Here is a 57,671-nt window from a genome sequence, read left to right on the forward strand (position 1 = left end):
GCGAACAAATTCCACACTTGCAGACCGAGAAGTGTTTTTTGCGACGTACACGCCGCCGCAAAAAACGGATTGCACTTGATTTGCCGCCTGCGGGCGGCAAACTCTGCGAGGCTTTTTCGACAAGCTGAGCCCCCGGCTTTCGCCGGGGGCTGTTCTGCTTGCCGAAAGGGCGGTTGATGCTTTTCCCTCTCAGCCGGCTGCGCCGACAGCTCTCCCAGAGGGAGAGCCAGGACTGACGAAGAATGCAGAAATCCCCCGCTCCGGCCCGCTGAGGGCAGCGGGCCCTACGAAATGTCTGCCGATGATGGCAACACCGTCGTGCCTGTTCGGCTGGCGGCTTTTCTGAAAAGCAAAAAAACTCCCCTCCGGTGTGAGCCGGAGGGGAGTTTTTTGCTTACAGATGGTTGACGAAGCTGCTGTTGACGCTGACGGTGCGGCCAATCTCGGAGGACTTGATGCTGCCGAAGATGGCCCGCATGGTGGACAGGGCCTCCTTGCCGGAGACCTCCGGCTCCCGGTCATGCTCCAGGGCGTCCACAAACTCGTCGATGACGCCGGAATTGGTCTCCGGCGGGATGTTGTAGGTGGTACTGGTGCCGTCCAGGTTCCGGACCTCGATGGGGGCGGCGGGATTGTTGTTGTTATAGATCAGCATGATGCCCTTGGTGCCGTACAGGCAGGTGGACTGGCACTCGTGGCCGTACACCGTCCAGCTGGCGGCCAGGGTGCCCACTGCGCCGCCGCTCATGCGCAGGATACACAGGGCATTGTCGTCCACGGTGATGGGCGCGCCGGTGGCGGTGTGCTTGTTCAGGGTCATGACCTTGGCGGTGGTCTCGATGACCTTCTGACCGGTAAGGTATTGCAGCAGGTCCACCTTGTGGATGCCCAGGTCCGACAGAGCGCCCATGGCGGCCTTCTTCTTGTCGAAGAACCAGGTGCTCCCGGCCTCCATGGACCAGTTCTCCGGGCCGGCGTTGCCCATGGTAGCCCGGAAGGTGATGATGTCGCCGATGATGCCCGCGTCCAGCAGCTCCTTGGCCTTCCGGTGGACGGGGTCGAAGCGCATGTTGTGGCCGATCATCAGGTGCTTGCCGTTGCGCTCGGCGGCGGCCACCATGGACTCGCACTCCGCCAGGGTCACGGCCATGGGCTTTTCGCACAGGACGTGCTTCCCGGCGTACAGGGCGTAGGTGGTGATCTCCGCATGGCTGCGGTTCTCCACGCAGATGGACACGGCGTCGATGCTGGGGTCGTTGAGCAGGTCAAAATAGGAATCGTAGACCTTGCCGCCGTATTGGGCGGCCATCTCCTGGGCCCGCTGGGTGTTCAAATCGTAGTAGCCCGCCAGCTCCACATGGGGGTTGGCGGCATATTCCGGCAGATGGCGCACCTGCGCGATCTTGCCGCAGCCGATGATACCGATTCTGATCATAATGATTCCTCCTATCCGTAATAAGCCGGCTTTCCCTCACCGGCGGGCGTTCAAGGATATTATAGCAAATTTTTTCACAATATGGAACACTTTTTTTATCCCGCTGCCGGGATTTTTTCCGAAATTCCCGGGCGGCGGCGGCAAACGGGTTGCAATCGGCGGCAAAAGGCGGTAAACTGTTAGGTGCTCCGAAAGAAAGGAGGAGACAGATATGGTATCTATTGTTGAGGTGACCACCAAGGCGCAGCTGCGCCGGTTTGTGGAATATCCTATGGAATTATACAAGGACGTGCCCCAGTATATCCCGGGCACCTATGACGACGACCTGGAGGACTGGGACAGGAAAAAGAATCCCGCCTTCGAATATTGCCAGGCCCGGTGCTGGCTGGCCATGCGGGACGGAGAGATCGTGGGCCGCATCGGCGCCATCCTCAGCCGCAAGGCCAACGAGAAGTGGCACACCAACCGCCTGCGCTTTACCCAGGTGGACTTCATCGACGACTACCAGGTGTCCCGGGCGCTGTTTGCCACGGTGGAGGACTGGGCCCGGCAGCTGGGCTGCACCCAGATCCACGGCCCCCTGGGCTTCACGGACCTGGACCGGGAGGGCCTGCTGGTGGAGGGCTTCGACCGCCGCAGCTGTTTCTTTACTTACTATAACCACCCCTATTACAAGGATCATCTGGAGGCCCTGGGCTATGCCAAGGACGTGGACTGGATCGAGGAGCTCATCACTGCGCCCACCGACGAGAAGGTCATCCAGCGCTGGGAAAAGCTCAGCGACTATGTGCTCAAGCGGCAGAAGCTCCATGTGAAGAAGGCCCGGACCCGGCTGGACTATCCCGGCCTGGTGCGGCAGGTGTTCCAGCTGGTGAACACGGCCTATTCCCCGCTGTATGGCACGGTGGAGCTGTCCGAGGCGCAGATCAAGCGCTATGCCGGGAAGTTCGCCCCGCTGATCAACCCACAGCTCACCTGCTTCGTTATGAACGAGGAAAACGAGATGGTGGCCTTCGGCGTGGCGGCTCCCAGCATCGCCGAGGCCCTGCGCAAGCACAAGGGCAGGCTCTTCCCCACCGGATGGGTGGATCTGCTGAAGGCCTTCCGGAAGAACGACACCGTGGATCTGCTGCTGATCGCCGTGCGGCCGGACCTGCAGAGCAAGGGCGTTAACGCCGTGGTCATCAGCCAGGTGATGCGGGGTGCCTTTGACATGGGCATCCGCTGGGCCGAGACCGGCCCCATGCTGGAGATGAACCAGAAGGTCCAGACCCAGTGGCAGGGCTTCCCCCTGGAGCAGCACAAGCGCCGCCGGTGCTTCATCAAGGACCTGGTCCCGGCGGCCCAGCAGGCCGCCCCCAAGGAAATGGCCGGGGTATAACACATCACCTGGGATGGGAGGAACATCATATGATTCGCATTGGAATTGATCTGGGCGGCACCAACATCGCCGTGGGCGCGGTGGACGACGGCCACGCCATCGTCTCCCGGGTCAGCGTGCCCACCCTGGCCCGCCGTCCGGCGGCGGAGGTGGTGGGGGATATGGGCGACGCCGTGGAGGCGGCCCTGGCCAAGGCCGGGCTGTCCATCGGCGACTGCCGCAGCATCGGCATCGGCTCGCCGGGTACCTGCAACTCCGCCGCGGGCGTGGTGGAGCGGGCCTATAACCTGGGCTGGGATCACGTTCCCGTGTGCCGGATGCTGGAGGAGCGGTTCCATGTGCCCTGCCGCCTCAGCAACGACGCCAACTGCGCGGCTCTTGCCGAGCAGGTGGCCGGGGCGGCGGTGGGCCACGACAACGTGGTGCTCATCACCCTGGGCACCGGCGTAGGCGGCGGCATCATCATCGGCGGGAAAATTTATGACGGTATGCGGGGGGCCGGGGCCGAGCTGGGCCACACCCTGCTGGTGCTGGACGGCGAGCCCTGCACCTGCGGCCGCCGGGGCTGCTGGGAGGCGTATTCCTCCGCCACGGCCCTGATCCGTCAGGCCCGGCAGGCGGCGGCGGAGCATCCGGAGTCCCTGCTGGCGGGGGCGGAGGAGATCACCGGAAAGACCGTGTTTGACGCGGCGGACCGGGGAGACGAGACCGCTAACGCCGTGGTGGACCGCTTCTGCGACTATCTGGGGGCGGGAGTGACCAACATCGTCAACGCCCTGGCTCCGGAGGTGATCCTCATCGGCGGCGGCATCAGCCGACAGGGGGAGCGCCTGCTGGCCCCGGTGCGCCGGTATGTGGAGAAAAACTGCTTCGGCGGTAAGGATGGGGCCATCCCCATCATCGCCGCGGCCCGGCTGGGCAACGATGCCGGTATCATCGGCGCTGCCGCCCTGTAAAGTATGAAAAAAGACAGACAGCGAGGCTGTGAGGCCCGCTGCCTGTCTTTTTTATCGGATTTTTTCCAGGCGCTGCTGGCGGTCCATGTCCCGCAGGACCCCCAGCACCAGGGGCACCGTCAGGGCGAAGGCGCACACGTCCGACACCGGCTGGGCCAGCTGCACCCCCAGCTCCCCCCAGATATGGGGCAGGGCCAGCACCGCCGGGATGAAGAACAGCCCCTGCCGGGCTGCCGCCAGCACCGAGGCCTGCCAAACCTTGTTGATGGTCTGGGTCAGCATGCTGGAGATGACGATGACGCCGCACAGCGGGAAGGCCAGGCACTGCAGGCGCAGGGCCCGGGCTCCGAAGGCGATGACCTCCGGGTCGTTGCGGAACACGGCGATGATCTGGGGAGCCAGGACCAGGCCCAGAACCGAAACCGCCGTCAGGAACACCGTGGACCACTTGACGCAGAAGCGGAAGCCCTCCTTCACCCGGTGATACAGCCCCGCGCCATAGTTGAAGCCGCACACCGGCTGGAATCCCTGGCCGAAGCCGATCAGGGCGGACTGGGCCAGCATCATGGCCCGGCTTACCACGCTCATGGCGGCAATGGCCGCGTCGCCGTACAGTCCGGCGCTGCGGTTGAGGCAGATGGTGGCGATGCTGGCCAGCCCCTGGCGGCACAGGGAGGGCAGACCGCCCTTGCCGATCTCCAGGAACAGGTCCCGGCGGAAGCACACGTTTTTCAGCCGGATCCGCAGGTTGCCGCCCCGGGCGCAGCCCAGAAGCAGCATGCAGAAGGAGGCCAGCTGGCTGAGGATGGTGGCCAGAGCCGCTCCGGCCACCCCCATGTTCAGCCCGAAGATCAAGAGCGGGTCCAGCCCCACGTTCAGCACCGCCCCGGCGGCGATGCCCACCATGCCGTAGGCGGCGCTGCCCTGAAAGCGCAGCTGGTTGTTCAGCACGAAGGACGCCGTCATATACGGGGCTCCCAGCAGGATGATCCGCAGATAGCTGCGGGCGTAGGGGAGGATGGTGTCCGTGGAGCCCAGCAGCCGGGCCAGAGGCGTCAGGAAAATCTGGCCCAGCGCCAGAATGACACACCCGGCCAGAAAGGCCAGGGTCACGCCGGTGGCGGCCATTTTTTCGGCGTCGGCGGTTTCATGGCGGCCCAGCTGGCGGGAGATATAGTTGCCGGAGCCGTGGCCGAAGAAGAAGCCCACCGCCTGGATCACCGCCATCAGGGAGAACACCACGCCCACCGCGCCGGTGGCGCTGTTGCTGTGGAGCTGGCCCACGAAATAGGTGTCCACCATGTTATAGCAGGCGGTGACCATCATGCTGATGATGGTGGGGACCGCCATTTTGCACACCAGATGGCCTACCGGCCGGCCGGTAAGCTCCTGGAATTTTGCTTCCTGTTTGTCATTCACGTTTTACCTCCGCAGGCGGATGCCGCATCCGCCCGAAAATTTCAGCCGGGGCGGGGCACAGCGGCCCCGCCCCGTTGGTCAGATCAAATGGGCGATTATTCCACCACGGGCAGCGCCTTCACCACGGCGGCGCACCGGGGGCACAGGGTGTCGTGACCGGCCACGGTGCCCACGCTGGTGAGCACCTTCCAGCAGCGGGCGCACTTGACGCCCTGGGCGGGGGCCACGGTGACGGACAGGGCGTCGCCCACGGTGACCCGTACCTGGGACACGATCAGCAGGTCCGCCAGGGTATCGGCGTTCAGCTCCGCCAGGAAAGCGTCCTCGGCGGGAACGGTGACGTCCACCTCAGCCTCCAGGCTCTTGCCGATGGTCTTGTCGGCCCGGGCCTGCTCCAGAGCGCCGTTGACGGCGCTGCGGACGGCGGCGATGCGGGCCCAGCGGTCCATGGCGTCCTCCGGCAGGGCGTAGTCCTCGTAGGGCTGCACCATGCAGTTGAACAGGACGCTGCGGCTGTCGTCGGCACTGCGGTGGGGCATAGCCAGCCAGATCTCCTCGCAGGTGAAGGCCAGGATCGGCGCGAACATCCGGGTCATGGCGTCCAGGATCAGGAACAGGGCGGTTTGGGCGCTGCGGCGGCTGAGGCTGTTCTCCCCGTCGCAGTACAGGCGGTCCTTGATGATGTCGAAATAGAAGGAGCTCAGGTCCACCACGCAGAAGTCGTTGATGGCGTGGGACACGGCGTGGAACTCGTAGGCGTCGTAGCTGTCGAACACCCGGCGGATCAGGCTGTTGAGCCGGGTGACGGCCCAGCGGTCCAGCTCCTGCATATCGGCGGCGGCCACCAGCTGCTCCGGATCGAAGCCGGTGAGGTTGTCCAGGCAGAACTTGGCGGTGTTGCGGAACTTCAGATAATTCTGGCTCAGCTGCTTGAAGATGTCGTCGGAGCAGCGGACGTCCACATGATAGTCGGAGGAGCCAGCCCACAGGCGCAGCAGGTCCGCGCCGTACTTGTTGAAGATCTCGGCGGGGTCCATGCCGTTGCCCAGGGACTTGTGCATGGCGCGGCCCTGGCCGTCCACGGTCCAGCCGTGGGTCAGGCACTCCTTGAAGGGCGCGCCCCGGCCCAGCGCGCCCACGGCCACCAGCAGGGAGCTCTGGAACCAGCCGCGATACTGGTCCAGACCCTCGATATACATGGTGGCAGGCCAGAAGCCCTGGTCCCGCTCCATGGCGGCGTAGTGGGTGGAGCCGGAATCGAACCAGCCGTCCAGGGTGTCGCTCTCCTTCTCGAAGCCTGCGGCCTTGCCGCAGTGGGGGCAGGTGAAGCCCTCCGGCAGCATATCCTCCGCCTCCATCTCGAACCAGGCATTGGAGCCCTTCTTTTCAAAGAGGCTGGCGATGGCGTCGATGGTCTCGTCGGTGCAGATGGGCTTGCCGCAGTCCTTGCAGTAGAACACCGGGATGGGCAGGCCCCAGCGGCGCTGGCGGCTGATGCACCAGTCGGTGCGCTCCAGGACCATGGACCGCAGGCGGTCCTTGCCCCAGGAGGGAACCCAGCGCACGTCCTCGCAGGCGGCGATGGCATCGTCCTTGAAGGACTCCACGGAGCAGAACCACTGGGGGGTGGCCCGGAAGATGATGGGCTTCTTGCAGCGCCAGCAGTGGGGATAGCTGTGGACGATCTCCTGGCTGGCAAACAGGGAACCGGCGTCCTTCATATCCTGAAGGATCACGGGGTTGGATTCCTCGGTCTTCATGCCGGCGTACTTGCCGGCGTAGTCCGTGTGGCGGCCCTGGTCGTCCACGGGCACCACCATGTCCATGCCGTAGCGCAGGCAGGTCTGATAGTCGTCGGCGCCGAAGCCGGGGGCGGTGTGAACGCAGCCGGTACCGGAGTCCATGGTGACGTAGTCCGCCAGCACTAGGCGGCTGGTCTTGGGCAGGAAGGGATGGCTGGCCAGCATATTCTCATAGAAGGAGCCGGGGTGGGTCTCCACGATCTCATAGCGGTCGAAGCCGCCGATGCCCATGACCTTCTCCGTCAGGGCCTCCGCCATGATATACAGCTCGTCGCGGCCCTCCGGCTTGACGACGGCGTAGCTCTCCGCCGGGTTCAGGGCGATGGCCAGGTTGCCGGGCAGGGTCCAGATGGTGGTGGTCCAGATGACGAAGCTGAGCTTGCTCTTGTCCAGGTGGGGGAGCTTGCCCAGGTCGTCGTGCATGGGGAACTTCACATACACCGTGGTGCAGGGGTCGTCCTGATACTCGATCTCCGCCTCGGCCAGGGCGGTCTCGTCGTGGGGGCACCAGTACACGGGCTTGAGGCCCTTGTAGATGTGACCGTTTTTATACATCTGGCCGAACACACGGACCTCCCGGGCCTCGAAGCCGGGGTCCATGGTCTTGTAGGGGTGGTCCCAATCGGCCACCACGCCCATGCGCTTGAAGCCCTCCCGCTGGACGTCGATATAGTGGTCGGCGAACTGGTGGCAGGCGGTGCGGAAATCCGCCACGCTCATGGCCTTGTGGTTGAGCTTGTTCTGCTTGATGATGGCGGACTCAATGGGCATGCCGTGGTTGTCCCAGCCGGGGATATAGGGGGTGTAATAGCCCCGCATGGCATAGCTGCGGTTGATGAAGTCCTTCAGGGCCTTGTTCAGGGCGTGGCCCATGTGCAGGGCGCCGTTGGAGAAGGGAGGGCCGTCGTGGAGGGAGAACAGGGGCTTTCCCTCGTTCTTCTTCAGCAGCTCGTTGTAAAGGTCCAGCTGCTCCCAGTAGCGCAGCATCTCCGGCTCCCGCTTGGGCAGGCCCGCCCGCATGGGAAAGCCGGACTTGGGCATATTCAGCGTCTTTTTATACTCCATGTGTTACCTCCATTATAAACATAACATTTTATATTGCAAAAAATAAAAGGCCCTTGTCTCCCATAAGAGACAAAGGCCGGAAAACCTCTGCGGTACCACTCTTGTTGCCGCGCCGGGGCGCAGCCGCTCTGCCCCACCATCCGTGGGCGAGGGATGATAACGGCCCTCCGCCGTCCGCACCTAATCCGAAAGTCGTTTCAGCCGGATGCTCCGGGGTGATATTCGCCGCTTCCCCCGTGGCCGCCTTGCACCGAACGGCGGCTCTCTTGGCATCGGGAGGGAGCGCTACTGGTCCCCATCACTGCATTTGCACTCGATATGACATAATATAGCCACTTTTCCCGATTTTGTCAACGGGAAAATAAGGGAAATTTTACTTTTCCCGGAGGCCCCGGAAAAATTCCCGCAGGACCTGGGCGCATTCCTCCTCCAGCACGCCGCCCACCAGGGCAGGGGGGTGGGGGAAGTCCTCCATGAACAGGTTCATCACCCCGCCGCAGGCTCCCATCTCCCGGTCCCGGGCCCCGAAATACACCCGGCTGACCCGGGCATTGAGAATGGCCCCGGCGCACATGGGGCAGGGCTCCAGGGTCACATACAGGGTGCAGCCGTCCAGCCGCCAGGTGCCCAGGGCGCGGTTGGCCTGGGCCATGGCCTCCATCTCCGCGTGGGACCAGGCGGCCTGGCGCTCCTCCCGGCGGTTGCGGCCTCGGCCCACCACCGCGCCGTCCTTGACGATGACGCAGCCCACCGGCACCTCGCCGCAGGCGGCGGCCTGCCGGGCCAGGTCCAGGGCCTGGCGCATATATTCCTCGTGCATTCTCCGCACCTCCCGGAAATTTTTGCTTGTCCCCCGGGTTAAAGCCTGTCATATCTGTCCAAAATAACCGTACAAATAGGTTACAGGCATGTGCCAGGAGGGATCACCATGGAAAAGAAGAAAAATCAGGCCGTTTCCCCTACGCTGGAGGAGCTGCGCCAGGAGCTGCACCAGACCAACCAGGCTCTGCGCAACGCCTATGACAAGTTCAACTTTGTCACGGCCCCGGAGCTGGTGGAGGCCAGCATCTATGAGATCAACGCCCTGAAGGCCCGCAGCGACTATCTGCTGCGGTGCATCAAGGCCCAGCTGGGTCAGGAGCCCTGTGCGGCGGCAGCCGCCATGAAGGGAGGCACCGCGTGTCCGTCTTAGAAAAGCTCGCCCTGGGCGTGGGGGGGCTGTTTATGCTGCTGGGGGTGCTGCGCCTGGCCAGAAGCCCCCTGAAGCTGGTCTTCCGGGTGGCGGGCAACGCGGCCCTGGGCTTCGGGGCCCTGTGGCTGCTGGGCCGCCTGGCCCCGGGGCTTCAGCTGGGGCTCAACCTGTTCAATGGACTGCTGATCGGCGTGCTGGGCCTGCCGGGCTTCGGCCTGCTGCTGCTTTTGCAGTGGGTGCTTTGAGTTTTGTTCAAAAAGTGGTGGAACCACTTTTTGAACAAAGGGGTTGCAGTCTGCTGCGGGCGGCAAACTCTGCGAGGCTTTTGCTACATAGGGGGGAGTCTGCGATTTTCGGCAATATATTGCGCTAAAAGCGCAGTTTGCTGTTGATTTTTCGCATCCGGACGGGGTCCATTTTGCACAGGCGGCGGTCATAGGTCACCAGGCCGTTGACCTCGTCCTCCACGTCGGACAGCTGGGTATACACCGCCGCCGACAGGCCCTGGCTTTCGATCAGGGGCAGGACCTCCGTTTCATACAGGCGCTCCACCGCATCCATCCAGGCTGCCGCATGGTCATACATGCGGTAGCCGAATTTTTTGTCCGAGGCCAGGTGTCCCGGGCATTGCAGGCTGTAGCCCCCGAATTCCGTCAGGGCCAGCACCCGCCGTCCGTCCCCCCGCAGGCGCACGGGGCGGTAGTACACATGGCGGCTTTTCAGGTCGCCGCCGCCCTGGTCGTGCCAGCCGGAGGCGTGGTCGATGGGCCGGGTGGGGTCCAGAGCCCGCAGCCGGTCTGTGACGGCCAGGGCATCGAACTGGCCCCAGCCCTCGTTGAAGGGCACCCACAGGCCCAGGCACACGCAGTTATACAGCAGGTCCACCGTGTCCTCCATGTCCCGCAGGAACTGCCGGCGTCCGGCCTCTCCGGCCCGGCCCAGCCGCCCGGAGGGGCGGTCCTTCAGGTGGACGCCCAGAAAGGGCAGCACCTGCATGGTCAGGGTCTGCCAGCGCTCAAAGCAGGACACCAGGTCCTGCCACACGATGATCCCCAGGCGGTCGCAGTGATAGTACCACCGCAGAGGCTCGATCTTGATGTGCTTGCGCAGCATATTGAAGCCCATGTCCCGGGCGGTCTGAATGTCCCAGACCATGGCCTCGTCCGCCGGAGGGGTGTACAGGCCGTCGGACCAGTAGCCCTGGTCCAGCAGCCCCGACTGGAAGTAGGGTTGGCCGTTCAGGGCCAGCACCCGGCGGCCTTGATGCTCCATAACGGAGAATTTCCGCATACCGAAGTAGCTTTCCACCCGGTCGCCGGAGGGCAGCGTCACCTCCAGATCGTACAGATACGGGTCCTCCGGGCTCCAGGGGCGGAAGTGCTCCGCCGGAATGGGGCACACGCCCAGGCCCTTTTCATCGGCCCAGCTGCGGGCGATGACCTGACCGCCGCACAGCACCGTGATCCGGGCTCCGGCGGGGTCATCGGCCCGGACGGCATAGCGCAGGGCTTTTTCGTCATAGTCCGGGGTCAGGCGCAGGGAACGGACGTAGTTGTCCGCTGTACTCTCCAGCCACACCGTCTGCCAGATGCCGGATTGGGCGGTGTACCAGATGCCGCCCCGGTCCGTGCGCTGCTTGCCGAAGGCGTGGACCCCGCCGTCGGGATCGTCGGTGACGGCCGCGGTCAGGCGGTTCTCACCGGGGACCAGGGCGCCGGTAATGTCCAGGGTGAAGGGCAGATAGCCTCCCTGATGGCCCCCCACGGGGCGGTCGTTTACCAGCACCCGGCAGCACTGATCCACCGCGCCGAAGTGCAGCAGCACCCGGTCCCGGCGGAAGCCCTCCGGCAGGGTGAAGCGCCGCTCATACCACAGGGTCTCGCCGCTTTCCAGCCGGAAATCACAGCCGGACAGCAGACTCTCCGGCGAGAAGGGCACCAATATCTTTCCGCTGCGGCGGCGGGAATACTCGTCGCCGTCCTCCACGGTGTAGTCCCACAGGCCGTTGAGGCAGAGATAGCTGTCCCGCCGCAGCTGGGGCCGGGGATACTCCGGCAGCGGGCAGGTTTTGTCCGGATGCTCCCCCCAGGGGGTGTAAAGCGCCGTCATTTTACCGTCTCCTTCCGCTTCAGCAGAGCCGCCGGAATGGCCAGCAGCACCAGGGCGGCGGCAGCCGCCAGAAAAATTTCCGCCGTGGGCACCTGCTTCACGGTGCCCAGGTCCTCATAGGTCATGCCGGTGCCCCGGATCACCGCCGCACCGATATACGGCCCCGTGACCATGGGCAGCAGCACCTGGAACACGATGCGGATGCCCTGGAACAGGCCGGCCTTTCCCGCCGGGGTATAGTCCCGGATCAGGCCGCTGCAGCAGGCGGAGACCACCATGCCGCCGCCCAGCATCACGATGCACGCCGCCAGGACGAACCACTGGCCCCGGGCAAAGTACATGAGCACAAGGCCCGCAAAGCCCAGGATCCCCGCCGGGACCAGGCAGCGGAGCTTCCCGAAGCGGTCGATGGGCCGCCCGGCCAGCACCGACAGCACGGAGCTGACGATCAGCACCCCCGCCAGCAGGAGGGTATAGTCCGTGATGCCCAGGAACCGCTGGATATAGATAATGAGGTAGGGCATATACACCTGCTGGCTCATGCAGTATACCCCCAGAGCCGCCAGGGACAGATACAGCCGCGGGTTGTCCCGGACAACGGCGGGACGGAAGCCGTACAGAATGTTGGCAAAATAGCTGCCCTGGCCCCGGGGCAGGGCCGGCTCCCGGATGAAGAAGCAGCCCAGCACGCCGCCCAGGCAGGTGATGCCGCCCACGATCAGGAAAAACAGCCGCCAGTTCCCGGCCTGGGTCAGGCCGTCCAGAGCCCCGAACACCACCAGCATGGCCACCAGCGGCATGATGGCCAGCACCGTCTCCACCCGGCCCCGGTTTTCCGGCACGGTGACGTCCGTGACCCAGGCGTTGAAGGCGGCGTCGTTGGCGGTGGAGCCGAAGAAGGTCATGACGCAGTCCAGCACCACCACCAGCACCGCGGCTCCGTGGGCCGCACCGGCCAGGGGGCTTCTTTTGATGAAGGCGAAGGCCCCGATGCTGACGCCCCACAGCAGATAGCCGATGACGATCAGGGCCTTCCGCCGCCCCAGCCGGTCGCTGAGGGCCCCCATCACCAGGGTGGTGACGGTGGCGGTGACGGCGCTCCAGGCCACCATGGCGGCGATCATGGACGTGTCCCCGGAGATGGTGTTGTACAGGAACACGTTGAAATACATATTCTCGATGACCCAGGCGATCTGTCCGAACAGGCCGAAGGTCAGCAGGGCCGCCCAGGTGCGGCCGCCCAGTCTGGTTTTCATGTTACCGCTCCTCCTCGTGAAGATTCCAGCCGTACAGGGGGTAGCGTTGGAGGCTGCCGAACAGCTTCTGCTTGATATCCGGATACCGGCCCTCCAGCCCGGCGATGAGCTCCTTCACCTCCTGGCGTCGGCTGTGTCCGTTGGCGGGACAGGGGTTCTCCACCACCGGCAGCTCCAGCCGCCGGGCCACCCGGCGGATATCCTCCTCCCGGCAGTACAGCAGGGGGCGGATCTGGGTGATGCCGGTGCGGTCCAGGTAAGTCACCGGCTGGAAGCAGCCGATGCGCCCCTCGAACAGCAGGTTCATCAGCAGAGTCTCGATGGCGTCGTCATAGTGGTGGCCCAGGGCGATTTTCCGGATGCCCAGGTCCGTAAGGGCCGTGTTCAGACTGCCCCGCCGCAGCTTGGCGCACAGGGAGCAGGGGTTCTTCTCCTTCCGCTCGTTGAACACGATGTCGTATACCGGCACCTGGATGCGGGTATAGGGCACCTCCAGCTGCCGGCACAGGTCCGCCACGGCGTCGAAGCTCATGCCGGGGGCGCCGGTCTCTAAGGTGATGGCGCGGACGGTGAAGGGGATCGGATAAAAAGCCCGAAGCCGGGCCAGGGCCGTCAGCGTCACCAGGCTGTCCTTGCCGCCGGACACGCCCACGGCCACCACGTCTCCGGCGTCGATCATGTGATAATCCTCCACGCAGCGGCGCACCTGTCCCAAAATCTTCTGCATATACAAAGCCCTCCAAGGAAAAATGAAATTGCCATTTGAGAAAACGGGGGATATCGGGAGAAAACGAGAGGAAATGCCAGATGTTACTATCGTAAATTAAAATGGTGTTGACAATTTTCCCGGGATATGCTATAAATATCCTTGTGCGTTCGGCGCATTTCTCCCTCCCAATCATAGCAAGGGAGCCCGGAAAAGTAAAGCAATACATTCTATAAATTGGAGGAAAACACCATGTCCACTTATATGGCAAACAAGGCCACTATTGAGCGCAAGTGGTACGTCGTTGATGCCGCCGGCAAGCCCCTGGGCAAGACCGCCGTCATCGTGGCCGACCTGCTGCGCGGCAAGGGTAAAGTCACCTACACCCCCCACGCCGACTGCGGCGACAACGTCATCGTCATCAACGCCGCCAAGGCCACCCTGTCCGGCAACAAGATGGAGCAGAAGTATTACCGCACCCACTCCGGCTGGATCGGCGGTCTGAAGGAGACCAAGTATCGCCTGCTGATGCAGGAGAAGCCCGAGCTGGCCATGCGCGTGGCCGTCCGCGGTATGATGCCCCGCAACACCGTTACCAAGGATTCCCTGAAGCGCCTGCACATCTATGCCGGTGAGCAGCACATCCACGAGGCCCAGAAGCCCGAGCTGGTCAAGTAAGGAGGAAAAGAAACATGTATCAGTCCAAGAATCCCTATCTGTACGGCACCGGCCGCAGAAAGTCCTCCGTGGCCCGGGTGCACCTGTTCCCCAACGGCACCGGCTCCATCACCATCAACGGCCGCGACATCGACGATTACTTCGGCCTGGAGACCCTGAAGATGGTGGTCCGCCAGCCCCTGAACGCCACCGATACCCTGGGTAAGGTGGACATCGTTGCCACCGTGGAAGGCGGCGGCGTTTCCGGCCAGGCCGGCGCCCTGCGTCACGGCATCAGCCGCGCCCTGCTGCTGGTGAACCCCGAGTTCCGTCCCGTCCTGAAGAAGGCCGGTTTCCTGACCCGCGATCCTCGTATGAAGGAGCGTAAGAAGTACGGCCTCAAAGCCGCTCGTCGCGCTCCGCAGTTCAGCAAGCGCTGATCGGACGCAAATTTACAACTCAAAAGCTCAAAAACCCCGGAAAATCAGCATTTTCCGGGGTTTTCTTATACCCTTTTCGTCCGATTGCTTTTGAAGCCTTTCGCTGTTTTTGACCGTATGTGACCTCGGTTAACCCATTTTATAAGGGCTAAAAATGGGTTAACCGGGACAAATGGGTGAGTAAATGGGTGAGTAAATGGGTTAACTGAAGGGTCAACACAAGGTGAATTTGCGGGTTTTTTTCATGAACGCCCCTAAGTAAAAATGAACTGCATTGACACTGATGCGGTTTGTACTAATTTCATAAAATATGACTATGGGAAAATGTTTTTAAATTCTTTGTCAGGAGGTAAGCCCACATGAAAAAAGGGATACTTATATATGACTCCTCCACAAATCGCTTTGACATTTTGTATGAGGAAGGAAACAGTTATGGCGGCCTGCACTGCGGAACTACAATGGAGGTCTTGATAAATGACGAATGGGCACCCACTCGCATAGAGTACGGAAACGACTGGTATCTCGTAGGGGTGCAGAAGGAATCGTTACCCGGACTTCAAGTAAGAATATAGTAACCACATACTGCAAGGGCAGTCTCTCGATTAAAGGGGCTGCCTTGTTTTTATATCCAATCGCAGAAAGGAGGAACCCGTCATGCCGAAATGCCTGTTCAGGTACCAATGGGTTAAGCTGCCCAGGACTCATTTGCCGGTCGGTAAGGGAATCATGGGTTATTGGGCGAAGCTGGCCTCGCGGGCGGCATTTCGCAAGGGTCGGGCAAAATACTGCGGATACACAAACGATGTAATGCCAGGGATGTGGTCCGGTGGCGTAGTCGGCTTGAAGAGCATTCTGGGCGTCAAAAGCCGCACGGAGGCTCTGGAAATCATGAATACGCTCAGCCGGTTCGGGTATATCCGTTACACGCTTGACGAGAAAACAAAGAAGCTGGAATATGCCGTCACCGATTGGGTCGTAAAATGCTCCGGCACCGAATGCATGAGCGGAACAGTCTATGCAACAGACGGCTATGGCTTTCTCTGCCTTCCCCGCAACATCACGCAGCGCCTTGCGGATCAGCATTATACATTCGGCGAATCAGATGCATGGCTGGACCTCTGGTGCCACACGGTTTGGCAGGAGACCGGCAATGCGTTTTCTTATCTGGCGCCTGCCGTTCAATTCGGGAGACTTGGCGCCGCTTTGACATTGGAAGCCTTGGGACGGCGCTGGGGCTGGGAAAAGACAAAGGTGTGGAGATTTTTTCAGAAGAATGGGGATGCCTTCGCTCTGCACCGTCTGCCGGGCTCCTACGGCTGCCTCGTTTTCAATAGACTGTATCCGCTGGATACAGAGGCTTCCCTGCCCACCTGCGCAGAAATTGAACGCATTATTGAGAAAATGCGTATTTGCGCCGGAAATGCGCATATTGGAGGCTCGGACAATGCACGCCTGAATAAAATGATCCTTTGGTATAGCCGCAGGATCATTATCATGAGAACTACTGATTATGCCGAACAGGCATCAGAAAATCGCGTTGCACTTTCGTCCCCTATAATACGCGCGTATACTTCTCTGTGTTGGAATTGTCAGAACTGTATCTATGACTGCAGAGGTGTAAGTAGTAGACTACGCCGCATAGATGCGAACCACATCCGCGGGCCATGTGCTTACGCGGTTTTTTTCTTGCACTCATGAAACCGGAAAGGAGAATCAACATGAGCAAAATCGAAAGCAGTGCCGGAAAGGCGCTTTATGAACAGCAGGAAACCAAGCTGTCGCAGCAATCTGCCGCATTTATTGAACTTTTAACAAAGCGCGGCATTCTGGGAGATTCGTCTATCGATGATGACAGAGTCCGCCAAGCCAAAAAGGAGAAAAAGAAAAGCATGTATCATAACACGCTTCTCCTGCTGCAGCACTACCGAACCATTCTCTGGACGCTGGAATGCTTCCCGTCCAGCGTAGCAGAGGAGCTGGATCGCCCGCTGAAGGATCTGGATACGCTGCTGGATCGGATCGACCTGGAACTTGGGATGAACAATCGAAAGCTGGAAGGCCGGATGGAGAGTGTACGCCGCTCCCGCCTGCTGGTTGACCGGCTCAACGATGCGGTCAGTATATTGAAAGCCAAACCGGTCAACGGGCACAAGATGTACGACATCATCTACATGACCTTTCTCGGACCGGACAAGCTGATGCACGAAGAGCTTCTGTACCGTCTGGACATCTCTGCCCGGCACTATTACCGGCTCCGCACGCAGGCAATCAATATCATCGCCCTGCGCCTATGGTCTGCCCCTGCCGGCGAGGTGGATTCCTGGCTGGAGGTTCTTTCTATTTTGGAAAACTGGTAAGGTTAAAGGCCTCGATTATTGCATTGCTTCTACAGGAGCGGGACAAATGATACCGCACAGGAGCATCGGCATGGCAGCTGTTTGATTATGTGCAGATTGTTTGGAGATAATGTAGATAAGGATCGCAAATCCAGTTGAAATTCTGTCCCGAATATTATATAATATTCGGGACAAAGCAAAGGAGGAAAACAGAATGAAAACTGGATATTCCAAGCAGATACAGGAGCGAATCAACGGTGCGGATGACGGTACAATCTTCGTGAACTCGGATTTCGCAGATATTGCCGATTCGGAAACAACCAGGCGCAATCTGAACAGATTAACGCAAATCGGTATGCTTCGCCGGATATTAAAGGGTGTTTACGAAAAGCCGAAGTACAGCAAGCTGCTTGATGAATACGTAGCGGCCGACCCGGACGCAGTTGCAAAAGCATTGGCGCGAAGTTACCATTGGACCATCGTCCCGTGTGGGAATACAGCCCTGAACCTTTTGGGGCTCTCCACACAGGTAACGGCAGTCTGGTCCTATATCAGCGACGGCCCGTATAAGACCTATGAGTGGAACTCCACAAAGCTGGAATTTAAGCATAGGACCAACAAGGAAATCACCGGTCTGTCTTACATGACGAGCTTGGTGATCCAGGCGCTGAAAACTTTGGGAAGGACCAATGTGACGGCGGAGATCATACAGACGCTTTCTGAAAAGCTGTCCGAGGACGAAAAGCAAGCCTGCCTGAAAGAGGCGACGGAATCTACGGATTGGGTTTATGAAACGATACGGAAAATGTGTGGAGGCGAAACACAATGAGAAATGTAGCACGATTGCCGGACAGTGACCGGGGCGAACTGTTCCGAAATACAGCAGATAAGATGGGCTTGAATGATGCCATCGTAGAAAAAGATTTTTGGGTATGCTTTACGCTTGACCATCTGTTCCACCGATGCCCCTGGAAAGATGCTATTACCTTCAAAGGCGGTACCAGCCTTTCCAAAGCATTCAATCTGATCAGCCGCTTTTCCGAGGATATTGATCTGATTTTGGATTGGCGAGTGTTGGGATATGGTAAAGACGAGCCATGGGAAAAGCGCTCCAACACCAAGCAGGATGCATTCAACAAAGAAGCCAATACTCGGGCGGAAGTTTTCCTCGCAGAACAGTTTTGCCCCACCGTTCAGGCAGAGTTCTCTCGGGAGCTTGGCTGTGAGGCGAACATTTACATAGACGAAAAGGACAAACAGACCGTCATCTTTGCCTATCCGCACCTGTTCACAAACCCTGCCACCTTGCAGGTCATTCGTTTGGAGATTGGCGCATTGGCTGCTTGGACGCCTGCAAAAATTGCGCAGATCGAGCCCTATGCAGCAACCTATTATCCAAAAGTTTTTTCACAAAAGGATACGGCAATTCTGACCGTTGCGCCGGAGCGGACCTTCTGGGAAAAGGCGACGATCCTGCACCATGAAGCCAACAGACCCGAAGGTTCGGAAATGCCGCAGCGTTATTCCCGGCATTACTATGACCTATACCGTATGTCAATGACGCCTGTGAAAGAGGCCGCTTTTGCACGGGTGGACCTGCTGAAAACGGTAGTAGACTTCAAAATGAAGTTCTATCCGAGAGTCTGGGCAAAGTACCAGGAGGCTGTCCCGGGCACCTTGAAGCTGGTTCCCCCGGAGTATCGCTTTTCAGCGCTGGCTGCGGATTACGAAGCCATGAAGGATATGCTCTATGGTGATGTTCCTTCTTTTTACACAGTGATGGATGCACTCAGAAATCTGGAAAGAGGTATCCATTTGCTGTAGCGGCTTCATAATTCACGACGCTGATTGTCTTACCGGTTGTAAAGTCGCCGGTTTCTCCGCAACAGAACAAACGCCATTCCCTTCTGGCATAGTGGATGGCACAGAAAAAGGCGGAGAAAATGGCACGGTTCGCGCCGATGACATGTAAATGCAAACATGCTATACTGTTAGCGTCCGATAGTAGGAGCACACCATAAAGGCACCGTTTCTGCGAGGCAATTCAGCCTCCGAGAGCGGTGCCTTTTTATGTGCCGAATTGAAAAACAGGAGGTAAAAGCATGTCAAAGCAACTTGTATCAGGTAAGCATCGGCTCAGAAATACCTACTGGTCGTTAGTGGGCGCCGCGTCGGCAACGATCCTCTCCGTCCAGCCCGTAATGGCTGAAACAATCTGGGATCGCTTTTCCACGATCATGCGGGATATCTACGGACAGCTGGTCGGGATCAGTACCATTGTTGCCGTGACCGTGGCAGCCATTGCGTTGTTGGTGCGGATGGTCAGCCGGAACCAGCGTGCGGTGGACGAGGCTACCAGCTGGCTCAAACGAGTCGTTGTGACCTGGATTATTCTTAACACACTCGGCTTTATCGTAGCATACCTGCAGCCGTTGATCGCCGGCGGGCAGTACACAGGTTAATGATCAACAGTTCGGGATCAGTCAGGAGGTGAACGACTATCTTAGACTGGATTTTTGAAGGGATCGTGACATGGATCTCCAGTATTGCCTCGCAGATCATGGACGCGGTTTCCGGCCTCTTTCTCAATGCGTTAGGAACAGACATGGTGACCATGGAGGAGTATTTCCCCTTCATCACCAAGGCCTTTGACGTCATGCAGTACACAGCCTGGGCAGTCCTTTTTCTCATTGTGGTCTGGCAGCTGTTCCGTGCGTTCGGAGGACCCATTACCGAAGCCGAAAACCCATGGCAATTAGTTGTGCGTGGCGCGATTTTCGCGCTGCTGATCGGATACGCAAAACCAATTTTCATGCTGGCGCTCGACATTGCCAGAGCGCCGTATACGGCACTGATGGATGTAAGCATGACGGCGGAGGAATTCACCTTTGCCGGTGTGGAGCAGGCACTGAGCAACGGACTGCTGACAATCGTTTCAACCGTGACGGTTGTCGGGCCCATACTGGTTCTGATCCTGCTGATCGCGCTCGGATGGAATTACTTCAAGCTGCTGCTGGAGGCGGTCGAACGGTATATCGTGGTCGGTGTGCTGTGCTATACCTCCCCGCTGGCATTCTGCATGGGCGGCTCCAAGGCGACTAATCAGGTTTTTAAAAGCTGGTGCAGGATGGTAGGCTCGCAGCTTCTCCTGCTGGTCATGAACGTGTGGTTTATCCGGGGCTTTAACTCCTCGGTAGGCCAGTATATCGGAAACGGCGGCGCGCTGAGTACAGGGCAGGGATCTATCTTTCTATGGCTGTTCTGCGCCCTGGCATTCCTAAAGACCGCGCAGAAATTCGACAGCTATATGGCCGCTATGGGACTTAATGTGGCGCAGACCGGTTCCAGCATGGGCATGGAGCTGCTGATGGCCGCAAGGGTGATCAGCGGCGTGGGACACAGCGCAAAGAGCGCAGGCAGCGTGTTCGGCAGGGGCGGTTCGACTGCAACCGGAACCGGCGCCGCGGCCAGCGGCTTTGCATCCGGCTTTGCCAGCAGATTCAAGGGTAACAGCTATGTCCGTGACGCCGTCGTTGATGGCGGCACGCGCATGGGCATGGGCGGCGGCGTCGGCTTTGTCGGGCGCGTTTTTGGCGGTGTAGCTGCCAGAAACGGTGCGATGCTTACGGGAGAATCCATCTCCTCCGTAGCAGCGCGTCCCGCAGAAGCAGCCGGCACCATTGCCGGCGATATCGCCGACCGCAGCCTTGGCAACTACATGCCTCAGCTTGCGGGCCATACACTCAAGGGAACCCAGATCAGCGGCGGACACATCAGCACGACGGCGACCGGCACAGACGGCAAGGTCAGCAGTGTGGAGATGTTCAATACGGCGCAGTTTGAAAAACCCGCCGCTCCGCACTCCGTTGTAACTGCCACTGACGGCAGCACCTGGTATCAGATGGCCAGCGGCGAGGGCCGAAACGCCTTCTACGATGCGCCCGGGTTTACCGGCAGCCCCGCCGAATCCGAACAGGTTGCAGCAGCCTTCCCCGGCGCTGCTGAAGGTACAGTCCTTCGCAACACGGGCGACGGCATCATGGAAGCTAGCAGCGAGAGCGGAAACAGCCTGTGGTACAACAGCGCGTATTACGACGTGCCCGACGCACCGCACACTGTCATGCAGGCGGCAAACGGCGTAGACTGGTACGCTATGCAGCAGCACGCGGAAGCGCCTGCCTTTGAACAGGGAGAGGCCGCAGACGCATATAACCAGGCGGCCTTCCGCAACTTTATGCCCGGCTTTGAGCAGCAGGTGGCACATGTGGACGGCACGCATCGGGAGGACGGACACTTCGAGGTCCGCCATGCCGATGGCTCCGGGACGGCCTTTTACGACACCGCCAGATTCGCCGCACCGCGCGGGGATTATCAGGTGTATGAGGACGTCAGAGGGCAGCAGTGGATCGCCATCCATGGAGACCCCGCTGTGGAACGCAAGCCGGTGTTCGAGGACGGAAAGCCCGTCTACGACGGTGAAAACGTCCGCACGGTGTCCGTGGAGTCGGTTCGATACAAGAACACGCCCAGCCGCTTTAAGGCGCCGGAAAAGCGTCCGGACAGCGGCATAAAGGCGCCGAAGCGCAGGAAATAAATGCAGCGGGCAACAGCCGGAGCGGATGACATCCCTCCGGCTGTTTTGCCTGCCTGCGAATAAAGAAACCAGCCGCCACGCGCGGCTTCGGATACTCACCGGGGAGGTGTAAAAGAAAATGGCTGAGCCGGATAAACGGCAGATAGGCGACGGCAGCGATAATTACGGCGAAGCTGCCAAGCAGATGGCCAAAGCCGCAAAGGAAGCAGGAAAAGAGACGGCAAAGCAAGCCGCCGTGAAAGGCGCTGAAGCCGGCGCCAATGCAGCAGCCGCGACGGTACAGGCAGGTGTGGAGGGCGGCAAGGCGGTTGCCGAGATAGCCGCAGGAACCGCTGCGGGCGGACCGTGGGGTGCGATTTTATCGGCGGCATGGGCCATGCGTCACACGCTGTTTAAGATACTTGTCTGCATCTGCCTGTTTTTCCTTGTCATTATCGTCCTGATCGTTTCACTGCCCAGCGTTGTTACAAACAGCGTGTTTGGGCTGGATGGGTCGATGGTGGACATGGAAAACCCCACAACACTGCTGGAATCCTATAACGACCTTGCCGCAGATATTTCCGCAGTTGTGGAGGAAGGGTATGACGCAGCCCTCGCAAAAGTTGAGCAGATCATTGAGGACGGCGGATACGACTACGATCTGTCTATGGATGCACTTATCAATTACGCACAGGGTTCCGCCGGGTACGATGTAAGCTATATCCTTGCGGCCTACTCCGCATCGCTTCAACAACGCAATACCGGCAAGGAGGATATGCTGGCAAAGCTTCGCAGCGTTGCCGACAGTATGTTTCCGGTATCTTTCGTAGAGAAGGAATCGGAGCAAATCGTCCCCTTTACCTACGCTACATACAGACCCGTTACCGTGACGGTCGTCACATCGAAGACACAGACGGGAACCATCAATGGTGTTCCGCAGTACCGTTATACCACAGCCCGTCGCACCTACTATGAGCCGGACGAAACGATAACAACATCGGAGCCGGTCAATGTGGCAGCCTATACGCCTGTGGCAGTTTCCGTTCCCATATACAGCGGAGGCAGAATCACCGGCACACGAAGCGAAATCTATTATGAGCAGGGCGGCACGGAGACGCTCACTCCGGAAACGGAGGTCGTAAAGTATGTGGAATGCACCATACAGCCATTTGATAACAGCGTCATCATCCGAGCCTTCGGGATCGATCCCTCCGCCACCTATGACCAATTCAAAATAACCTATGGCGAAGCCATTCAGAAGATGGCCAACGCCTTGAAAATGACGCTGTATGGGACATTAGGCAACGGGCAGATGGTTCCCTTGACCGATGCGGAGCTGATCGCCTTTGTCAACGCGCAGAACTGCAGCCCCATGCGGAAGCACATCATTACAACGGCATTGTCGCTGGTGGGCAAGGTCCCATATTTCTGGGGCGGCAAGTCGGCGCCCGGTTGGAACGATGCTTGGAACACGCCGCGGCTGGTGACGTCAGCCGGTTCTCCGACGACCGGCACGATTCGGCCCTTTGGTCTTGATTGCAGCGGATTCACCACATGGGTATTCAATACGGCAGTAGGCGTTGAGATCGGCGCCGGCTGCAACGGACAGTACCCGAATACCTACGGCGTCTCCGCAGCGGAGCTGCTGCCGGGTGATTTAGGATTCCTTGCGGATGATGACGGCTGGGGCCATGTGCTTATTTTTGCCGGATATGATGCGGAAGGGACCCGTATGTGGGTGCATTCCTCCGGCGGCATCGGCGTTATCCTGAATACGCCAAGCTATGAAGGAAGGCTTTCCTATCGCCGCCTCAGCATCGTGGATTACGATGCGCCGGTGGTAAACGCCCCCATCGGCGAGGCGCTTTATACGCTGGAGGTAGAGGTGACGCATTACTGCGCCTGTGCAAAGTGCTGCGGCAGCAATGCGCAGGGGCTTACCGCCAGCGGCAAACAGGCAGCGGTCGGTATGGTCGCTATGTCCAGCCATTATCCCTTCGGCACGCAAATCATGATAAACGGTACCATGTACACCGTGGAAGATCGGGGCGGCTCGGGCATAGAGAACAATATCCATCGCGTGGATATCTATGTGCCGGACCATCAGAAGGCACTGCGGATGGGACGGTATACCACAACCGCAACAATTTACAGATTAGGCAGGTGAAAAACTTGGACGAAAGAGAATACAACAACGTGTACGCAATCCCCGCAAACTATACGGACAGCGGCAAACTGCTGGGAGGGATGATCGATACCCGGAACGCAATTGAAACGGTGATTCTGGTGCTGGCTTTGGGCTATCCGGAGCTGATCCTGATCCCCATGCCCGGAACCATCCGCATCGTGGTCATGACGGTCACGCTGCTGCCGCTGGCGGTGGTATCTGCAATGGGCGTGGATGGCGGGTCGCTGTTTCAGTACATCGGCCATATCATCCATTTCTGGACACACCGCAGGAAATTACACTTCAGGAGGATCGGATACCGCTATGGCCAAAGCAAAAGGAAAAAGAAACCACAGAAAAGAAAAGCTTGAGTTTGTACAGGATTATTTGCCCATCCGCGACCTGAAAAATGGGATCATTGAAACGACGGACAACCGCTACATAAAAATCCTTGAGATCGAGCCGATCAACTTCACGCTGCGCTCCGATGAGGAGCAGTTCAACATCATCTCCAGCTTTGCCAGCTGGCTGAAGATATCCCCCATGCGGCTGCAGTTCAAGTCCATTACGCGCCGCGCGGACTCGGATAAGCACATATCCATGATCTGCGAGGAATTGGAACACGAGGAGAATCCGCAATGTAAGGAGCTTGGCGAAGATTATATCGGACTCATCAAGGATGTGGGAAATCGGGAAGCGCTGACGAGGCGCTTCTTTCTGATTTTCCAGTATGAGGCGGTAGGCCGCAACGAAAGCGACGACTATGCAAAGATCTATGGCATGCTCCAGACCGCCGAGCAGACAGCGCGGGCGTATTTCATGCAATGCGGCAACAGCATCGTCCAGTCCAAAGACCCGGATGAAGCGACTGCCGAAATCCTATACATGTTTTACAATCGGCGCTCCTGCACGGACGAGCCGTTTTCCTCCCGCGTAGATCGCATCGTGGTGGACACCATGGCGGCAAAGAAGAAAATCATCGGCATGGACCCGGTGCCGCCTATCCGTATGACCAACTTTCTGGCGCCCCGCGGCATCGACCTGAGCCATTATAACTATGTCGTTATGGACGGGCTGTACTATTCCTTCCTCTACATCAAGGCAGGCGGGTATCCAAGCCGCGTCCGGGCCGGCTGGATGTCCTCACTCATCAACGCCGGAGAAGGAGTGGATATCGACGTCCATCTCCGCCGTGAGAACCGCAGCCGCACCATAGATAAGGTCGCCCAGCGGATCAGGCTCAACCGCACCAAGCTCAAGAGCATGCAGGATACCAGCACCGATTATGAGGAGCTGACCAATTCCATACAGGCGGGCTATTTTATCAAGAATGGAATCGCCAACTACAACGAGGACCTCTTTTACATGAGCGTTTTCATCACCGTATCGGCCAAAACCTACGAGGAATTACTTTGGCGCAAGCAGCAGATGGTGGATATGCTCAAATCTATGGATATGTACACCAGCGAGTGCAGCTTTCAGCAGGAGGCCGCACTGCAGTCGGTGATGCCGTTCCTGAAAATCTCGCCCAAGCTTGAGAAAAAGGCGCAGCGCAATGTGCTGACCAGCGGCGCCGCATCCAGCTATATCTTCACCAGCTTTGAGCTGTCGGACGACAATGGCGTGCTGTTGGGCATCAACCGATACAACAACTCCCTGTGCATCGTGGATCTGTTCAACACAAAGATCAATAAAAATGCCAACCTGAACCTGCTGGGCACATCGGGCGCAGGAAAGACCTTCACCATGCAGCTGCTGGCGCTTCGGATGCGGATGCGCGGCATTCAGTGCTACATTCTGGCGCCCATCAAGGGACACGAATTCCGTAGAGCCTGCAATAAGATCGGCGGCGAGTTTATCAAGATCGCACCGGGCTCCCCCCACTGCATCAACGTAATGGAGATACGGCATACCATGTCGCCGGAGATGGAGCTGATTGACGAGATCGATTATGTGGAGATGGGCTCCATGCTGGCTCGAAAAATTCAGCAGCTCATGACCTTCTTCGGCCTGCTGATCCCCGATATGAGCAATGAAGAGGAACAGATGCTGGATGAAGCGTTGATCCGAACCTATGCGGACTTCGGCATCACCCATGATAACGACTCCATCTATACGGATATGGCCTCCGCTCCGCCCAAAATGAAGCAGATGCCTATCCTGGGCGACCTGCATAAGCACCTGCAGGAGAATCCCATGACCCAGCGGCTGGCGGCCATCATCAGCCGTTTTGTCACCGGCAGCGCCCAAAGCTTCAACAGGCAGACCAATGTAGACCTCTCTAATAAATACATCGTACTTGACCTGTCGGAGCTGAAGGGCAAGCTGCTTCCGGTGGGCATGTTCATCGCACTGGATTATGTGTGGGATCAGATAAAGTCCGACCGCACCAAACGCAAAGCCATCTTTATCGACGAGATCTGGCAGCTGATCGGCGCCAGCTCCAACCGCATGGCCGCAGAGTTTTGCCTTGAGATATTCAAGGTTATCCGCGGCTTCGGCGGAGCGGCCATTTCCGCAACGCAGGATCTGTCGGATTTCTTCGGTCTGGAGGACGGCAAGTACGGCAGGGCGATCATCAACAACTCCAAGAACAAGATCATTCTGAACCTGGAGCCGGACGAGGCCCGCTATGTACAGGAAACGCTGAAGCTCACCCGCACGGAGATCCGCGCCATCACCCGCTTCGAGCGCGGCGAGGCGCTCATCAGCTCCAACAACAACAAAGTGCCCGTGGTGGTGAAGGCCTCCAAGCTGGAAAAGGAAATGATCACCACGGATCGTGCCGAACTGGAGGCAATCCTCAAAGAACGGCAGAGGGAGAAAACGCATTCAGCGTAGAATACGCATTTCGCAAAGAATACGCACACACAGAAGGAGGTGAACAACATGCTGCTTGATGATGAGCGCCATGTGATCAAATGGTTGTCGCAGTACGGCGCACTGACCAAAACACAGGTAATCCGACTGCTGCGGGACAAAACCCAGGAGACGGCGGAGAAGATTCTTCGCAACCTGAAAAGGGAGCATCAAATCTCGGATGTGGCCGGTGGCTACTATCTGGCTTTGGATGGGCTATGCAAGCCGGATCAGCGGACGATCCTTGCCGTATGGGTGCTGCTGCGGTTTATCGACTATGTGGATCCCATGGCGCATTATCCTGCGGTCTACCCGTCCCAAATCTTTTTTCTGAAGGAAAACACCGGCTATGAGATCGTTGTGCTGTATGACGGCGAGCAGCACCTTAGCAAGCTGCTGCAGCCGCAGGATGACGAGATGAAATATATCTTTGTCCTGCCCAATATCGCCATGGCGTCCCAGATGATGCTCCCCAAGGCGCCCTGCCTGTTTGCAACCGTCAACTTTGCCGGGCAGGAAGAACCGGACATTACATTTTACACAGAGGAGGCTGCAACCGATGGACTCGATAAACTCGTTCATTCATCTGCTGGATAAAATAGAGACGCAGGATCGACGGCTCGGCATGACCATAAAAAATCTCCGCTGTCTGACCGGAGGGAAAAGCATGGAGCTGGCGTATGCCATGGCGCTGAAGCTGGCTGAGGAAAGCGAAAAATTGACGCTGCTGACCAGAGCGCTTCCCGCCTACACGGGAAATCCGCGGGCGCTGCAGGATGTGGATGCGGTTGCAGCAGAGTCGGTTCCAATAGAAGCGGGCTTTACCATCGAAGGCTGGTTCTGCATCCGGCTGCCTCTGCTGCTCCCCAAAAAGGAGAGGGGCTCCGCCTCCTATATTCGGGGCATCCTGTATCCGGCGCTCAGGAGCTTCTTTCAGGGCAAAGCGCCGGTTCGATACCCCGAAAGCATCATGATATTCCGCCATGTATATGAAAAAGGCAGGCCGGAGCGTCGGTACCGGGATCATGACAATATTGAGGTCAATATGGTCTCCGATACCGTCGCTATGTATGTGCTTACGGATGACGCGCCGCCGTGCTGCGATCATTTCTACTGCAGCGCGGCCTCCACGCAGGAGCGTACGGAGGTGTATGTGGTCCCGGCACGGGATTTTCCCCAGTGGCTGGTGCTGGAGCCCCTGATCCCGGATGAGGGGGTGATGCTCCATGAAAATGTGCCGGAGCAGCGTCAAAAACATGTGTAAAAACAGGGCAAAAACCCGCCTCCCCAATGACATATCTTTTAACAGCCGGAAAACACCGATGAAACCGATATTTTTCAGGCTTTTTGCGCGGACGGTTTCCGACAAAGAGAGCAGTCATGTTGTCGGAAAGCTCCTGCATTCCGGGGTTTGAAACAATGATTACCGTTCGGCCGGGAAGTCATGTGCATCGGCTTATCACAGTGCTCGGGCTCGCCGGCGAATACCCTGTCCGTTCGCTTGGCGTGCTGGGAAACGAGCGTACTCTCAGAGCGCTGGTGAGTAAACTTTCCACAACACAGGAGCTTCGTAACCCAGATACCGATGAGCGGATGAGGGTAAAGCTGCTGCAGATGACCGGCATCGGGAATGCCAAAGCGATTCGTTTCTGTAAGGGCGCTCTCCCCATACTGGAATGGATACATCCGGACGCATACGGCTATTATATGGCCGCGTTTTACAATCATAGATTCCCCGGCGGTATGGCGCATCGGGACCGTAACCTTCGGGTTGCCGAGACGATTGGGATGCACCTGACCGCCGGTGTCGAGACAAGGGCCTATCTACTCCCCGCCTTGCAAAACCGGGCTATCCTTCGGATAACACCGGACGTGCCTGCCTTCTATCTGGCGCGGGACTTCAAAAAGATCACCCCAGCGGAACAGAACAAAACCATGTTTACACGCATCGTCGGCGCAATCTTCTATCCGGGCGGCTGTTACGCCGTTTACAACACGCGGAACGCCGCGATGAAATGGAACGGCATGGGAGAGTTCAAAGCACTCCACAGCCTGACAGAGCTTGCTCGCATGAATGCCGGGGTTCAGAGCATCGACTCCGCAATCCTGCTGGGCGAGTCCTATGATACGGCGCTGACCACACTGCTGGAGTCGGATAAAAACCGGCGACTGGAACTTCGGTTTGACGGAATCTATCGGCACATCTATTTTGTGCCCATGAATGTCGGCGGCATCCGGCAGTTCAGATTGCTCACCGTCCCAGACTGGAAAGAAAAGCTGCTTGAGCTGCTGTTCGACCCAGACGTCCGGTCATATAACCGGGGATTCATGGAATACGACGCCAGTATCGGCGGCACCTGTGTTTTCTCACATCTTGACGGCGACATCGCACGCCTGATCCGTTTTCGTGAGGCAATGCAGACCGGCGCAGGGAGCTTCGAGGTGCTCTGCTTCGATGATCAAGCGCCCTTTCTAAGAGAGTATCTTGGCCCGTATATCACACTCAAAACCATCGACGCTGCCACAGTAGAAGCAGAACTGGGACTATAAAGGAGGAATGCATTCTGGATAAAAAGCGAGCAGCAGCCATCATCGCCGTCTCCATACCGGGACTCATCACCCTGCTTTACCTGGGCGGAGTGCTTGGCCAATTGCTGATAAACTACGAGCTTTGGATGAATTCCGGCGGTCTTACAGGGCAAACGACCATCGGCGCCGTAGACTGGAATCCGATCGTGTGTCTGGGCAGCGCCTTCAGCATCCCGGGGCTAAAAAGCATCGGTATACTGCTGCTGACCGGGGTCGGTATCACCGCCTATGTGCGTTTCCACGATAAATTCAGCTCCAAGGACTACGATGAACGCGGATTTACCCGCAGCAAGTACGGAACCTACGGCACCGCATCATGGATGAAGGACAAGGAGCTGAAAGAGATTCTGGAGATCAAGCCTCCGTCGCAGGCCGATGGCATCATTTTGGGCGAAAAAAACGGCAGCGTCGTCTGCTTACCTAAAGACACCAGACTGAACCGCCACATCGCCGTATTCGGTGCATCCGGTACCCGAAAATCCCGTGGCGTGATCCGTCCGGCGCTGTTCACCATACTCAAGCGAGGAGAGTCGGCGGTCATTACGGATCCGAAGGCGGAGCTCTATAACGATACCGCCGAGTTGTTCCGCAAGAACGGGTATGAGGTAAAAGTATTCAACCTGGTAGACCCCCGGCACGGCGACTCATGGAACTGCATGTCAGACCTGAACGGCGATACTCTGCTGGCGCAGGTGTTGACCAATGTCATCATCTCCAACACCAGTGAGGGCAAGGGCGACCATTTCTGGGACAACGGCGAGGCCAATTTGCTCAAAGCGCTGGTGCTCTATATCGATCTGGACAGGAGCCGCAGCCCGGAGACGAAGAACCTGGCGGCCGCCTACCAGCTCCTGACCCAAAACAGCGAACGGCAGCTGACGGCACTTTTTGAAAAGCTGCCGCTGGATCACCCCGCCCGTGCGCCGTTCAATCTTTTCTCGCAGGCCAGCGACACGGTGCGTTCCGGCATCGTCCTTGGACTCGGCACCCGGTTACAGGTCTTACAGAACGAGGCTGTGCGGGACATCATCAGCCGCAGCGATATCGATCTCACGGCGCCAGGCAAGCGCAAATGCGCCTACTTCGTCATACTCAGCGATCAGGACGCAACGATGGCGTTTCTGTCCTCGCTGTTCTTTTCGTTTCTATTCATCAAGTTGGTGCGCTATGCCGACAGCACGCCGGAGCTGCGCTGCAAAGTTCCGGTCAACCTCATCTTCGATGAGTTCAACAATGTGGGCAAGCTCGGCAGCGCAGCGGACGGTTCGGATTTCGCCCGTACGCTCAGCGTTATCCGCAGCCGTGCGATCTATGTGATGCTGGCCGTGCAGAGCCTCGGTCAGCTCCAGAACCGGTATCCCAACAATCTCTGGGCGGAGATCGTCGGCAACCTGGACGTGCAGCTCATGCTGGGCTGTACCGATGAGGTCAGCGCCGAGTACTTCTCCGCGCGGAGCGGCGATATGTCGGTGGAGATCAACTCCACCATGACCGTGCGCAAGACCATTGCCGTAGCGCAGGTCATCCCCCAATACCGTCAGACGGAGGGCCAGGGGCGCAGACGGCTGCTGACTCCGGACGAGGTGCTGCGCATCCCAAACGAGGAACTGCTGGTGGTCATCCGAGGACACAATGTCCTGAAACTGAAAAAATTTGATTATGCTGACCACCCGCTGGCCAAGGAATTGACTCCCGTCAGCATTCTTGACTACACACCCCCGCACGCGGCAGCGCCTTTTCTCCAGACCGAGACGACTTTGCCACACGCAGTGTCTGAGGAGCGGCCGCACACATCGTCCATACCCTCAAAACGCAGAACTCTGTACAGCTCCGCGAAACCGCCGAGCGAGTTTTGAACTCAATGCTTTAACTAAAAAGCTGACATTTAACTTTAGTGATGTTGTAATGCTGAAAGATAGTTAAATTGGTGGCGAGCAACTGGACTATATCACAAAACACCGAGCGTATCGGCAATACGGACAGACTAACAAATAAAACACATTATCGGCAGATGAGCGTCTCAGAAATGGGACGCTCTTTTTATATTCAAACAAAAGAAACGGAGGATCAAACAATGGCAACGAAAAAAACGGCGGTGATCCCGGAAGAAGAAATTCTTGCGGCCGCAACGGAAGAAAACATCAATGAACACTCATTACATCAGACTGAAACCGAACCTGAGCCGGATAGAGTGCTTAGCGCTGAAGGGGCGCCCGGAGACGCTGATCTCATCGACATTTGCCAGACTGATTCCGAATCTGCGAATCCCGAAGGGATGCCGATCGAAGACGCCGCGCGCAACACCCCGGAAGCACCGGTATCCCAGACCGGATCGGGCACTGAACTTCCCGGAGAATTCCCGGCCGGATCCGATGAATTAACTGCGCCGGAAGCTCCGGCGTCCCAGACCGATTCCGACTTGGATGAGAAAAAGCCTGAAGAGAGCCCGCCGGCCCGCCGAACCAGAAAACCAAGAGCTAAGAAAAGTGAGTCTGACACAGCGGCGGCAGAACCGCCCGGGGATGCATCCGACGGCGTCGAAGCTCCGGAGAAGAAGCCGCGCAGGCGCGCCGCTGCCAGACCGGCGTCGCCGGTGGTATCCATCGACGAGCGCCCCAGTGTGGAAACGGAAGCGGACAAAGCCCGCAACGATTTGCTGGACCTGGTAGAATCCTTAAAGACCAAACGGATCCTGACCGGGACCATTCAGGGCATCGAACGCCCCGCTGACCATCCCTCGCGTTCTCTTGCAGTCATTTATCATGGCGATATCAAGGTTATTATTCCTGCGGAGGAGGCGGTGGAGCCGCCGGAGGATTTCCGCGGCAGGCTTCCGGAGGATGTGCTGCACTATATGGTCACCAAGCGCCTGGGGGCGGAAGTGGATTACATCATCAAGGGTATCGACGCCAAGGCAGGCGTTGCAGTCGGCAGCCGTCTTGAGGCTATGTCCGCTAAGCGCCGAGCGTACTATTTCGGTACAGACCGGGATGGAAACAATCTGCTCTACGAAGGTATCTGTGCGGAAGCTCGCGTCGTATCCGTCATTCGTGCCGGCATCTTCGTGGATCTGTTTGGCTTGGAGGTCTACATCCCTCTTCGTGAGCTGAGCTACCAGCGTATGCTGGATGCGCAGGACAGCTTTCAGCCCGGGCAGCGCATTCTGGTTAAAATCCTGAGCATCGACCGCAGTGACCGAACCCGTATCCGGCTCAGCGCCTCCATCAAGCAGGCCGGCGAGAATCCCTATGAAAAGGCGCTGCGGCGTTATTCTGTGGGCAACCGCTATGTAGGTACTGTCAGTATGGTGGACATGAACGGTGTGTTCGTCTCACTGGACGGAGGCATCGACTGTCTGTGCAGCTATCCTAAGCGCGGGCGCCCGCCCAGAGGCTCTCGCGTAACGGTACGGATTCTGGGCATCAACAACGAATCCAATCGAATCTGGGGAGCGATCACACACATCGCTACCCCGAGATGACTGGAGCGAACAGAAAATGACAAGGAGGTTGAACAACTATGCTTGATTACGATCTGACCCGCGCAGAGCAGGTCAGAAGAACGGATCTTGCGCAAAAAGCCCGCAGAATGATCCTGTCCCACATGAAGGTGGAGGCGGAGGACGAAACTTCGCTGACGCTGGATCACCGCGGCTACTATATGCAGATCTCGTTCTCGCCGCTGCACCCGCTGCTGGTCGTCTGCCTGGCTAAGGCGATCCGAAACCCGGATGGCGCACGAAAACAGCAGCTTGCCAACGAACTGAACCTGCACAGCGTGTTGGGCAGCCACGCCATCAATGAGGACGTCGGCTGTTATTCCTATCGCGCTACCCACTGGCTGGATACGGAGCTCACGCCGGAACGGTTCTTTGAAATACTCAGCCGCTGCGTTGACGAAGCGGATCGTGGCTATTTCAATCTGGCAGGATGAGCATATTGCTGTAATGCTCAGTGCGTATCCGCGTACCGGACAACCCCACCGCCTCCCGGCAGTACCCGGGGAAAAGTCTCAAGCGAGAGCCGGGAGCCATACTGCGACACTCCGGAGTACACCTTACAGCCGTCAAGCCCTCCGGAATCAGAACCGGCCATACTCAAAGAGCCGGCCATGAACGAACCTCATTTGCGCGAAACCGCGGCGTTGGAGTTGGTTTCACCTATGACTCTACCGCAACGGGACGCCGGGATACCCCCATTATCGCCGGAGATATCCATCCATCCGGCGCGGGATATCAAATCGTGGCTGGAACTGTACGCAGCAGACGGCATCATATATTTCTGCGTTTGGGCGCAGCTGAGAACAGAAGCGTGATACGATCTGTATATCGGCTGCACCTGAGCCAAACCACATCACGCAGCGAGAAGCGCATCGGAAACGGTGCGCTTCTTTGCTGCAAAAAAACAGGAGGTAAAGGAACGATGAAACGTAAAACGTTCAAGAAAGCCCTTTCGGCATTCTTGTCCCTGCTCATGTGCATGATGACGCTTTTGTCTATCAGCACACCTGTGTTTGCCGCAACGACGGTAGACGCTTACATGGTGGATTTCCCACGCGACGGTGACAGCAACTACTCTGCGACGGCGTGGGGCCACTCTGCCACGTCTCTGATGGGCGGTTGGCGGTTTCTCAACAGCAAATACACAACGGTGCATAGCATCGGCACCTATAACGGTCAGGTTTCGTATTGCATCGAGCCCGGCATCGGGCAAAATGCCGGCGATACTCTCTCCCACAAGGATGAGACATTTTGGGAAAACTACCCCAGCCACCTCAATCCGACCATTTCCCCGGATACCATCAAGGTCCTGCTTGGCCGGATCATGCAGTATGGCTATCAGGGCAATATATCCACATCCTGGCGTTCTCAGAACGCCTCGGATGCAGCTGCGCTCAGCCATGCAATCGCTACGCAGCTGCTGGTCTGGGAGACGGTTGTCGGCGAGCGTGACGCAAGCTTCAACAAGGTGGACCCCTCCGGATATGGGAAGAGCGCGGTTTGGAGTTATATCCGGGACGAGCATCCGCTTCGCAGCCAGATCCGCTCCTATTATAATTCCATGGCCGCCAGCGTGCAGAGTCACGCAGAGATCCCCAGCTTCTGCGCACGAAGCATTGGCAGCGCACGCAGCTATGAACTCAAATACGACGGCACGCGATATACCGTGACACTGACGGATACCAATGGAGTGCTGTCGAACTTCTCGTTCAGCTCCTCGGAACCCGGAATCAGCTTCTCCCGAAGCGGGAACCGCCTGACAATCACCTCTGATACGCCGATTGCAGGCGATATCCGCGTAAGCGCCAGCAAGACCAACGGCGTGCGAAGCGGTGTGGTCGTCTGGACGGACGGCAACAAAGGCGCCGGCATTCAGGACGTTGTCACCTACGGCGAAAATGTGTCAGACCCTGTCGGCGCCTATCTTCGGCTTGAGATGGAGGCGCTCGGCGCCATGCACCTGGTCAAGATCAGTGAGGATGGCGTTGTGGCCGGCATTTCTTTCACGATCTCTGGCAACGGAATCACCAAGACTGTGACTACCGGCCGCGACGGCACGATTGACGTATCCGAGCTCATGGCCGGCACCTATACCGTAACAGAAGCGGACATTGAGCGTTATACGCCCCAGACTTCACAGCAGGTCACCATTGTCGGTGGGCAGACCTCGACCGTGACCTTCAACAACGTGCTCAAGCGCGGTGCTTTGGAGGTGACCAAGACTTCGGAAGACGGATTCGTTGAGGGCGTAAAGTTTCGCTTGTACGGCAAATCCCTTTCCGGCCTGAACGCCGATGAGTATGCGGTAACGGACTCCACCGGCGTGGCTAAGTTCCGCAATGTCCTGATTGGCGGCCCATATACCATCGAGGAGGTCGATACGGCCGTTCGTTACGTTATCCCTGATCCCCAGTCGGTATCTATCCAGTGGAACCGGGTGGCAGAGCGCAGCTTTGCCAATATCCTCAAAAAGTTTACCGTGACAGTAACCAAGACGGACGCAGAAACCGGAACACCGCAGGGCGACGCCACGCTGTCAGGCGCTAAATACGGGATCTACAAGGGCGGGAAGCTTGTCGATGTGTATTACACAGACGCCAATGGTCAGTTCACCAGCAAAGAGTATATCTGCGATACCGACTGGACGATCCGTGAAATGGAACCCTCGGAGGGGTACCTCCTCGATACGACGGAACATACCGTTGGTGCAGCGCCTGGTCAGTATACGGTTGAACACAATACAACGGCTAACGCCGTGACCGAAACGGTAATCAAAGGCAGCATCCGCCTGATCAAGCATATTGATGCCGAACTGGAAACCTCCGAGAACGCGCCAACCCCGCAGGCGGAGGCTGAGATCCCCGCAGCAACGGACCCCTCTGCGCCGGAAGGCTCCGCATATTTTGTTAGCCCGGACGCCGCCGCACCGGAGAATGCGCAGGAAACTGCAGCTTCCGATGATGCAAAGGACGCAGCCGAACCGGCAGCGGAAGAAACCACAATGCCCGATCAAGCCGACACGGAAACGCCGGCCGAGTCTGAGCCGGAAGCAGCCGATACGCTGATTCCCGGTCAGAATGAAGCGGAGCCAGAACCCGAAAACGGATCTGTACCGACGGCGGAGTTCAACCCCTCCGGCAATGCAGGCATTATCGAGCAGCCGGAAGCAGGCGCGATGTTTCAGCTTTATCTCTCCGGTGCCGGAAGCTATGACGCAGCCAAAGATAGCGAGCGCGATCTGCTCGTGACGGATGAAAACGGCGTAGCGCTTTCCAAGGATCTGCCTTACGGCCGCTATACCGTACACCAGATCGAGGGTCAGGAAGGACAGGCCTTTGTTCCGGACTTCACCGTATTCATCAGCTCCGACGGACACCTGTACTCCTATATCCTGAACAACCAGACCATCACCAGCTTTATCCGCGTGGAAAAACGCGATGCTGAGACCGGGAAAATCATTCCGGCAGCGGGCATCGGTTTTCAGGTCAGAGACCTTACCTCCGGCGAACTGATTTCACAGACCGTCTATTATCCGGCTCCGGTGACCATCTCCACATTCTATACCGCAGACGATGGCACGCTGATGCTCCCCTGCGAGCTGCCCTACGGCCGCTATGAGCTGATCGAGGTGACAACCTGCCATGGTTATGTGCTGGATACCGCCCCGGTTCCGTTTACCGTGGATGGGTCAGAGGCTGTCGTGACAGTTACAAAGTCCAACATGGCGCAAAAAGGCGTCATCCGTATCCAAAAGACCGGCGAGGTCTTCAGCAGCGTTGTAAACGAGGGATCCATCTTCCGGCCTGTATATGAGAATACCGGACTTCCTAGAGCAGTCTTTGATATCGCTGCTGCGGAGGATATTTACACCCCCGACGGAACCTTGCGTGCAAAGGCCGGAGACATCGTAGACACCGTCACCACGCAATCGGACGGCATGGCCGCCAGTAAGGCACTCTACCTTGGCAAGTATGTGATCGCCGAGAAGCAAGCTCCGCACGGCATGGCCCTTCAGACCGAACCGCATACGGTTGAGCTGGTATATGCCGGACAGGAGGTTAAGGTCACCGAGCTTCGGGCAGATATGTACAATGAACGCCAGCGTGTGGAGATCAGTCTGGTAAAAACCATGGAAACGGATAAGCTATTCGGCATTGGCCAAAGTGACGAGCTCACGCACGTTACATTCGGCCTCTATGCTGCCGAGAAGCTTGTGGCAGCCGATGGCAGCAGCATCCCGCAGGACGGCCTGATCGAGATGGTGTCCTTGAATAAAGACGGAAAAGCGACGTGCAAGACGGATCTCCCCTTTGGACGCTTCTACCTGCAGGAGATCTCTACCGACAGCCATTACCGGCTTGGCGATACGAAGTATCCGGTGTCGTTTGACTACGCCGGGCAAGACAAGAAGCTTGTCAAGCTGATTGCCAACGAGGGCGCAGTAATTGAGAATAAGCTGATCTACGGCTCCGTTTCGGGTCTGAAGGTTGATGCAAACGATAAGCCACTCTCCGGTGCGGTCATGGGTCTGTTTGCTGCATCCGAAACGAGATTCACGAAGGATACCGCACTGCTGACAGCCGTATCCGCCGAGGATGGCAGATTCCGCTTCGAAAAGATCCCTGCCGGCAACTGGCTCGTGCGCGAGATCGAGCAGCCCAAGGGCTTCGTTCTGAGCGAAGAGCTGTTCCCGGTAACGGTCAAGGATCAGGGACAGGTCATTGAGATCAAGATTGCGAACAAACTTATCCGCGGCAGCGTCACACTGACGAAGTATGACGCAGACTATCCCGAGAATAAACTCAGCGGCGCGGTATTCGAGGTCTACCGTGATGTTAACGGGAACAAGGCGCTGGACAAGGACGATGTATTGCTCGGCACCATGGAGGAGTCCTCTGCCGGCGTTTACTGGATGAAGAATCTGGAGTACGGCGGCGTACTGGTAAGGGAGAAAACCGCACCGGAGGGCTTTATTCCGGACGAGAAAGCCTACTATGTGGAGATCGATACCGACGGAAAAACCTACACCGTTGAGAACGAAGCCGGAAAGGGCTTTATCAACCATGCTCTGAAGGGCTCCCTCAAGATTATTAAGACCACCAGCGACGGAAAGAAAGAGGGCTTTGCGTTCCGCATCACCGGCGCCAACGGCTACGATATGACGTTTACGACCGACGCCAAGGGCGAAATCTTCATTGAGAAGCTGCGCGTCGGCGAGTATACCGTCACGGAACTGAAAAACAGCGCCAGCGAAGGGTACAAGATCGCAGACCCCGTCAAAATCACGCTTGTTGCAAATGAAACGCTGACGGTAAAGATCCATAACGACAAGACGAAGGTGGATGTTCCCAAGACCGGAGACGACGCCGATCTTATGCTCTGGATCTCACTGCTCGGGCTTGCGGCGGCAGGAGTAGGCTGCACAGCGTTTTTCTACCTGAAAAAGCGCAGAACGGGCAAGCATATTGCCGTGAAGAAGTAAATAACACCTGTCCGGGGATATGCTTGAACGCACATCCCCGGATTCGTTATGGAGGAACGATATGAAAAACGACAGGCGCAGAAGAAATCGGCCGCGGAACCGTGAGAAGAAGGGCGTCAAGCAGTCCCCGGGCCGGGAATGCCGGCACGTATGGTCGGGCGGCGTATGCCTTAAATGCGGGTGCTTGCAGCAAAAGCCACGCTCAAACAGTGAATAAAGATCCCCCCGCATAGCGGGGGGTATTTCAGTTTCGGGCATAGCCCTAATAATACTAGCGGCGCACAAGTGCGCATAAAACGCCTGCCAGCTTGCGCACATTACTTGCTACCCGTAAACGGGTCCCGTGGGTCGAATATACTTAATTGGTCAGCTTCCTTGTCTCTTTTCAGCTGGTCGGCTATGTATTCTGTTATAGCTTTCGTGTTTTTCCCTACCGTATCCACATAATATCCTTTGCACCAAAACTCCCTATTCCTGTATGCAAATTTCATATTACCATACTTTTGGAATATCATTAAGCTGCTCTTGCCTTTCAAGTATCCCATAAACCCGGAAACACTAAGTTTCGGCGGTATACTAAGCAGCAGGTGTATATGGTCGGGGCATACCTCTCCCTCTATTATTTCAACTCCTTTCCATTGGCATAGTGTCCGTATTATTTCTCGTATGTCTTCTCTTTTCTCAGCATAGAACACTTTCCGTCTGTATTTTGGTGCAAATACTATGTGGTACTTACAATTCCACTTTGTGTGTGCTAAACTGTTCGTGGTGTTATTTTGTTCTGTCATTTTAACATCCTCCTAATGTGTTAAACTTCTTTAGCTGGCAGGCTTTCTTTACAGTTTAGCACATTAGGCTGTTTTGCTCATCGCTTAAGCTCTTTTCAACCCCGCCACTATGGCGGGGTTTTCGGTATACAAAAACTGCCCGCAGGACAAAATCCTGCGGGCAGTACAGATGTCAGAGATAGTTGATGGGAATGACCCGATCCGAACCCTTCAATGAGACCAGCCTGTCATAAAGGCAGATCACGCCGCCTGGACCACGCCTGACACCGGGGATCTTATCCAAGAGGTCGAAAGCGTCCATGTCTTTCTCCGGTGGGTCGATGTGCTTTTTCATCCCCAGCGGACACGGTGTCCCTTTCTTAGTTATTGCCGGTGATGAACGCAGCATGGAAAGAGCATTGCAATCAGAATTCTTCATGCTATAATATACCCACATCACTCGTGAGACTATGACTGACTGTGCCCAGACCAAAGGATAATGGTGCACGGTTGTAAACGGGTGCAAAAGGAGGAATAAAGTCTATGACAAAGAAAGAGCTTGTCGCTTATGTGGCTGAAAAGGCCAATCTCAGCAAAAAGGACGCGGAAATAGCGGTCAATTCCGTATTTGACGGTATCACGGAAGCACTGAAAACCGACGGCAAGATCCAACTGGTCGGCTTCGGCAGTTTTGAAGTGAAGGAGCGCGCCGCGAGGATGGGCAAAAACCCGGCTACCGGGGAAACGATCGAGATCCCGGCCGGCAAAGCCCCTTCCTTTAAGGCGGGAAAGGCACTCAAGGACACGATCAAGTAAAAACAAAATACAGCATCAGAGAGGACGGCTTGAGAGATCAGGCCGTCTTTTTCTATGCAAATTACAGGAGGTCATTATGAAAAAGATGAAAACAGGCATCGGCGTAATGCTGGCGCTATTGTGCTGCATCCTCATGTGTACAGGTGTTGTCTATGCTACCGGCGATGACACGGACGGCACGGAGCTTCAAGTCGCGCAGCCCGTCATCCTTGAGGTACAGCTTGGCCCCCAATGGGCGGGTGTTGAATTCCAGCTCAAGACGGATGCAGGCCTTTATCCGGGCACGATTGCCGTGGGGCAGGACGGGATTTTACGAACCGAGCTGGGCAATAGCGGCAGCTACGTCCTTTCTTGCCTGACTCTAAATGCCGCCGTGCCGTCGCCGGGCGATATCCCAAGTCCTGATGTGACGCAACAAGAACAGGAGCCGCTGACAACAGACAGTGCGGAGAACGCGGACGCCGCTTCGCAGAATGTGCAAGAGCAGGATACGGGCCGTCCTACCGTCGGCGGGATTCCCGTGATGCACATTATCCTGTTCGGCGGAGGGCTCCTTCTTGCGGCAGGTTCGCTGGTCGCCATGCGCTTTGTTCGGAACCGGCGTCCATCAGAACGCTCGCCGTATGATCCGGACGATGAGGACGATGACGAGGATGATTACGAATATTGACATCGCCATTCTGGAGAGCGCGGGCAGTTTGGAGAGGCGTTTCTTTCCACCAGACTGGTTCTGAATTGCAAAACACAAAACTTTAAGAAATTTTATAATAAATTAATTAAAAACATTACTTTAAGGCTTGACTTTTGGATCCTGATATGCTAAGCTGTAACCGTGGCAGGGGCTTGCACTCAGGCTTTCAGTACTTCGGAAGAGCTCCCGGAGTTAGACTCTCCCCGCGGGAGAGAAACTGTTACGGATTTGCGCACTGAGCGATCCATACGGTGCAAGCCACAACTGAACTCATTGGCCGGAAAGCTGCTTTGATGACAGGAACGTGCTCGGTATGTAGAAACCGACTTTGCCGTCCTTGGTTTTCATGCAGTTTTCCGGCCTTTCTCTATATCCTGACGGAGGTGAAAGGAACCGTGAAACACAAGAAAAGGAAGAAAGGAATCAACCCGTCCGCCATGCGCTGTCAGTATTGCGGCGGCACTGTTGTGCTGCGCTCCGCAGACGGCATCTACCATGAGAACCACAGCCATACCATGCTATATGTTTGCAGCAATTATCCGCGGTGTGACGCTTATGTCCGCACCCATCCGGGCACGAATATCCCCGTCGGCACATTGGCTAACCGCGAGCTGCGCACGCTTCGGAATCAGGCGCACCACTATTTCGACCAACTATATCTGAGCGGTTTGATGAGTAAGCAGGACGCCTACCTGTGGCTGGCAGGGCTTCTGCAGGTACCGCTTTCCAAAGCGCACATTGGCTTTCTCGGTGAATATTACTGCAACGAGGTCATCGCCGAAAGCAAGAAGCTCCTGGAGCGGCGCAGGAAACAACAGCCGGCCGGATTTCGCCCATGCAAAGGAGGCGAAGCATCATGACGCTTACACAACCCCAGCAGAGAAAAGTGGAGCAAAACCTCGGCCTGGTCGGGAAGGTGATCAAGGACAAGGTCCATAATCCCGGTCAAAACAGTATCTACAGTTACGATGACCTCTATCAGATCGGCTGCATTGGCCTCTGCAAGGCGGCATACAGCGATAAAGGCGGATGCTTCTCTACGTATGCATACAGGCTAATCTGGAACGAGATATGCACGGCGTTGATCTATGCCAACCGCCGGGCGGCAAAGGAGTGCGAACTGCTCCCGGAGGTGCTCGGGAAAGAAGATAGTTTAGACGAGCATCACGAACTGAGCATGATACTCGACCGGCTGGAGGCCAACGCTTCCGAGGCGATGGCGAAAGGCATCCGGGCGATCCGTCTCAGCGCCGAAGGCTATTCCCACGCGGAAATCGGCAGCATACTCGGGGAAAGCGACAAATGTGTCGCCGCCCGAATCTCCCGCACCAGGAAATATCTCAGGTCGCATCCGGACCTTGCGGCATTCTGATTTATGCACAATTGAAAACGATACAGCAAACCCGCCCTCCCCAGTATAAACACTGCGGAGGGCGGGTTTTGCGTTTTGGAGGAAGTTATGGAACTCTTCAAGAATAACCGCTGGCTGCTTATCCCGATCCTGTCCTCACTGCTGCTGCTTGTCCTTATGAAAACAGTGCTCTTTCTCGGATATGTCCCGACTGAGTCCATGGAACCGACACTGAAGAAAGCATCATTTATTCTGGGGACACGGCTGTACGGAGATTTGACCGATGGGGATATTATCATCTTTGAGCGGGATGGGAGGCTTCTTGTAAAGCGAATTACGGCATCCGGCGGCGAAGCTGTCGTTCGGAATGGCATTACGCTGATTGTGCCGGAAAACTGTTATTACGTTCAGGGCGACAATGTCAATCACTCCTATGATTCCCGCTTCTGGTCGGACCCGTTTGTAAAGGAGAGCAGCATAAAGGCAAAGCTGCTGGGCTGATTCTATATTCAGCTATTAGGGCTTTTTACAATAGGAATTTTTTCGGGGCAGTGAAAAACTTTGTGACTAAGGAGCAACAGGCGGAGAAGAAGGGGTGGAAACAAGGTCTGCGGGCGGTTAAAATGCACTTTGGTGATGGGGAATATAAAGATCCTAACAGACTTTAACCTAGCGTTATCCAACTGCCGCAGGAAACGGCCATAAGTCCAATAGGACGGCAGCGGCTCCATGATATTGAACCCACAGTAGTGGGCGATGAGCCGGTTGTTGTCCAGATAATCCAGTCGAACTGCACACTGCCCGCATAGAACTGCGCAACGGTACGAATGAGGACGTCAGGGAGAAGATAAGGCCACCTTCGGCAAAAATTACGACTATGACCGCTTCCGTAGGGTCAAACGGAACGCGTCCGAATATCTTGATGAGTGTGGGTTGGAAAAGACGAAGGCGAAACAGAGTTGTATGCGGCAGCAAGCAAAGAGAGAAAAGGGGATGCATAAAAGGTCAAAGATGCAGGCATGGGAGCATTAAGTGAGCACTTAAATCCTTCTGTAAAGATGATTTGTGACAAAAGTAGTATTGCAATTCTGTCCTTTACTACTCATGTTTCACTGCCAAACTATCATTTTACACAGTCTCTATATTTATGTAGAGTTTTCCTTGACAGACCGGAGAAAATATGGCACACTAAAGCCAGCGGTTAGACAACACTAACCGCTGGCAATAAATTAACCAGTGCTACTCAGGGACTAAATTTCTATAAGATAGGAGGTACAAATGAGCTGGATTCAAGAACCCGAAGTTGATGCCCTTGAACCAATGGGGTCTGTTTGTTCCTGCATTGGAGCTACATGTAAGGGGCGTTGTACCCCTTACGCAGTTTGCTTGATGTATTTGGGAAACAAATGCAAGCAGCTTACAGTTTGTGGAGTTTTCTTTGATTGACGAAGGAGGAATTTCTATATGGAGTGGCTACAAACCCCACCAGCACAACCTAAAGTGGCTTGCGGAGTCCGAGTGTGTTGGGATATGGAAGACAAAGATCCGTACCCTGATCCTTGTGGACTGCAGGTCTGTATTATTAAGTTTTGTTTGCAAAACTATAGTTAACATAGTATTAGGTAATCTGGTGCCAGTCCCTCACCAGATGCCTTTTATATGTATTATTGTCAGTCTTATTAGTTGCTTTAGGGGAAAGAAAAATGAAACATTCTTGCTTTAATGTGTGCACATACAACCATGATGGAATGGTTATTTATAATACAATGACTGGAGCGGTTATTGCTTTAAATCAATACTACAGTCGAATGTATCAAGATATATATTTAGCCGATTCAGACTTTGCAACTAATATGCAAAAAGGTGGATTCTTTGTAGATGACCAAAAAGATGAAGTTGCTGAACTGTTGCAAATATCAACTTATGCCCGGGAAAACTTGACAAGTAGAAGTTACACAATTGCTCCCACGCTGTCGTGTAACTTCAGGTGTCCATACTGCTTTGAAGATGGACATAGATACAACACTATGACTGATGCTGTTATTGACAAAACAATTGCTTTCATTAACAACGATGTGCAGGAGGCTGAAGCTGTTTCAATTGCTTGGTATGGCGGAGAACCGTTGTTGTGCCCAGAAATTATCCAAAGAATAACCGAAAACATACATGTCAAGGACGGTGGCTTTACTGCGTCAGTAATTACAAACGGGTATTTTCTTGATCGTAAAATGGCGGAATTTTTGCAACGTCAAAAGGTGGGATATGCGCAAGTTACAGTTGATGGTCCCCCAGACATTCATAATGCAAGACGCAGACTCCCAAACGGGCAAGATACCTTCCATAGAATTTTATCTAATGTGGCTGAAGCAAATGACTATTTAAAGATAAATCTCCGCGTTAACGTTGATGCGAGTAACAGAGATCGTATTGATGATATTTTTGATTTTTTGGATAACTATGGGCTGAGAGGAAAAGTACAGCTATATTTGGCTGCTGTTGAAAACATTCACGGGTCATGCAATAATGGTACATGTTTGGAGGATCATGAGTTTTCCGCGTTTGAAGCATCGTTTTATGAGCGGAATGTTGATCGTGGATACTCCTTCATATATCTGCCATGCTTCAATCCAACCATATGCGGCGCTGTCACCAAGACTATGTGTATCATTGATCCGATAGGAGACCTCTACAAGTGTTGGAACGAAATTGGCATGCACACAAGATCATATGGATCAATTTTTGGTGGCAACAACAGATCGAACATAGACCAGTGGAATAATTATCAGGTAGCTTCATATGAGGAATGCAGAGAATGCGCTTTCCTGCCTGTTTGCATGGGTGGATGTCCCTATCGTTCTATATCAGGAGGCAGTAAACAATGCATTTCAGTCAAATACAACTACGAGAGATTAATTCGTATCCTTGCAGAAAGGGTCAAAAAAAGAAATGAAAAGAATACTTCAATTCGGAATTAGGTATTTTCATGAACTGCGATTCAAAATCGCTATGATTCTAATTCTGACAATCATATCTAGTATGCTTTCTGTAACTGCCCCATATTTGTTAGGGCTATTCTTTGACGCCTTGATTGCTTCTGCATCTATCGTCAGAATAATGTACATTTGCTTAATATATTTACTTTTAATGACATGTACTCTATTTGTTGGATATGAATTAAATTTGCTGAAAGTCAAAGTACATACAAAGGCATCATATCGATTAAACTCTGAGGTGCTATTTTATATTCACAGATTGCCCTATGACACTACGATGTTCATGGACTCAAGCTACTATACACAACGAATAAACAATGATGCTACACAAATAATTTCCTATATTTTGGAGGCGTTGTCCGGAATCATTATTAACGTTGTTAGCATTATTCTCCCATCCGTTGTTATATTCAATATCTTTCCGCCAATCTTACCAGGCATTTTTCTTGCGATCATGTTATATGTTTTTGCGTATACAGCGATGCGTTCAGTTCTTTATAAAACGGGTATGGCATTCAAGGAAGGACAATCTGTATTTTTTAAAAAGCTAAGTCAGCAACTGACCGCTATTAAACTGATAAAGCTGTTTGATTTAAGCTACCTTTTCGCAGATTTATTGAATAAGGCTTTCGCCCATGTTTTAAAGACAACGATCAACTACCAGAAAAAGGCATATATTTTTTCGAGTCTTGACTCTCTAATTTCCTCGGTCTGCCAAATTCTGTTTCTATTTTCTGGCGGATATATGGTTTCAAAAAACTTGATAACCATAGGAAATTTAACCATCGTGCTAAGCTATATATCGATGATTATTACTTCTGCAAGATACTTCTTCTCTCTCGGAAAGCAAACACAGGATACATTAGTTTGTTATGCGAGAATTTCTGAGTTATTAAGTAGTTCACCAGAGTTTAATCATGGGAAAGAACCTAATAACATTGATGAGATAAGCATCATAGACTTGTCTGTAAGATTCTCTGAAAATGTAATTCTCCACTCTGTAAATATGCATTTTGAAAAAGGGAAAATTTATGGGGTGGCAGGAAATAATGGAACAGGGAAGACCACTCTTATAAATATTTTGGCTGGACTATACCGCAACTGTTATTCTGGAAAAATAATCCTGAATAGAAGCATATCACTATCTGAAATCAATCCCGAATTCATGCGAAAAAATCTCATAAGTGTTTGCCCACAGGATATTTCTCTGATAGAAGGCTCATTGAGAAGCAATTTGCTTTTAGGACATGACGAGCCTGATGATTTTTATAATACTTTAGAGTATTTTGGGCTTGATTCCGTTATTGCAAGTCTTCCAAATGGGATTAACACTTCCGTTGATAATCATAACTTTAACCTTTCTGCAGGAGAAAAGCAGAAGATAGCAATTGTTCGGACAATAATAAAAGGAGGTTGTGTTCTAATTTTTGATGAGCCTACATCTGCGCTTGACACGTTGACGAGAGATAGATTTTTGGCTTATCTGCAAAATCATAAAAAAAACAAAATGGTAATCATTGTTTCACATGACATAACGCTTCTTCAACAGCTTGATGAGGTTGTGAGAATGGAGGGAACAACATTTGAATAAGTCATTTTATAAGAAATCAATAATGGCAATGCTTTTCGTGTTAATCTATATAGCGGCTTCGACTGCATTTGCCCAAATTTTACCCTTGCCGGTATTGCAAGATCTCACAAATTCCAATATAAAAAGACGCATATTGTATGATGCTATTCAGGCTGCGGCGGTAATCCCTTTTGCGGTAACGTATTTTCGCGATACAGCTTTCAGAAAAATAAAAATATCCTCTAAGTGGATACCTTGGGGGCTTATTGGCGTTTGTGCCATATTGGTAACAATAATTCTGCCTGAGAGGGTATACGCCTTTTGGTTTTACTTAATTATTGTTGGATGCGGAGAAGAATTTGTTTTTCGGGGTTATTTGCATCGAGAGCTGCGAAAAGCATTTTATTTCAAAGTATCCGTCATCTTGGGCGGATTGGTGTTTGGATTTGCACACGGATATTCACATTTTATGGTTCTGGGTGGACCAATTACTGGTATCCTTAGCGAGCTCGGTGGTGGCATTGTCGGAGCTCTGATATTCTCGGCGATATACGAAAAAAGCAACTCAATAGGCTGGCCAATTTTGATTCACGCTTGTTTGGATTTTACGGGGTATTTAGTGTAGGCTAAATTGTCGCAGGCGTTGTGCTTTTATATTTAAGAGAAACTATTTTTGCGGTTAATATCTATTGTTAGAACCTGACACAATTAACCATGCGAGATAGACATGTTGTTCCAACATTTATAAGGAGATTGATTCTGATGGTGCTTTTTTACAATTCATTTGATTACACATCACAGCTCCCAATGGATTTCTGTGAGGTGTAACTTTTTTATGGATACCGCTGAGAATTATGTACCATCAATTGCCGCCACTTCCAAGAGGAGCGGGGCCATCAATAGATTGATTGCCACATTTTGCAAATAAAAGTTCGAGAGCAGTTGTACGATAGATAAGCATTGTAGCGGCATTATCGCTCCGTGTCTTGTCTATAGGCTGCTCTGTTTTTTCTTCAAAATACTTGTGTCCACATATGTGTCCTTACAGCTGATAGTATGCACCCCAGATTACCTTCCCCTATACAGTCTAGTATATAGGCCTTTGCGCCTGGCGTTCTTTATAGATCGTCCACCAGTGCGGTGCTCTTAGCATAGGCGGTGCTGCGCGCCTCAAAGAAATCCGTCTTGACCATGTTGGCGTCGGCGTACTGGCTGACCCATGCCATGCTCTCCGGCTCGTGCTCGAAGCCGGGATATAGCGCCGGATACCCGAGACTCGTCCAGCGGAGATTGCCGAGGTAGCGGATATAATCTGTGACCATCCGGCGGTTCAGCCCCGGCACCTCGTCCCCGATGACATAATGCCCCCACGCGATCTCCTGTTCCACGCCCTCCAGCATCATTTCCCGAAGCGCCTGCACGTTTTCCGCCGTGAACAGCTCCGGCTGCTCCTTCTGTAGCTCCAAAATAATGTTGCGAAACAGCCACAGGTGGGTGTTCTCGTCCCGGTTAATGTAGCGGATCTCCTGCGCCGAGCCGGGCATCTTGCCGTTGCGGGAGAGGTTGTAAAAGAACATGAAGCCGCTGTAAAAATAAATACCCTCCAAAATGAAGTTGGCCATCATCACGCGCAGCAGCGTGAAGGAATCCCTCTTCACTTGAAACTCATTGTAGCAGTTCCCGATGAAGGTGTTGCGCCGCAGAAGGTGCTCGTCGGTCTTCCACTGGTAGAGGATGTCGTTGCGCTCCACGGGGGAGCAGATGGTGTCCAGCATATAGCTGTAGCTCTGGGAGTGGACGCACTCCTGAAACGCCTGAATGGACAGGCAGAGATTGACCTCGTTGGCGGTGACATACGCGCCGATGTTGGGCAGATTCGCCGTCTGGATGGAGTCCAGAAAGACGAGAAAGCTTAAAATTTTGTCGTAGGCCATGCGCTCGGCGGGCAGCAGGCGGGGATAGTCCTTCACATCCTGCGAGAGATTGATCTCCTCCGGAATCCAGAAATTGTTCATGGCCTGCCGGTACCAGTCGCTGACCCACGGATACTTCATGTTGTTGAAATCGTTGAGGTTTGTTGTGTTGCCGCCGATCATACGCCGCAGGCGCACGTCGATGTCACCCTCCGGATTAAAAAGTGGCTTTTTCTTCAGTTCTACCATGGTACTGCTCCTCCCTATGACGCGCAGCTTTCGCAGTCCTCCACCTCAAGGGACTTGCTGCGGATGTAGTAGATCGTCTTGACGCCGCTGTGCCACGCATCCAGATACAGCGCCAGTACCTGCCGCATGGTGTAGTCGTTGGTGATATACAGGTTCATGCTCTGCGCCTGATCGATGTGCCGCTGGCGCACGCCTGCGGCTCGTACCGACCAGCTTTGGTCGATGAGGTGAGCCGCCTTATAGTACCACCATGTATCCAGCGACAACTCCGGGGCCACGCGAGGCAGGATGCTGCCCTTCTTCTCCTCCAAAAAGAAGCGCCTCATGACAGGGTCGATCCCGGCGGAGGTGCCGGAGAGGATAGAGGTGCTGGAGGTGGGGGCGACGGCCAGCAGGTATGCGTTGCGCATTCCCTGCGCCGCCACCGTTTCGGCAAGCTCCCGCCACTTGCCGGAGGCGTAGCCCCGCTTCTCAAAATACGCGCCGGTCTGCCAGTCGCTGCCCTCAAACAGCGCATAGCAGCCCTTTTCCCGTGCCAGTGCCGTGTCCGCCCGGATGGCGGCATAATTGATGCGCTCAAACACCGCGTCGGCGAAGGCGAGATGCTCCTCGCTCTCCCAGCGGATGCCGCGCTTTGCCAGCATGTGGTGATAGCCGCTGACGCCAAGGCCGATGCTGCGGTATTTGTGGTTTGTGAGCCGGGCGTATTCCAGTGGGTAGAAGTTCAGGTCGATGACGTTGTCCAGTGCCCGCACCGCCGTCTCCACCGTGCGCTCCATGTAGGTATCGTCCTCCACGGGAAGATTCCCGAGGGAGAGGCTGGCCAGATTGCAGACCACGAACTCGCCGGGGCGGGTGGCCGTTACCACCACCGTATCGCCGTTCTCCGTCTGCACCGAGGTGCTGATATGCTCGATGGGCGCCATGTTCTGCGCGATCTCCGTGCAGAGGTTGGAGCAGTAGATCATGCCCGCATGGCCGTTGGGGTTCATGCGGTTGACGGTGTCGCGGTTAAAGGCGAAGGGCGTGCCGGTCTCTACAGCCGAGCGCAGCACCAGCCGCACGATGTCCTTGACGGTGACGGTGCGCTTTTCGATGCGGGGGTCGCTGACGCAGTCCAGATACCGTTTCTCCCACTCCTCGCCCCAATAGTCCTCCAGCGCGTAGCCCTTGACGGTGAGGATATCGTGGGGGCACATGAGATGCCACGGCGCGTCAAGATTTTTCTCCGCCAATTTCCAGAACAGATCGGGATAGCACACGGCAGGAAACACGTCGTGCGCCTTCATGCGGTCGTCGCCGTTGTTGGTGCGCAACTGCAAAAACTCAGGGAGATCCTTGTGCCACGCATCTAAGTAGACCGCCACTGCGCCCTGCCGCATGCCCAGCTGATCCACGGCAACGGCAGTGTCGTTCACCAGCCGGATCCAGCGGATGACGCCGCCCGCCGCCCCCTGAAAGCCCCGAATGGCGCTGCCGGTGGCCCGTACCTTGCCAAAGTACAGCCCCATGCCTCCACCGAACTTGGACACCTTTGCAAAATTGTCAACGGAGCGGTAGATGCCGTCCAGACTGTCCGGCACCGTGTCGATAAAGCAGCTGGAAAGCTGGTGATGGGGCTTTCGTGCGTTGGACATGGTGGGGGTGGCCATGGTGACCTCCATGCGGCTGAGCATATCGTAAAACCGCCTGACCCAGCCCATGCGGTCAGAGGCCTCGTTCATGGCAAGGTGGAGCGCGATGCCCAGGAACATCTCCTGCGGCGTTTCCAACGGCTCACGGCTGCGGGACTGGATGACGTATCTCTTGAGCAGCAGGTCAAGGCCGGAATAGGTGAACAGTGTGTCCCGCTTCGGGCATAGAAAGCCCTCCGCAGTGTCGATCTCCTCACGGGAATAGCGGGCGAGGATATAGTCGCCGTACAGCCCCTTATCCGTCAGATAGCGGAGCTTTTCATACAGGCCTTTCACACCGCGCTCTGTCCACCGCGAGGCATTGCGCTTGGAAAAGGTGTGATTCAAAAGCCGTGCCGCGATGAACTCCCATTTGGGCGCCTCCACCGTGGTCAACTCCACCGCCGCCTTGGTAAGGGCTTCCATTTTCGCATCCGTGGTCATGGCGGGCTTGCAGAAGCTCTCAAATTTCAGCTGCAAGGCGCTGAGGGGATAAACCTCTTCCTCGTAATCCTTCTGGATCTGCCGTAGGACGTCCTCAAGGGCGTCATCCCCTACCTCGTGGGCGAGGTCTGCGCGGACGCGGCGCAGGGCGGCGCGCTTTTCACGGTACAGGATATATGCCTTTGCCACCTCATAGTGTCCGCACTCCATGAGTACGCGCTCCACCTCGTCCTGTACACGCTCCACGGTCAGCCCACTGTTTTCCGGCAGGCGCTTGAGCACGACAGACAGCATTTCATCGAGCACCCGGTCGTCTATCTCCTGCCCTTGGCCGGAAAATGCCTTTTTCATGGCGTTCAGGATCTTTTCTTCTTGGAACGGGACAACTTCGCCCGTTCGTTTTCTGATATTCATCGGCGACCTCCTTTACATTAACCATCAATTTGCTCCATGACATCAAAATGGTTTTTCTCATACCGGATAAGCCCGTCCCGCTGCATGAGGGACAGCTCGTTGGAAAGCGCGCTGCGCTCTACGCTGAGATAATCCGCCAGCTGCTGGCGGTTGTAGGGAATATCAAAGGAATAGCTGCCGGTGCGCTTAATACACTCCGAAAAGTAGGACAACAGCCGCTTGCGAATGGACTTGGGGCCGGTGTGCAGCACCCGGCGGGAGAGCTGCAAATTTTTCTCCGAGCAGAGCGTCAGCAGATTCCGCACAAGCCGTACATGGCGCGGGCAGACATTGGCGCAGGGTTCCAGTACGCGCCTGATATTCAGCAGCAGCGCTCGCGTGTCCTCAGCGGCGGTCACGTTGACCATCAGCGGCTCGCCCGGCACGCAGGCGTACGCCTCCGCAAAGACGCCGCCGGGGCCGATGCTGCTCAGGACGCTGTTATTGCCCCACACGTCTCCCATTTCAATGATGACCCGGCCGGAGAGCACCACGCCGATCTGCTCCGTGGCAGTCCCCTCCGGGAAAATAATCTCGCCCTTTTGAAAGGCGTGCTCCTTCGCGTGCAGGCAACCGAGCATTTCCTCAATGTCCGACGGCTCCATTCCGCGAAAAAGCCGTGTGTTTGCTAAATTGATCTGCATTTTTTTCGCCTCCATGTTGGTGTGCCAACGGACTTTCATAAATTATGATAGTAGAATAAAATCACAAAGTCAAGAGAAACCGCAAGGGGGTATCAAAATGATTCGAAGGATCATCCAGATCGATCAGGAAAAATGCAACGGCTGCGGCGCCTGCGCCGAGGCCTGCCATGAGGGAGCTATCGCCATGGCGGACGGCAAGGCAAAGCTCATGCGGGACGATTACTGCGATGGGTTGGGTGACTGCCTGCCCGCCTGCCCCACCGGCGCCATCACCTTTGTGGAGCGGGAGGCCGCCGCCTACGACGAAAAAGCCGTCATGGAGAACAAGCAGCGGAAAATGCGGAAAGAGGGTATGACCCTGCCCTGCGGCTGCCCCGGCAGCCAGTCCCGGAATATTCAGCGCGAGGCCGCGCCCGCCGCGGAAGCACCCCGCGCTGAACAGGCAAGCCGCCTGTCCCAGTGGCCGGTGCAGATCAAGCTGGTGCCGGTGAACGCTCCGTATTTTGACGGCGCGCGGCTCCTGATCGCCGCCGACTGCACCGCTTACGCCTACGCCGCTTTCCACGAGCGGTTCATCAAGGGACACATCACCCTGGTGGGCTGTCCCAAGCTGGACGGCGTGGACTATTCCGAAAAGCTGACCGAAATCATCCGGGAGAACGACATCAAGAGCGTCACCGTCGTCCGCATGGAGGTACCCTGCTGCGGCGGGCTGGAGATGGCGGCGAAAAAGGCACTCCGGCAGAGTGGGAAGTTCATTCCGTGGCAGGTGGTCACCGTCACGGTGGACGGCCTGCTGATGGAAGAATAACAAAATCATTAGAAAAAGAAAGGATGAAGCACGATGAAGTATGTATGCAGTCTTTGCGGTTGGGAATACGACGAGAGCGCGGGTTACCCGGAGGGCGGCATCGCCCCCGGTACGCCCTGGAGCGAGGTGCCGGAGGATTTTGAGTGCCCCCTGTGCGGCGTGGGTAAGGATTCCTTCGAAGAGGCGTGAGCTTTCTGCAAGAGAGGCAAAGACTATGAGTTATGAAAATTGGAAGGACAGAATCGGCACATTCGAAGTGATGGACGTGCGGGGCAAAAAGCTGGACTTCTTCCCCGCATTGAAGGCAAAGGCTGCCGCGCTAAAAAACGGCGAAGGACTGCATATCATCCAGACCTTCGAGCCCGTCCCCCTATACCCGGTGCTGGCCCTTATGGGCTTTGAGCATCACACGGAGAAGGTGAGCGGCAGCGAGTATCACGTCTGGTTTTATCGAGTGAGGAAAGGAGAATAACTGCATGAGCTATGAAAACTGGAAGGACAAGGCGCAGGGGTTTCAGACCGTGGATGTGCGCCATATACAGGGCAGCTTTTTTGAAGGGCTGAGGAAACGGGCCGAAGCGTTGGAGGTGGGCGAAGGATTACACATCATCCAGACCTTTGAGCCGCATCCACTGTACGCTGTCATGGAAGGCTTGGGCTACGAGCACCACACCGAGCAGCGGAGTGAGGCGGAGTTCCATGTCTGGTTCTGCCGCACAGAGAAGAAGGAAGGCGACAGCTCCGCTCCCTTCAAGCCGCTGGCTCTTTTGAACTATCCCATGATCGATGAAAAGCTGGGGCAGATCGCCGTGGATTTTTGGGAGACCACATGGCAGAGCGAGAAGCGCGTACTGCCCTACGAAACGCGGCTGCTGCTGTCCCTGACCAACGCTGTCGGTGCGGGCCGGATGAGGCAGGCGGCGCGGGAGCTGGTAAAGGCATATATCCACGGTGTGGAGAGCGCCGCGCTGGACGATGTGTTCGAGCTGCTGGCATGGAATCAGGGCATCGGCTTTTTCAGCAGCGAGATCGGCCCCTCGGCGCTGTTTCAGGCGTACAAGCTCATTAAAAACGGTGAGAAGCAGGGCAAGTCCCGGGAGGATATCTGCAGTGCGCTGCGCGAGAAATTCGGAGAGAAGAACCCGGAGATGCAGGTCTTGCATTAAAAGCAGATAACCTTACAAACGGCTGCGCGGCTTTGGGGTTTGGTTATTTTTCGCTGGTGCTTTCTTCTTACTACCCCTGTCTTTTGCTCCAATCGCTTTATTCTCAGCGAATTTAAGATATATTTCCATTAAACCCCCGTTCTTAACAAAGATTTTAACCTATTTTCTTTATTTTTAATAAAAGAACTGTAAGCTGACGAGCATTCTGTGCACCATTGCCCTGCCCCTGATGGGATGTGCCGGAGGGTGGCTGTACTACCGCTATGTGGGCTGCACCGCCGGCACCTGTGCCGTTACGTCCAGCCTGTGGCTCTCCACCGGCTTCGGTTACATCCTTGGGTCGCTGCTGTATCCCGTCCTGTGGCCCGGCCGCGGCAAGAGACAGGACTGCGACAGGGCGGAGTGAGCCCTGATTCCACTGAAGGAGGAAACACGATGTATCGAAGTGTATTGGCACTGCTTTTCGCCGCAGTGCTGCTGCTCAGCGGCTGCGCCGCCGGGCAGCAGACTGTGCCGAAGGAAAAGAGCGAACAGGAAGCAAACATGGACGGAGCGGCTTTCGACCGATCCGATGAGGAGAGTACTTATATGGATACCACAGAAAATGTCATCTATCTGGCGGGCGGCTGCTTCTGGGGCATGGAACAGCTGATGCAGTCCATCCCCGGCGTTATCGACGCCGAGAGCGGCTACGCCAACGGCACCTGCGAGGCGGATGCCGATTACAAGACCGTCTGCAAGGGAGAGACCGGCTTTCGGGAGACCGTGCGGGTGGAATACGACCCCGAGCAGGTGAGCCTCGACGCGCTGCTGCTGGCTTACTTCTATGTGATCGACCCCACGGCACAAAACCAGCAGGGCAACGACCGGGGCAGTCAGTACCAGACCGGCGTCTACTACACCAACGAAAGCGCGAGAGAAACGGTGAAGCGCATCGCGGAGATCGAGCGCGGCCGCAGCGAGAAATTCTTCGTGGAGATCGGCCCGCTCAAAAACTACTATCCCGCCGAGGAATATCACCAGAACTACCTCGAAAAGAATCCGAACGGCTACTGCCACATCCCGCGCGCGGAGATGGAGCTCTTTTCCCGGCTGCGCATCGACCCGGGCGACTATCAGAAGCCCGCGGCGGAGTCCATCCGGGACAAGCTGACGGCGGAGCAGTACCGCGTCACGCAGGAGAGCGGCACGGAGCGCGCCTTCACGGGCGAGTTCTGGGACAAGTTTGAAAAGGGCATCTATGTGGATGTCGTCACCGGCGAGCCGCTCTTTTCCTCCACAGATAAGTACGAGAGCGGCTGCGGCTGGCCCGCCTTTACCAAGCCCATCGAGGGCCCCGCCGTGGTGGAGAAAGAGGACCTGAGCCACGGGATGCGCCGCACGGAGGTCAGAAGCCGTGCCGGAGATTCTCACCTTGGTCATGTGTTCACCGGCGATCCGGAGTCCCCCAATGGCGTGCGCTACTGCATCAACAGTGCGGCCCTGCGCTTTGTCCCCTATGAAAAAATGGAGGCCGAGGGCTACGGATACCTCCTGTACCTGTTTGAGAAATGATTTCAGGTGCATACACATCAAGCGGAAAAGCATGAAGGCTGTTCTTCAAAAGAACAGCCTTCTTTTTCTGGGAAGACAGCGAATGGGGCGCGGGTCTATTTGCCCGCGCCCCTAAAGGTGAGCCTGTTTACTTTTCGATGATTTGCAGCGCTTCTTCCTCACGCCACCGCCTGATCTGCCATGTGGTCAGCGCAAGGCATCCGGCAAGAGATATACAGAGGGAGAACCCCCACAAGCCTAACACGCTACTGTCGCCGGTCTTTGGGATTTGCAGCCGCTTCGGGTCGATCCAGCCCATCAGGCCGCCGGGAGCCTTGCCCTGCACCAGCTCATACTTCTCAATGAAGCGGTGGAGCATGGCGGCGATCTCAGCGCGGGTCGCCGTGCCCTGCGAGTCAAGCAGATTGCCGGATTTTCCCTTCATAAGACCGCTGCCGACCGCCCATTGCATGGCCGATGGTGATGATCCGATTCATATCGTGCTCCTTTCCGACAAAAGCCTTTTAAGTGGGGCAATAATGACAGTACATAAGTGTGAGATGGAATATTATGAAACAATGGGTGAATGCCTGCATTTGCGAGTTTTTAATCCCTTTATTAAATTATATCATGGAATGCATGTTGATGACAACTGAGATTGCGGAGCATATCAGTAGCATGCACAGCCTGCCCAAGGTGCTTTTTGTTGATGTGAGGTCACACTTCGTCCTTTCTCCTCTGCTCCAAAAGCCAGACTGTCATGTCCCGCAAAGTCTCCTCCATCGGGCGCGGCTGATATGCAAAGCGTTCCGACGCAGCAGCATGGCTGAAGCGGCCGTTTGAGGCAAGAACGGAAACGGAATATGGGGTGTAAAACAACGGCTTTCGATCCTTCAGACTCCGACGTTCGTAGTACGGAGCGGCCAGCTTTGCAAGACCCAGAGGCAGGCAGATGGGGCGATACTTCAGCTTTGCAGTCTTTCCCATGAGCTGAAGCATCTTGCAGATGGTGACATAGTGGCCGGACAAAATATATCCCTTGCCGGGCTCTCCGCTTTCGGAACAGGCGAGAATGCCTCTTGCCACATCCCGCACATCCACAAAGTCATATCCGCCGCGAACGGCTAAAGGCAGCTTCCCGGCAAGAAAGGATTTTGCCATTGAGGTGAAGCTCCCACCCTGTAAGTCGCCCGGCCCGATGATGCCGGAGGGGAAAACAATGCTGGCATTCAACCCGCGTTCCGCTGCAGCGAAGACCAACTCTGTTGCAGTTGCCTTGCTCTTGGCGTAATCTCCGTCCACAAGCCCCGGAGAGAATTCACAATCCTCCGTAATGATGCAGCCCTTCGGCTTTTCCGGTATGGCATGGACGGAACTGACATAGACCATTTTGCCCACATCATGCTCCATACATTGCCGGAGAACTCTCCATGTCCCACCTACATTGACCTGATAGAGCCTCGAACCGGGCCTGGAGGCGACGGAGACGATACCAGCGCAGTGAATTACACAGGTACGGCTGTCGGCATCCGCGAAGAAGTCTGTCAGCGAGTTTTCCGCATACACATCACCGATGACGGTATGGACTTCTTTGGGGAGCAAATTGATATAGGGGTCATCATGCAGCACAAGCGCATGCACTCGTGCGCCGCGGCGTGCCAGTGCTTCTACAACGGCTCTGCCGAGGAAGCCGGTGGCGCCTGTAACAAGATATTTATCATACATTCAAAAAGCATCCTCTCTCAAATAAGCATACAAGTGTTGATTATCTTTCACGAGTACAGTATACTTGAGGAGGAAGGCAGAAACAATCAGCACTTGCCATACGGCTGAAAGAAAAGCAACACTGTCTGTTGAACTGTTGATAATCTTTGTAAACTTTTTTAGAGGGACTCTGTATGGAGAAGATGGATGCAAGGAAACGCTATACGCAAATGGTGCTCAAGCAGTCTTTTCTGAAGTTGCTGAAGGAAAAACCTGTAAACAGAATTACGGTGAAAGAGGTTTGTGCGCTGGCGCAGCTTAACCGTGCCACCTTCTATGCCCATTACAGCGATTGCTTTGCCCTGATGGAGAGCATTGAGAATGAACTCATCGACGCATTTGAGAAATCCCTTCGCTATGTCAATTCGTTTGATGTGACGGCGCTGATCGAAGCCATCTACGATATGGTCGATCAGAATCAAACGGCGTGCCGCGTCCTGATTTTGGGGAATACAAACTCAACGGTCCTCATGCGGATGATTGCCCTGGCCAAGGAGGACAGCATTGCCTACTGGCGGAAAGAGCTGCCCAATGCCAGCGAAACAGATCTTGAGATGATGTATACCCATCTGTCAAATGGTTTGATGCATGTCGTTGTGGAGGGCTATGACAAGTACAGCAAGGATGAGATAATCCGCTTTGTCAGCCGCGTGGTGAAAGCCAGTCTTTCGCTGTTCCGATCGCCCCAAAGACCTCTTGCTTAACATAGACCTTATGCTAGAATGGTATAATAATCTTTGCAAAATAGTCGATGGTCAAAGGAAAGGATGGAGCAGATTATGAAATCATTTCGGCAGACAATGCTGGCTATATGTGTTATTCTTATCGCTTCCGCATTCGCGGGCTGCGGCGCGGCCGAGCAGCGACCGGCATTGGAAAGGATCGAGTACACAAACCTGAACGACAGCGG

At 55.7% G+C, this 57,671-nt stretch carries 53 protein-coding genes (1 of these 53 running past the window's edge); 39 read left to right on the top strand and 14 right to left on the bottom strand.

Features of this window, described 5'->3' with window-relative positions:
* Window positions 1–394: 394 nt before the first annotated feature.
* Window positions 395–1,435, bottom strand: a complete 1,041-nt coding sequence (locus tag LKD37_RS02865) for a Gfo/Idh/MocA family protein (RefSeq protein ID WP_302927842.1) — start codon at window positions 1,433–1,435, stop codon at window positions 395–397.
* A gap of 211 nt (window positions 1,436–1,646) precedes the next feature.
* Here LKD37_RS02865 and LKD37_RS02870 point away from each other — a divergent pair, with 211 nt between their 5' ends.
* Complete coding sequence (locus LKD37_RS02870) at window positions 1,647–2,816, top strand: GNAT family N-acetyltransferase (protein ID WP_302927843.1); 1,170 nt, start codon at window positions 1,647–1,649, stop codon at window positions 2,814–2,816.
* Window positions 2,817–2,845: 29 nt separating this feature from the next.
* Complete coding sequence (locus tag LKD37_RS02875) at window positions 2,846–3,772, top strand: ROK family protein (protein ID WP_302927844.1); 927 nt, start codon at window positions 2,846–2,848, stop codon at window positions 3,770–3,772.
* A gap of 51 nt (window positions 3,773–3,823) precedes the next feature.
* Here LKD37_RS02875 and LKD37_RS02880 read toward each other — a convergent pair whose 3' ends face one another.
* The 3 genes from LKD37_RS02880 to LKD37_RS02890 form a co-directional block, all read right to left on the bottom strand.
* The gene (locus LKD37_RS02880; protein ID WP_302927845.1) at window positions 3,824–5,191 is read right to left on the bottom strand and encodes an MATE family efflux transporter; all 1,368 of its coding nucleotides are present in this window, start codon (window positions 5,189–5,191) and stop codon (window positions 3,824–3,826) included.
* Between the two features lie 95 nt (window positions 5,192–5,286).
* The gene (gene ileS / locus LKD37_RS02885; RefSeq protein ID WP_302927846.1) at window positions 5,287–8,058 is read right to left on the bottom strand and encodes an isoleucine--tRNA ligase; all 2,772 of its coding nucleotides are present in this window, start codon (window positions 8,056–8,058) and stop codon (window positions 5,287–5,289) included.
* Between the two features lie 373 nt (window positions 8,059–8,431).
* The gene (locus LKD37_RS02890) at window positions 8,432–8,878 is read right to left on the bottom strand and encodes a nucleoside deaminase (RefSeq protein ID WP_302927847.1); all 447 of its coding nucleotides are present in this window, start codon (window positions 8,876–8,878) and stop codon (window positions 8,432–8,434) included.
* A 108-nt stretch (window positions 8,879–8,986) separates the two neighbouring features.
* On the opposite strand from LKD37_RS02890, the gene LKD37_RS02895 reads away from it, so the two are divergent.
* Together LKD37_RS02895 and LKD37_RS02900 are read left to right on the top strand one after the other, a co-directional pair.
* Window positions 8,987–9,250 carry a DUF2508 family protein gene (locus LKD37_RS02895; protein WP_302927848.1) on the top strand — a complete coding sequence of 88 codons (264 nt, stop codon included), beginning with the start codon at window positions 8,987–8,989 and terminating at the stop codon, window positions 9,248–9,250.
* Entirely contained in the window at window positions 9,238–9,495 is a 258-nt protein-coding gene (locus LKD37_RS02900) for a pro-sigmaK processing inhibitor BofA family protein (protein ID WP_302927849.1), read from the top strand. Before LKD37_RS02895 ends, LKD37_RS02900 begins: the two co-directional genes overlap by 13 nt.
* Before the next feature lie 124 nt (window positions 9,496–9,619).
* On the opposite strand, the gene LKD37_RS02905 is transcribed toward LKD37_RS02900, so the two are convergent.
* From LKD37_RS02905 to LKD37_RS02915, 3 genes are read right to left on the bottom strand one after another with little or no spacing between them, the layout of a single operon-like run.
* Window positions 9,620–11,359, bottom strand: a complete 1,740-nt coding sequence (locus LKD37_RS02905; RefSeq protein WP_302927850.1) for a glycoside hydrolase family 2 protein — start codon at window positions 11,357–11,359, stop codon at window positions 9,620–9,622.
* Window positions 11,356–12,615 (bottom strand): MFS transporter, encoded by a 1,260-nt coding sequence (locus LKD37_RS02910; protein ID WP_302927851.1) that lies wholly within the window; start codon window positions 12,613–12,615, stop codon window positions 11,356–11,358. Before LKD37_RS02910 ends, LKD37_RS02905 begins: the two co-directional genes overlap by 4 nt.
* A 1-nt stretch (window position 12,616) precedes the next feature.
* Window positions 12,617–13,342, bottom strand: coding sequence for a tRNA lysidine(34) synthetase (locus LKD37_RS02915; protein ID WP_302927852.1), 726 nt, complete (start codon window positions 13,340–13,342; stop codon window positions 12,617–12,619).
* 231 nt (window positions 13,343–13,573) lie between these two features.
* Here LKD37_RS02915 and rplM point away from each other — a divergent pair, with 231 nt between their 5' ends.
* From rplM to LKD37_RS03010, 19 genes are all read left to right on the top strand, one after another.
* Window positions 13,574–13,999 (top strand): 50S ribosomal protein L13, encoded by a 426-nt coding sequence (gene rplM, locus LKD37_RS02920; RefSeq protein ID WP_302927853.1) that lies wholly within the window; start codon window positions 13,574–13,576, stop codon window positions 13,997–13,999.
* A gap of 14 nt (window positions 14,000–14,013) precedes the next feature.
* Window positions 14,014–14,418 (top strand): 30S ribosomal protein S9, encoded by a 405-nt coding sequence (rpsI, locus tag LKD37_RS02925; RefSeq protein ID WP_302927854.1) that lies wholly within the window; start codon window positions 14,014–14,016, stop codon window positions 14,416–14,418.
* Window positions 14,419–14,777: 359 nt separating this feature from the next.
* On the top strand, window positions 14,778–14,990 hold the full coding sequence (locus LKD37_RS02930) for a DUF5348 domain-containing protein (protein ID WP_302927855.1): 213 nt from the start codon (window positions 14,778–14,780) through the stop codon (window positions 14,988–14,990).
* 82 nt (window positions 14,991–15,072) lie between these two features.
* Complete coding sequence (locus tag LKD37_RS02935) at window positions 15,073–16,116, top strand: hypothetical protein (RefSeq protein ID WP_302927856.1); 1,044 nt, start codon at window positions 15,073–15,075, stop codon at window positions 16,114–16,116.
* Between the two features lie 20 nt (window positions 16,117–16,136).
* Entirely contained in the window at window positions 16,137–16,775 is a 639-nt protein-coding gene (locus tag LKD37_RS02940; RefSeq protein WP_178871814.1) for a hypothetical protein, read from the top strand.
* A 193-nt stretch (window positions 16,776–16,968) separates the two neighbouring features.
* Window positions 16,969–17,583 (top strand): DUF6088 family protein, encoded by a 615-nt coding sequence (locus LKD37_RS02945; protein WP_302927857.1) that lies wholly within the window; start codon window positions 16,969–16,971, stop codon window positions 17,581–17,583.
* A complete protein-coding gene (locus LKD37_RS02950; protein ID WP_256283978.1) occupies window positions 17,580–18,578 on the top strand; it encodes a nucleotidyl transferase AbiEii/AbiGii toxin family protein in 999 nt (332 codons plus the stop codon). The genes LKD37_RS02945 and LKD37_RS02950 overlap by 4 nt, the downstream gene beginning before the upstream one ends.
* A 278-nt stretch (window positions 18,579–18,856) precedes the next feature.
* Complete coding sequence (locus tag LKD37_RS02955) at window positions 18,857–19,216, top strand: hypothetical protein (protein ID WP_256283977.1); 360 nt, start codon at window positions 18,857–18,859, stop codon at window positions 19,214–19,216.
* A 65-nt stretch (window positions 19,217–19,281) separates the two neighbouring features.
* Window positions 19,282–21,348: a hypothetical protein gene (locus LKD37_RS02960; protein WP_302927858.1), complete on the top strand. Its 2,067-nt coding sequence runs from the start codon at window positions 19,282–19,284 to the stop codon at window positions 21,346–21,348.
* Between the two features lie 118 nt (window positions 21,349–21,466).
* Complete coding sequence (locus LKD37_RS02965) at window positions 21,467–23,494, top strand: C40 family peptidase (protein ID WP_302927859.1); 2,028 nt, start codon at window positions 21,467–21,469, stop codon at window positions 23,492–23,494.
* A gap of 5 nt (window positions 23,495–23,499) precedes the next feature.
* Window positions 23,500–23,865: a hypothetical protein gene (locus LKD37_RS02970; protein ID WP_133304380.1), complete on the top strand. Its 366-nt coding sequence runs from the start codon at window positions 23,500–23,502 to the stop codon at window positions 23,863–23,865.
* Between the two features lie 16 nt (window positions 23,866–23,881).
* The gene (locus tag LKD37_RS02975) at window positions 23,882–26,335 is read left to right on the top strand and encodes a VirB4 family type IV secretion system protein (protein WP_302927860.1); all 2,454 of its coding nucleotides are present in this window, start codon (window positions 23,882–23,884) and stop codon (window positions 26,333–26,335) included.
* Window positions 26,336–26,383: 48 nt separating this feature from the next.
* On the top strand, window positions 26,384–26,950 hold the full coding sequence (locus LKD37_RS02980) for a DUF5697 family protein (protein WP_302927861.1): 567 nt from the start codon (window positions 26,384–26,386) through the stop codon (window positions 26,948–26,950).
* Window positions 26,913–27,617, top strand: coding sequence for a DUF6100 family protein (locus LKD37_RS02985; protein WP_302927862.1), 705 nt, complete (start codon window positions 26,913–26,915; stop codon window positions 27,615–27,617). Before LKD37_RS02980 ends, LKD37_RS02985 begins: the two co-directional genes overlap by 38 nt.
* 116 nt (window positions 27,618–27,733) lie before the next feature.
* Entirely contained in the window at window positions 27,734–28,903 is a 1,170-nt protein-coding gene (locus tag LKD37_RS02990; protein WP_302927863.1) for a hypothetical protein, read from the top strand.
* A 101-nt stretch (window positions 28,904–29,004) separates the two neighbouring features.
* Window positions 29,005–30,798: a VirD4-like conjugal transfer protein, CD1115 family gene (locus LKD37_RS02995; protein WP_302927864.1), complete on the top strand. Its 1,794-nt coding sequence runs from the start codon at window positions 29,005–29,007 to the stop codon at window positions 30,796–30,798.
* Window positions 30,799–31,016: 218 nt separating this feature from the next.
* Window positions 31,017–32,423 (top strand): S1 RNA-binding domain-containing protein, encoded by a 1,407-nt coding sequence (locus tag LKD37_RS03000; protein WP_302927865.1) that lies wholly within the window; start codon window positions 31,017–31,019, stop codon window positions 32,421–32,423.
* A 38-nt stretch (window positions 32,424–32,461) separates the two neighbouring features.
* A complete protein-coding gene (locus tag LKD37_RS03005; protein ID WP_069431242.1) occupies window positions 32,462–32,875 on the top strand; it encodes a hypothetical protein in 414 nt (137 codons plus the stop codon).
* A gap of 488 nt (window positions 32,876–33,363) precedes the next feature.
* Entirely contained in the window at window positions 33,364–37,923 is a 4,560-nt protein-coding gene (locus LKD37_RS03010) for a SpaA isopeptide-forming pilin-related protein (protein WP_302927866.1), read from the top strand.
* A gap of 317 nt (window positions 37,924–38,240) precedes the next feature.
* Here LKD37_RS03010 and tnpA read toward each other — a convergent pair whose 3' ends face one another.
* Both tnpA and LKD37_RS03020 read right to left on the bottom strand, forming a co-directional pair.
* Window positions 38,241–38,711, bottom strand: coding sequence for an IS200/IS605 family transposase (gene tnpA / locus LKD37_RS03015; protein ID WP_302927867.1), 471 nt, complete (start codon window positions 38,709–38,711; stop codon window positions 38,241–38,243).
* 172 nt (window positions 38,712–38,883) lie between these two features.
* Window positions 38,884–39,045: a hypothetical protein gene (locus LKD37_RS03020; protein ID WP_302927868.1), complete on the bottom strand. Its 162-nt coding sequence runs from the start codon at window positions 39,043–39,045 to the stop codon at window positions 38,884–38,886.
* A 188-nt stretch (window positions 39,046–39,233) separates the two neighbouring features.
* On the opposite strand from LKD37_RS03020, the gene hbs reads away from it, so the two are divergent.
* The 8 genes from hbs (at window position 39,234) to LKD37_RS03060 (ending at window position 46,736) form a co-directional block, all read left to right on the top strand.
* Window positions 39,234–39,506 (top strand): non-specific DNA-binding protein Hbs, encoded by a 273-nt coding sequence (hbs, locus tag LKD37_RS03025; protein WP_119980160.1) that lies wholly within the window; start codon window positions 39,234–39,236, stop codon window positions 39,504–39,506.
* Window positions 39,507–39,582: 76 nt separating this feature from the next.
* Window positions 39,583–40,176 (top strand): hypothetical protein, encoded by a 594-nt coding sequence (locus tag LKD37_RS03030; RefSeq protein WP_302927869.1) that lies wholly within the window; start codon window positions 39,583–39,585, stop codon window positions 40,174–40,176.
* 416 nt (window positions 40,177–40,592) lie between these two features.
* Window positions 40,593–41,057, top strand: a complete 465-nt coding sequence (locus LKD37_RS03035; RefSeq protein ID WP_302927870.1) for a zinc-finger-containing protein — start codon at window positions 40,593–40,595, stop codon at window positions 41,055–41,057.
* Window positions 41,054–41,569, top strand: coding sequence for a sigma-70 family RNA polymerase sigma factor (locus tag LKD37_RS03040; RefSeq protein ID WP_243126067.1), 516 nt, complete (start codon window positions 41,054–41,056; stop codon window positions 41,567–41,569). The genes LKD37_RS03035 and LKD37_RS03040 overlap by 4 nt, the downstream gene beginning before the upstream one ends.
* Window positions 41,570–41,656: 87 nt before the next feature.
* Complete coding sequence (locus LKD37_RS03045; protein WP_302927871.1) at window positions 41,657–42,049, top strand: S26 family signal peptidase; 393 nt, start codon at window positions 41,657–41,659, stop codon at window positions 42,047–42,049.
* Window positions 42,050–43,251: 1,202 nt separating this feature from the next.
* A complete protein-coding gene (locus LKD37_RS03050) occupies window positions 43,252–44,523 on the top strand; it encodes a radical SAM/SPASM domain-containing protein (protein ID WP_302927872.1) in 1,272 nt (423 codons plus the stop codon).
* A gap of 31 nt (window positions 44,524–44,554) precedes the next feature.
* The gene (locus tag LKD37_RS03055; protein WP_302927906.1) at window positions 44,555–46,132 is read left to right on the top strand and encodes an ATP-binding cassette domain-containing protein; all 1,578 of its coding nucleotides are present in this window, start codon (window positions 44,555–44,557) and stop codon (window positions 46,130–46,132) included.
* On the top strand, window positions 46,125–46,736 hold the full coding sequence (locus tag LKD37_RS03060) for a CPBP family intramembrane glutamic endopeptidase (RefSeq protein ID WP_302927873.1): 612 nt from the start codon (window positions 46,125–46,127) through the stop codon (window positions 46,734–46,736). Before LKD37_RS03055 ends, LKD37_RS03060 begins: the two co-directional genes overlap by 8 nt.
* Before the next feature lie 493 nt (window positions 46,737–47,229).
* Here the strand turns inward: LKD37_RS03060 and LKD37_RS03065 are convergent, their stop codons facing one another.
* From LKD37_RS03065 to LKD37_RS03075, 3 genes are read right to left on the bottom strand one after another with little or no spacing between them, the layout of a single operon-like run.
* The gene (locus tag LKD37_RS03065; protein WP_302927874.1) at window positions 47,230–48,273 is read right to left on the bottom strand and encodes a ribonucleotide-diphosphate reductase subunit beta; all 1,044 of its coding nucleotides are present in this window, start codon (window positions 48,271–48,273) and stop codon (window positions 47,230–47,232) included.
* Window positions 48,274–48,287: 14 nt separating this feature from the next.
* Entirely contained in the window at window positions 48,288–50,804 is a 2,517-nt protein-coding gene (locus LKD37_RS03070; protein ID WP_302927875.1) for a ribonucleoside-diphosphate reductase subunit alpha, read from the bottom strand.
* 17 nt (window positions 50,805–50,821) lie between these two features.
* Window positions 50,822–51,487: a Crp/Fnr family transcriptional regulator gene (locus LKD37_RS03075; protein WP_306414378.1), complete on the bottom strand. Its 666-nt coding sequence runs from the start codon at window positions 51,485–51,487 to the stop codon at window positions 50,822–50,824.
* Window positions 51,488–51,584: 97 nt separating this feature from the next.
* On the opposite strand from LKD37_RS03075, the gene LKD37_RS03080 reads away from it, so the two are divergent.
* The 6 genes from LKD37_RS03080 (at window position 51,585) to msrB (ending at window position 55,018) form a co-directional block, all read left to right on the top strand.
* Window positions 51,585–52,298 carry an ATP-binding protein gene (locus tag LKD37_RS03080; protein ID WP_302927876.1) on the top strand — a complete coding sequence of 238 codons (714 nt, stop codon included), beginning with the start codon at window positions 51,585–51,587 and terminating at the stop codon, window positions 52,296–52,298.
* A 33-nt stretch (window positions 52,299–52,331) separates the two neighbouring features.
* A complete protein-coding gene (locus tag LKD37_RS03085; protein ID WP_154024935.1) occupies window positions 52,332–52,487 on the top strand; it encodes a rubredoxin in 156 nt (51 codons plus the stop codon).
* Between the two features lie 25 nt (window positions 52,488–52,512).
* On the top strand, window positions 52,513–52,770 hold the full coding sequence (locus LKD37_RS03090; protein ID WP_302927877.1) for a DUF2249 domain-containing protein: 258 nt from the start codon (window positions 52,513–52,515) through the stop codon (window positions 52,768–52,770).
* Window positions 52,771–52,774: 4 nt separating this feature from the next.
* Complete coding sequence (locus LKD37_RS03095) at window positions 52,775–53,464, top strand: DUF2249 domain-containing protein (protein WP_302927878.1); 690 nt, start codon at window positions 52,775–52,777, stop codon at window positions 53,462–53,464.
* Between the two features lie 229 nt (window positions 53,465–53,693).
* Window positions 53,694–53,870: a hypothetical protein gene (locus LKD37_RS03100; protein ID WP_302927879.1), complete on the top strand. Its 177-nt coding sequence runs from the start codon at window positions 53,694–53,696 to the stop codon at window positions 53,868–53,870.
* 29 nt (window positions 53,871–53,899) lie between these two features.
* Entirely contained in the window at window positions 53,900–55,018 is a 1,119-nt protein-coding gene (msrB, locus tag LKD37_RS03105; protein WP_302927880.1) for a peptide-methionine (R)-S-oxide reductase MsrB, read from the top strand.
* 127 nt (window positions 55,019–55,145) lie between these two features.
* Here the strand turns inward: msrB and LKD37_RS03110 are convergent, their stop codons facing one another.
* Together LKD37_RS03110 and LKD37_RS03115 are read right to left on the bottom strand one after the other, a co-directional pair.
* Window positions 55,146–55,442 carry a hypothetical protein gene (locus LKD37_RS03110; protein ID WP_302927881.1) on the bottom strand — a complete coding sequence of 99 codons (297 nt, stop codon included), beginning with the start codon at window positions 55,440–55,442 and terminating at the stop codon, window positions 55,146–55,148.
* Between the two features lie 272 nt (window positions 55,443–55,714).
* The gene (locus tag LKD37_RS03115) at window positions 55,715–56,722 is read right to left on the bottom strand and encodes an SDR family NAD(P)-dependent oxidoreductase (protein WP_302927882.1); all 1,008 of its coding nucleotides are present in this window, start codon (window positions 56,720–56,722) and stop codon (window positions 55,715–55,717) included.
* Window positions 56,723–56,895: 173 nt separating this feature from the next.
* Between LKD37_RS03115 and LKD37_RS03120 the strand changes: the two genes are divergently transcribed.
* Together LKD37_RS03120 and LKD37_RS03125 are read left to right on the top strand one after the other, a co-directional pair.
* Window positions 56,896–57,465: a TetR/AcrR family transcriptional regulator gene (locus tag LKD37_RS03120; RefSeq protein WP_069431260.1), complete on the top strand. Its 570-nt coding sequence runs from the start codon at window positions 56,896–56,898 to the stop codon at window positions 57,463–57,465.
* A gap of 168 nt (window positions 57,466–57,633) precedes the next feature.
* Window positions 57,634–57,671, top strand: partial view of a DUF4300 family protein gene (locus LKD37_RS03125; protein ID WP_302927883.1) — the 5' end (the start) only. The gene runs 766 nt beyond the window's last position; the window shows 38 of its 804 coding nt (coding positions 1–38); its start codon is at window positions 57,634–57,636; its stop codon lies off the right edge, out of view.

Origin of the sequence: Brotocaccenecus cirricatena, from assembly GCF_020687045.1 — a bacterium.
GTDB classification, from domain to species: Bacteria; Bacillota; Clostridia; order Oscillospirales; family Oscillospiraceae; genus Vescimonas; species Vescimonas cirricatena.

Excerpts from the sequence above, each read along its gene's own strand:
- LKD37_RS03080 (WP_302927876.1), top strand. The coding sequence starts at position 51,585 with ATGATTCGAAGGATCATCCAGATCGATCAGGAAAAATGCAACGGCTGC.
- LKD37_RS02990 (WP_302927863.1), top strand. The coding sequence starts at position 27,734 with ATGTTGTCGGAAAGCTCCTGCATTCCGGGGTTTGAAACAATGATTACC.
- LKD37_RS03005 (WP_069431242.1), top strand. The coding sequence starts at position 32,462 with ATGCTTGATTACGATCTGACCCGCGCAGAGCAGGTCAGAAGAACGGAT.
- tnpA (WP_302927867.1), bottom strand. The coding sequence starts at position 38,711 with ATGACAGAACAAAATAACACCACGAACAGTTTAGCACACACAAAGTGG.
- LKD37_RS03000 (WP_302927865.1), top strand. The coding sequence starts at position 31,017 with ATGGCAACGAAAAAAACGGCGGTGATCCCGGAAGAAGAAATTCTTGCG.
- LKD37_RS03100 (WP_302927879.1), top strand. The coding sequence starts at position 53,694 with ATGGGATGTGCCGGAGGGTGGCTGTACTACCGCTATGTGGGCTGCACC.
- LKD37_RS03075 (WP_306414378.1), bottom strand. The coding sequence starts at position 51,487 with ATGCAGATCAATTTAGCAAACACACGGCTTTTTCGCGGAATGGAGCCG.
- rplM (WP_302927853.1), top strand. The coding sequence starts at position 13,574 with ATGTCCACTTATATGGCAAACAAGGCCACTATTGAGCGCAAGTGGTAC.
- LKD37_RS02945 (WP_302927857.1), top strand. The coding sequence starts at position 16,969 with ATGAAAACTGGATATTCCAAGCAGATACAGGAGCGAATCAACGGTGCG.
- LKD37_RS02905 (WP_302927850.1), bottom strand. The coding sequence starts at position 11,359 with ATGACGGCGCTTTACACCCCCTGGGGGGAGCATCCGGACAAAACCTGC.
- rpsI (WP_302927854.1), top strand. The coding sequence starts at position 14,014 with ATGTATCAGTCCAAGAATCCCTATCTGTACGGCACCGGCCGCAGAAAG.
- LKD37_RS03070 (WP_302927875.1), bottom strand. The coding sequence starts at position 50,804 with ATGAATATCAGAAAACGAACGGGCGAAGTTGTCCCGTTCCAAGAAGAA.
- LKD37_RS02985 (WP_302927862.1), top strand. The coding sequence starts at position 26,913 with ATGGACTCGATAAACTCGTTCATTCATCTGCTGGATAAAATAGAGACG.
- LKD37_RS03085 (WP_154024935.1), top strand. The coding sequence starts at position 52,332 with ATGAAGTATGTATGCAGTCTTTGCGGTTGGGAATACGACGAGAGCGCG.
- LKD37_RS02895 (WP_302927848.1), top strand. The coding sequence starts at position 8,987 with ATGGAAAAGAAGAAAAATCAGGCCGTTTCCCCTACGCTGGAGGAGCTG.
- LKD37_RS02875 (WP_302927844.1), top strand. The coding sequence starts at position 2,846 with ATGATTCGCATTGGAATTGATCTGGGCGGCACCAACATCGCCGTGGGC.
- LKD37_RS02915 (WP_302927852.1), bottom strand. The coding sequence starts at position 13,342 with ATGCAGAAGATTTTGGGACAGGTGCGCCGCTGCGTGGAGGATTATCAC.
- LKD37_RS02965 (WP_302927859.1), top strand. The coding sequence starts at position 21,467 with ATGGCTGAGCCGGATAAACGGCAGATAGGCGACGGCAGCGATAATTAC.
- LKD37_RS03115 (WP_302927882.1), bottom strand. The coding sequence starts at position 56,722 with ATGTATGATAAATATCTTGTTACAGGCGCCACCGGCTTCCTCGGCAGA.
- LKD37_RS02980 (WP_302927861.1), top strand. The coding sequence starts at position 26,384 with ATGCTGCTTGATGATGAGCGCCATGTGATCAAATGGTTGTCGCAGTAC.
- LKD37_RS03010 (WP_302927866.1), top strand. The coding sequence starts at position 33,364 with ATGAAACGTAAAACGTTCAAGAAAGCCCTTTCGGCATTCTTGTCCCTG.
- LKD37_RS02955 (WP_256283977.1), top strand. The coding sequence starts at position 18,857 with ATGTCAAAGCAACTTGTATCAGGTAAGCATCGGCTCAGAAATACCTAC.
- LKD37_RS03045 (WP_302927871.1), top strand. The coding sequence starts at position 41,657 with ATGGAACTCTTCAAGAATAACCGCTGGCTGCTTATCCCGATCCTGTCC.
- LKD37_RS03030 (WP_302927869.1), top strand. The coding sequence starts at position 39,583 with ATGAAAAAGATGAAAACAGGCATCGGCGTAATGCTGGCGCTATTGTGC.
- LKD37_RS03095 (WP_302927878.1), top strand. The coding sequence starts at position 52,775 with ATGAGCTATGAAAACTGGAAGGACAAGGCGCAGGGGTTTCAGACCGTG.
- msrB (WP_302927880.1), top strand. The coding sequence starts at position 53,900 with ATGTATCGAAGTGTATTGGCACTGCTTTTCGCCGCAGTGCTGCTGCTC.
- LKD37_RS02910 (WP_302927851.1), bottom strand. The coding sequence starts at position 12,615 with ATGAAAACCAGACTGGGCGGCCGCACCTGGGCGGCCCTGCTGACCTTC.
- LKD37_RS02935 (WP_302927856.1), top strand. The coding sequence starts at position 15,073 with ATGCCGAAATGCCTGTTCAGGTACCAATGGGTTAAGCTGCCCAGGACT.
- LKD37_RS02865 (WP_302927842.1), bottom strand. The coding sequence starts at position 1,435 with ATGATCAGAATCGGTATCATCGGCTGCGGCAAGATCGCGCAGGTGCGC.
- LKD37_RS02940 (WP_178871814.1), top strand. The coding sequence starts at position 16,137 with ATGAGCAAAATCGAAAGCAGTGCCGGAAAGGCGCTTTATGAACAGCAG.
- LKD37_RS03110 (WP_302927881.1), bottom strand. The coding sequence starts at position 55,442 with ATGAAGGGAAAATCCGGCAATCTGCTTGACTCGCAGGGCACGGCGACC.
- LKD37_RS03055 (WP_302927906.1), top strand. The coding sequence starts at position 44,555 with ATGATTCTAATTCTGACAATCATATCTAGTATGCTTTCTGTAACTGCC.
- LKD37_RS02890 (WP_302927847.1), bottom strand. The coding sequence starts at position 8,878 with ATGCACGAGGAATATATGCGCCAGGCCCTGGACCTGGCCCGGCAGGCC.
- LKD37_RS03120 (WP_069431260.1), top strand. The coding sequence starts at position 56,896 with ATGGAGAAGATGGATGCAAGGAAACGCTATACGCAAATGGTGCTCAAG.
- ileS (WP_302927846.1), bottom strand. The coding sequence starts at position 8,058 with ATGGAGTATAAAAAGACGCTGAATATGCCCAAGTCCGGCTTTCCCATG.
- LKD37_RS02930 (WP_302927855.1), top strand. The coding sequence starts at position 14,778 with ATGAAAAAAGGGATACTTATATATGACTCCTCCACAAATCGCTTTGAC.
- LKD37_RS03050 (WP_302927872.1), top strand. The coding sequence starts at position 43,252 with ATGAAACATTCTTGCTTTAATGTGTGCACATACAACCATGATGGAATG.
- LKD37_RS02950 (WP_256283978.1), top strand. The coding sequence starts at position 17,580 with ATGAGAAATGTAGCACGATTGCCGGACAGTGACCGGGGCGAACTGTTC.
- hbs (WP_119980160.1), top strand. The coding sequence starts at position 39,234 with ATGACAAAGAAAGAGCTTGTCGCTTATGTGGCTGAAAAGGCCAATCTC.
- LKD37_RS03020 (WP_302927868.1), bottom strand. The coding sequence starts at position 39,045 with ATGAAAAAGCACATCGACCCACCGGAGAAAGACATGGACGCTTTCGAC.
- LKD37_RS03090 (WP_302927877.1), top strand. The coding sequence starts at position 52,513 with ATGAGTTATGAAAATTGGAAGGACAGAATCGGCACATTCGAAGTGATG.
- LKD37_RS03040 (WP_243126067.1), top strand. The coding sequence starts at position 41,054 with ATGACGCTTACACAACCCCAGCAGAGAAAAGTGGAGCAAAACCTCGGC.
- LKD37_RS03065 (WP_302927874.1), bottom strand. The coding sequence starts at position 48,273 with ATGGTAGAACTGAAGAAAAAGCCACTTTTTAATCCGGAGGGTGACATC.
- LKD37_RS02870 (WP_302927843.1), top strand. The coding sequence starts at position 1,647 with ATGGTATCTATTGTTGAGGTGACCACCAAGGCGCAGCTGCGCCGGTTT.